Origin of the sequence: Reinekea sp. (assembly GCF_046710285.1) — a bacterium.
GTDB lineage: Bacteria > Pseudomonadota > Gammaproteobacteria > Pseudomonadales > Natronospirillaceae > Reinekea.
The window spans coordinates 1-47500 of the sequence record NZ_JBKEGY010000026.1; the positions used below are offsets into that span (position 1 = coordinate 1).

Below are 47500 nucleotides of genomic sequence, written 5' to 3' on the forward strand. Positions count from 1 at the left end.
TTTATGCGTGAATCGCTTGCCTCAGTGAGTGGAGATGTCACGATCAGTCGCAGCGTGAAAACATGGTTTGATCAGGTTAAAGAGGTATTCGCATCGTTAGCAACGGTTAACGACGAAAAACGTTTGACTGTTATTGAGCAATTAGCCAGTGCAGCCGATGCTTATCGCGCAGACGTATATGATACAGGCCTATCTGATGCAACGAGCGTGTTGACCGTCCAGACGTTAATTGAATTTTTAGACAGTGTTATTCCGGTTATAGCTAGTACCTTACAAGCGAACCGTCGAGACGATGGTCTTTTCCACGGTTACAACATTCTACATTTAAACAAAACAGACGCGTCTATTTCGCATTTACCCTTGATGCTTGAAGGGCAGGTTGCCATGTTATCGGCTAACTTACTCAACCCGAAAGAATCTTTAACGCTACTCACGGCATTGCGCCAGAGTGACTTGTATCGTGAAGATCAACACACTTATTTGCTGTACCCAAATAAAAAACTGCCACGCTTTATCGATAAAAACAGAATCGAATCGTCAGCAGTGAGTATTCTAGGTGATAGTAAAAACACCTTATTAACACAGCGTGTCATCACCGAGAGCGATACCGGTGAATTTCATTTTGATGTGAATCTGCGTAACGCCAAAGACCTTGACTTGCGCATCGCTGAATTAGGCTTGCCAGAGTCAGATCGAGTAGCCTTATTTGATTTGTTTGAAAGTACCTTTAACCATAAGTCATTTACCGGTCGCTCAGGTTCGTTCTTTGGTTATGAAGGTCTAGGCAGCACCTATTGGCATATGGTGTCGAAACTGTTGTTAGCCGTGCAAGAAAATTGGTTTATGGCTCGCCCGGATGACAATGAAACCGCAGAGGCGTTGAAAGCTTGTTATTACGATGTCCGTGCGGGTATCGGTTTTAATAAAACGCCCGAACAGTATGGTGCGTTCCCAACGGACCCATACAGCCATACGCCAGAAACGGGCATTGCTCGTCAACCGGGCATGACGGGACAAGTCAAAGAAGAGTTAATCACCCGTTTTGGTGAGCTCGGCTTGGTATGGCGTCATGGGCAACTTGCGTTTGTGCCAGGCTTATTGAGGCAACAAGAGTTTTTAGCGCAAGCGAGTGAGCTGAATTACCTCGATGTAGCAGGTCAATGGCAGCGACATACGTTAGCGAAAGGTAGTTTGGCCTTTACCATGGCGCAAGTACCGTTTATTTATCACAGTGTGTCTTCATCGGCTGAGTTAGTCACTCGGGTTTATGCTGCAGATGGCCAAATGAATGAACATAAGGGTACAAATATATCGGAACAAGTTGTAACAGCGCTTGTTAACCGAACAGGTGAAATTAACCGAATTGAAGTTGACTTTCCTATATCGGCATAAAATTTCTTGCTGGTAAGCCAAGAGGAGCCTGAAAACGCCATTAAGCCCTATGCTTAGTGGCGTTTATCGTTATAATCGGTGGTTCGTATGCCTTGGAATTACTTGGAAATAAGACATGTCTGAAACAACAGCTTCAAATTTTTTGCGAACGATCATCGAGACCGACCTAAAAGAAGGAAAGCATAATGCGATCGTGACGCGTTTTCCGCCTGAACCTAATGGGTATTTGCACATTGGTCACGCTAAAGCCATTTGCATCAACTTCGGGCTCGCGCAAGATTTCCAAGGCCAGACAAACTTGCGTTTTGACGATACAAACCCTGAAAAAGAAGAGCAAGCCTACATTGATGCCATTAAAGAAGACATTGAGTGGTTAGGCTTTGAATGGGCTGGAGAGGTAAAATACACCTCTGACTATTTCGATACGCTCTATGACTGGGCCGTTCACCTCATAAAAAATGGTGATGCCTATGTATGTGATTTAAATGCAGAACAGATTCGTGAGTATCGTGGTTCGTTAACTGAGCCTGGTATTAATAGCCCGTTCCGCGAACGCAGTGTCGATGAAAACCTCGCATTATTTGAAAAAATGAAAGCGGGTGACCTCGACGAAGGCAGTTGTTCGTTGCGTGCCAAAATAGATATGGCCTCACCAAACGTTAACATGCGCGACCCCATTATTTATCGCATTCGTAAAGTGACGCACCATCAAACCGGCGATAAGTGGAAAATATACCCCGCTTATGACTTCGCCCATGGCCAAGGTGATGCACTGGAAGGTGTGACCCATTCTTTGTGCTCATTAGAGTTTGAAGATCACCGCCCTTTGTATGAGTGGTATCTTGCGCACTTGCCGGTGCCAAGCACGCCAAGACAGATTGAATTTGCCCGGATGAATGTAAACTATACGGTCACCAGTAAGCGCAAGCTGAAAAAATTAGTTGATGATGGTGTGGTGAGTGGCTGGGATGACCCTCGTATGCCAACGATCAGTGGTATGCGTCGTCGTGGTTTCACGCCAGCGTCTATTGTTTCGTTTGTCCATTCAACAGGTATTAGCCGAGCCGTAGGTACGACTGTCGATTTAGGCATGTTAGATGCTGCAGTTCGTGATGATTTGAACGAGCACGCACCACGCGCAATGGCCGTTTTGCAGCCGCTAAAAGTTGTATTGGCAAACTTATCAGAAGACTTTGAGCAAACCATAACCCAACCTGCGCATCCTCAGCAGCCAGAAATGGGTGAACGGTCTATTCCGTTAACTCGTGAAATATTCATTGATCAAGATGACTTTAATGAAGACAGCTCGCTGTCTAAGAAGAAGTTCAAGCGTTTGGTGCCGGGTGATTATGTGCGGCTACGCGGCGGCTTTATTATTAAGGCTGAAAGCTTTACCAAAGATGACCAAGGCAACATCGTTGAGATTCAAGCGACAGCCGTTGAAGGCTCAATTGGCAATAATGTCGAAGGCGCGAAACCACGAGGCGTTATTCAGTGGGTGTCGGCTAAGTACGGCGTAAAAGCAACAATACGCAGCTATGACCGCTTATTTAGTCACCCGACGCCTGATAAAGGCGACAGCGATTTTATGCAGCATATTAATCCAAATTCGTTAACGATTATTGAGCAGTGCATTGTTGAACCGAGCTTGGCAACCGCAGAACCAGAAGCAAGTTACCAGTTTGAGCGCGAAGGCTACTTTGTCGTTGACCGGTTTGATTCAAAGCCAGGCGCGTTAGTGTTTAATAAGACGATTGGCCTGAGAGACACTTGGGAACGATCAGTTTAGTTAATCTCAGAGCAAAAAAAACGGTCACCTAGGTGACCGTTTTTTTATGTGTCGATATTAGCTTTGCGCGTCAATGACCTTTTGAATCTCACGTTCTGGCAATGCACCTTTGATCACTTCGGTTCCGACCACAAAGGCAGGCGTGCCGGTTAAACCTAATGCACGCGCTTGCGCGGTGGTGTTGGCTAAGTGCTGGTTCACTGCTTCATCATTTAATTTAGACTCGATTGCTTTTCGGTCTAATTTCAGTTTATCAACCACCGCCCAAATAGCATTGTCTGAACTCAGGCTACTGCTGTTCATAAATGCAACATGAAGCTCTTCATAACGTTCAGGGAACAGTAAGTTAACCGCAAGGGCTACACGAGCCGCCGTTTCTGAACTTGGCGAAAGAATTGGCCATTCTTTATAAACAACACGCAAGTTAGGGTTTTTCTTTTTCAAAGACGCAAGGGTGCTCGAAGCACGTTTGCAATAACCGCAGTTGTAGTCAAAAAATTCAACGATGGTCAGCTCACCTTCAACATTGCCACCAATAGGGTCGATTTTGCTCTGGGTTAGGCCGCTTTGCATATCTTGCAACGCGTTCTGTGCTGCTTCTGCTTTGGCGAGCTCTTCTTTTTCTTGCAAGATGATCAACGCTTCCATGATGACTTCAGGGTTTTCTAACAGATAACCGCGTACGAGGTCTTTAATTTCTTGGTCTGAGCGACTTTCGGCATTAGCGCCACAACCTAGTAATAAGGCAATAAATAAAACACTGACAATTTTTGATGTATAGCGAGAAAGCATGATCGCTCCGATTAAATGAGAGTAAGGAGTTAGTTAGAGCTGGATAAGGAGCAAAAGTTCCCACTAGGCAGCGCAAATAATGACCTGCCCAGCATTGCTATTTACCGCAACTATTGTGAAACAGCCTTGCCAGCTTCATCTGCCAGCGTTTTAGGTGCGAACACCTGACCCACAATAAGCGTCCAATAGATTGTCAGGAAGGACAACCAATAAGGATACATGCTTTGGATATCATGTGCTGAAAGATTAGCAATATCTTTACTGCCAGCGGTTAGGGCAAGTTGATCCGTTAGCTTTTTATAGTCACCGTCTATTAAGGGTAGGGCCGGCAAGGGTGCAATTTGTGTAAGCCACTTTTTATACAATTGCACGAGTTTATGGTCTCGAGCACTTTGTTTGTTGGCGTCTATTAATTTATCTTCAATGTCCCAAAGTTCAAACTGTTGCGTGGCCTGAAGCGCTAGGTACAGTGCTTTGGCTAGCGGAAATGCTTTGTGCTGTTGAAAGTCTTCGGGCCAAAAGTTTGCGCTGGTTGCGCGCCATTTAGCGATCAGCTTGGCAACATCTTTCTCTCTTTTGGGTTTGGCGTGCATCTGCAGAGCGTTTTCGATTTTAACGCGTTGCGCATTGCGTACATCTTGGGCTTGTTTACTCAAGATAATGCTGTTGAGTGCGTTCTTCTTTTTTGGCGCTTCCAGTGGTGGCACTAAAGAAACAGGTTTAATTAACTTGCTGTCAAAGCGTTCTTGGTGTGGGTAGTAGCGTTGAAATTGCTGCCATAAACGAACGCCAGGCATTGAAAACAGCGGCTTATTCTCTGCGCGACTAAAGGACTTTTGATAGCCCGTTGTAGTCGATAATGCCCAAATTGCGGGTGCTTCCATACGAAAAAGCGCCTGAATTTCATCTTCATTTTTGACGCTAGAGGCTTCTTTAGCTACCAGTTGGTGCCAGTTAGTGCCTTGAACTCTAAGTGTTTTGCAAAAACCAATAAACTCAGGCCAATCTCGATTCATCTGAGTAAAGTTCTTATCTATTCGGCTTAACCTTAAGGATTCTTCGTGACCGACTACATCACGAGCGATGGCCAAGCCACGGTTGTATTGGTGTTCGTGCATTGGCAACACCCAATTATCGAGCAGCAATGCCCAAGGTTTATATTGGCCGCGCAGTGCTTGATACCACTGAATAAATAGCCCCCAAGTTCGGTTGTAAAAGGTACTGGCCGTGGGCGTCATACGCATGGCCAATAAGCCTACGAATTGTTGGAGGTTTAACGCTTCTAATACCGGTAGGCCGAGTTCAAGCGTGGCTTTATTGCTAAGCCATTGGATAGGCGATTGGTGCACTCGTAAAACGGGGCTTTCGACTACAACAATACGACTAAACTTTGGGGCACCCATAAAATGCGCCATCTCATTGCTTAAAGAGACCATCAACTCTTCGGTATCAGTGTCTAGGTCTATGCCTTCGATGGTTTCTGGACGAGGTCTTAGCCAAATGAGCGGAATGAAAAATAACGTGGCAATGATCAGTTGAATAAACGCACTGCCAGCTTGTGAGCTCCAGATTGAAATTGAAATTAGAGGCAATAACAACATCAAACCGATGAGCGGTAATAGAAGATAACAAACCACCGGAAAGGCCGCTAAAACGAGTAAACTCAGCTGGGTGTCGAATTCATCTTCAGCGTGTTTATATTTACTGGCGAAATACTGTTCGATGCCGCCATCCATTAGATGTTTGCGAAGGTCTTCTTGGTTGTTTTTCTGATTAACGGCTAAGGCTTGTGCTTTGATGATTAAACCAGATTGCGTTAAAGATTTGCCGAGCTTTAAGGCTTCTTCTTTCGATAAATTGTCTTTGAGAACTGTTCGGCGCTCGGCCATTAGGTCTGCGAGTTGCGCGTCCGTTAAGGCGAGGTCGGTTTTCAGGGTATAACCCAAGGCGGTTTTATTGGTACCGGGCTTGAAGCCTTCGAAAATCAGATGGTAGCGCGCCTGATCCATTGTATACATTCCTCGTTGCTAAGACTGTCTTTACGACTTATTTTTTATCGCAACTAAACTACTCTAATTGAACAGGGATTCAAGCGAAAAGGCGTCAGGATGAGGGCTAGTTCAAGATTCAGGGTGAGAATTGATCGGACAGAAAATGAAAAAGGCGAACCGAGAGAGGGTTTCGCCTTTTCATCACTAAGTTAGCTTAGTTGATACGGTATTCATTACCGTTTTTGTCCGTGAACTCTTTATGGCCCGTGCGGTAGTTGCACTGAGTTTGGCCACGCTTGTTCGTTGTTACCTGCGCATCACTGCGCATTAGGCTAAACCATTGGCTTTGCTCGTCATTGGCTGCTGTGTTGCTGGTCATATCACGTTGTGTCGTCTGAACTTGAATATCATCAATCCCTGCTCTATCCATTGAGCCTAGGCTGCCTTTTGCATTAAAGGTGATTTCAACGTGTGAACCTTCGTCGCATAAAACAATTGATTCTGGTTCATCTTTCGGGCCGCTCATGGCAACAAACTGAGCTGGCTTGCGAAGGCCGGTGGTGGTGCCGTCTGCAAAAAATGCTAAAACATGCTTGTAGTAAACAACATAGCTGCAAACATCGCTATGTGAACCTTTCGCTAATGGGAAGCGATTATCAAGAAAACGCTTTGAATACTGAGTTAGTTGAGCTGAACGCTGTAAGTTCATTTCACTAATTAATGAAACTTCCTCTTCTATGAAGGTGTCGAAGCTGTTGTTCAAAAGTGCAGTAGTCATAATGTTCTCTCTCTTATGTAATAACTAGGACAAGCTTTTTTGCTTGTTCCTTGATCCGATAATTAGCAGTCTAGTGAAAAAAAGACTAAAATTTCACAAAAGAAATTACACATTGTGAATTTTACAATTATAGTTTTTACACAAACGTCAAAAATAGCCCTGAAACCCCCAGGAATGAGGGTGTTTAAGTGAAAAGGAGCCACTGTGAAAAAAAACCTAATTCGACAGTCACATTTTTTGGGGACTAAAATCCGTAACCTGCGTAAGCGAAATAACCTGACTATGGAAGATTTGTCGGCCCGTTGTATCCGTCATGAGCCAGATTCAGCGCCTTCCGTTTCGTATTTATCTATGATCGAACGTGGTAAGCGGGTTCCTAGTATTGAAATGCTAGAGACCATTGCGATGGTGTTTCAAAAGCCAGTCGATTGGTTTTTAGATGATTCGCCTGTGGAGAGTGAAATCACACCCAATAAAGGCAGCCGTGGCGGTATCAGCGGTATGGCATTAGAACCTAGTTTTTTATTTTCGAATGAGATATTACAAATTGCGATTCCAGAGATGCTGTCGCAAACCGGGGTTTCAGGGCGACAGTTTGCCCATCTGTTGATTCGAGCCTACCAAGAACAGCACCAGAACCACTTCCCCGACTTAGAGCGCGCCGCTGAAGATGTTGGTAAGAAGCAAATGCCTCTGTCAGCAGAAGCGCTGATGAAAATAGCGAAACACCAAGGCTTGGCAATTCGCTGGTTTAAAAAGCCACCTCAAGGTGCAATTGATGAATTAGGCGTGTATTCAAAGAATATTGTTTCTTCTTATATTGAGGCCCCGAATACGCTTTATTTAAATGAGCTGCTTAAGCAATACCCAACGCGATTGAAATATGAGCTCGCTACTCACATTGGCCACAGCGTGTTGCATAACCAAGATAGCTTAAAGAGTGTTATGACAATTGGTGGCAACCATGGCGCTTATTTTAATAAAGATGGTGCCGTTAAACAGCAAAGCGCCAACGTAGATGCACAAGATATTTTGCAAGCTTGGCGTGATTTTGAATCGAGCTTTTTTGCCGGTGCGCTGTTGTGCCCGAAAGTACCGTTTCGGCAACTGCTCGACCGAACCGGTTATGAAATTGAAAGTCATCTTCAAGTAGGCGTTTCAGCCTCAGTGGCCATGCGTCGAATGACAGCGGTTTCGCCTTATTCTCATTGGCATTACTTTGATGCCTACTCGCCTGGCAAATTGAAAGCCGTTTATCGTGGTAACGGCATCCCCTTGCCGTGGGGGAATATGCGAGAAGTAGAAGATCCTTGTCAGCATTGGGCTGTGTTTCGCAAGATAAATGAAGAAAGTGACGCACCGTCGGCACAATTATCTATTTTAGAAACCAATGGCGAACCGCGAATCTATGTCTGTGAATCTATTCGGGTGGGCGATATGGCTGGTAATAAGCATGTCTTGTGTGCAGGCATTGACTTAAACCCTGCTATTACGGCGCAAGGCGGCGATGCGTTAACTATGGCGGCTGAATTACGCGATAAATGCAGTGTGAATAATGGCGTTACCCATGTGCCGCGTAAAATGAAACAAGACTTAGCCAGTGTAGCTAAAATTCTTAATATTAATTGGGTAGACCGAGCCATACACACCGATGCCAAGCTGATATGCCCAAGAGGAAAAACCTGCCCAAGAAACCCAAGCTGTTATGGGCGTTGCCAAAGTTAAGCGGATAGTTTTACCGCAACCTAAAATGAATCTGTCCAAAAATAATAGCAAAACTCGATATTTGTGCTTTCCTTAGCTAAATATTTCTGTGTATAGGCCGATGACGTAAGTTACAGGACGTTTAGTGCTGCAATAGGAGAGAGAACATGAATCTTAGTAGTATTCGAGTTAAATACACCATTGCCTTTGTTGGGGTGGGTCTACTCATGGCCGTGTCAAGTTTTATGACATTTAGTTTGTTAAATGATTTTCGGCATGGCTTTGACCGAGTTTCAACCGCATATACGCCCGCTATTTCTTCGGTGCTTAACGCCGACCGTGATTTATACCAGGCACGTGTTGCAGAGTTGAATGCACTATTGAATTATACAAATAAAGACTCTTTAGCGAATGAGCTTGCCGAATACAAAGAAAATGCTCAGCAAGCCTATGACAGAATGTATGTATTACTTGGCTTGCTAGAGGCCGATAAAGACATAGCCGCTAAAGTTAGTGGCTTTGAAGGGGCTTTTGAGACCTGGTTAAATACTTCCCAGCAAGTATTTGATCTGCTCGGACAAGGAAATCTTGAGGCAGCTAAAAACCTTAGTGATGGGGCTTCAATTTCTACTTTTGGTATATTAAGAGACTTTTATGACATTGCGGGTGTTGCTGCCGACGCGAATAGTGCGCTCCTTGCTGAGCAATTATCGACCCGAGTAGAAATAGGCTCTTCATTTTTGTTCATTGTTACCGCAGTCGTCGTCTTGGCTATCCTTGGGATGGGGATCTATGCGCCTAGAGCCATGTCTTTAGCGCTTTATCAACTCAGAGACAGTTTAAGTGTTTTAAACAGTGGTAATGGTGACTTATCCCAACGCATTACCAGCAATCGAAAAGATGAAATAGGTGAAGTAGCCAATGAGGTTAACCACCTCATGGAGGGTTTAACAGAGCTAATTAAAGGCATTGTAGATCAATCAACAATCATGATTGACGAAGTCAAGCAAATGGCCGAAGGCGCACAACAAGTTCAAAATACCAGCAACGAGCAGCAAGAGTCGGTGGATATGGCTGTTACCGCGGTAAATGAATTATCGGTAGCAATACGAGAAGTAGCGCAAAACGCTCAATTGGCCGCTGGCGAAATAAATGAAGTTAACAAGTTGACCGCCGATGGTAAATTGTTGACTGAGTCTTCTTTAAACCAAATACAAGGCTTGTCTGATACCGTATCTGAAGCATCTGCAACGGTATCAGAACTTGCAGAAAGCTCACAAAAAATAGCCTCAGTGTTAGATGTCATTCGAGGTATTGCGGAGCAAACTAACCTACTGGCGCTGAATGCTGCCATCGAAGCTGCACGGGCAGGCGAGCAAGGCCGAGGTTTTGCCGTCGTCGCTGATGAAGTAAGATCGCTTGCGAGTAAAACACAGCAATCGACAGATGATATTCAAACGATGATCGAAATGTTGCAAAGTGGTGTGAACAACGCCGTTAATGCGATCGAAAAAGGCAATGTAGCTGCTGAAAAAACCGTTGCAGAGTCTGCCAAAATGCTTGAAAGCCTTATTAATATTGATTCAGCATCGGCGCGAGTCAGCGATGCCTCAATGCAAATAGCGACATCAACTGAAGAGCAGTCGCACGTAGCGGAAGAAGTGAATGCAACCTTAGTTAGGCTGTCTGATCTAGCAACACACAATGCAGAGCAGGCCGCTGAAAACGGTAGCGTATCTCTTGAGGTGCGTGAAGTGGCCGAGGCCCTAAATAAGTCAGTGTCTCGGTTTAAGCTGAGCTAGGCAGGTTAAGGTAATATCCTATAGCGCACTGTCGTAAAGACTATGCGCTATGCTCACTTAGAGAGCATTTGAATAATTCGTGCTTTGAGCATTTCAATAACAACTCTGTTTTTGCCGCCTCGTGGCACGATAATATCGGCGTATTGCTTTGAAGGCTGTACAAACTCCATAAACATAGGCCGAACGGTTCTTCTGTATTGTTCAACCACTGAATCGACCGTACGGCCACGTTCTTCAATGTCACGTTTTAGTCGACGCAATAGGCAAATATCTAAATCGGTATCCATAAAGACCTTTGCGTCGAGTCGTTTACGAATTTCTTTGTCATTAAGCAACAAAATCCCTTCCACGATAATGACTCGCGCTGGTGCTAGCATCGTCGTCTTTTCTGAGCGATTGTGCTGAGTGTAATCGTAAACTGGGACATCAATAGTTTGTTGCTTTGCTAAGGCGTCAAGGTGCTTAATGAGTAAGCCATGGTCAAAGGCATTGGGGTGATCGTAGTTTATTTGTTCACGCTCACTAAACGACAAATCGCTACGCTCTTTGTAGTAGCTGTCTTCCTTAATAGTGGTTACGGCCTCCGAGCCCATTTCGCTGGCCAATTCGCTGTGAATTGTATGCGCCAATAAGCTTTTGCCTGAAGCAGACGCGCCGGCAATACCAATAAAAATAGATGACTCGTTCATAGAGGCCTTTTAAAAGAGAGTGTTTAATCAGTCATAATCGGTTTAAAGGGCGATGTCGCCAGAGATAACCGAGTTTCATAAGTTCGCTATTGTTGTCCAAGTACGAGTACGAGGCGGTCTAATAATTTCAAATACAAGATTATATGTTAAGCCCAATTGTATTCTATAGTTCCAGCTAGGCTAATAATGGCCTTAGCTATCAACTAAAACTCTGTAGTCTGCCTTCAGTTCTCGAGTACAATGCTCTAAAACTAGCTTATCGGGGGATTTTAGAAGGTTTTCCTGCTCGTGTCGCCCAATAGTGAAAGAAAGGTTTCTGACCAGTGTCAACGAAACTGTAATAAAACTACATTTCGGGTGATAAATAAGCACGTAGCAGCTACACTAGGGCCAGTTTATAATTTGAATTTGACTAAAAAGGAAAACACATGTCTGTTATCAAAATGTCCGATTTAGACCTTGCTGGTAAGCGAGTGCTGATTCGCCAAGACCTAAACGTACCTTTAAATGATGCTGGTGAGGTCACCTCTGATAAGCGCATTACTGCGTCTCTTCCGACCATTAAGTTAGCTATAGAAAAGGGCGCGAAAGTGATGATCATGTCTCACTTAGGCCGACCAACTGAAGGCGAGTATGAAGAAAAGTATTCATTAGCTCCTGTAGCGAAGTACATGGGTAAATTATTGGGCCAAGATATTCCTCTGGTAAAAGATTGGCTTAACGGTGTCGATAGCGATGCCGATGTAGTAATTCTAGAGAACGTTCGCTTTAATAAGGGCGAAAAAAAGAACGAAGACGAAGTCTCTAAACAGATGGCTGCCTTATGTGATGTCTATGTGATGGACGCTTTTGGTACTGCTCACCGTGCTCAAGCATCAACACACGGTGTTGCTAAATTTGCACCTATTGCATGCGCCGGCCCACTATTGGCTGGTGAATTAGAGGCGCTTGGCAAGGCAATGGATAAACCAGCTCGCCCAATGGTGGCGATTGTAGGTGGTTCTAAAGTTTCTACGAAACTAACCGTTCTAGAAAGCCTCTCTAAAGTATGCGACCAATTAATCGTTGGTGGTGGCATTTCAAATACCTTCGTTGCCGCACGTGGTTTTAATGTCGGTAAGTCATTGTGTGAAAAAGATTTAATCCCACAAGCTCAAAAATTAATGGCAGAGCTAGACATTCCTGAAGCGATTGATGTTCGAACGGCGCCGGAATTCTCTGCTACAGCTGAAGCGACCATCAAGTTGGTCGATCAGGTTACCGATGATGAAGAAATCCTAGACCTCGGTCCTGAAACGGCAGCACGCTACGCTGAAGTTATTAAAAACGCCAAAACTATTTTGTGGAATGGCCCTGCCGGCGTTTTTGAATTTGATAACTTCGACAAAGGTACTCGCGCTATAGCCGATGCCATAGCCGAAAGCGATGCGTTTTCAGTTGTTGGTGGAGGCGATTGTATTGCGGCCATTCAGAAGTTCGGTATGGAAGATAAGTTTTCTTACATCTCGACAGGCGGCGGCGCTTTCTTAGAGTTTGTTGAAGGTAAAAAGCTACCCGCTGTTGAAATTTTAGAGCAACGTGCAAAGCAGTAATCATAACGATCCGAAGAGAGTCACAATGATTCTCTTCGGTTGAATTCAGTTTTCTGGAAGTGCGCCACAGTGCTTTCAAAATCCAGTAACTAAGTAAGGACTTAATATGACTAAAATTCTAGATGTTGTTAAACCAGGTGTTATATCTGGTGATGACCTACAAAAAGTATTCGAAATTGCTAAGCAAGAGAAGTTCGCATTGCCGGCAGTGAACGTTGTTAACTCCGATTCTATCAACGCAGTTATTGAAGCCGCAGCAAAAGTAGGCTCTCCTGTGATCGTTCAGTTTTCAAATGGCGGTGCAGGTTTCTTTGCAGGTAAAGGCTTAAAGCTAGAAGGACAAGAAGCACAGATTAAAGGTGCAGTTGCCGGTGCTAAATATGTACACGCCATTGCAGAAACTTATGGTGTTCCGGTTATTCTTCACACCGATCACGCGGCGAAAAAATTACTGCCATGGATCGATGGTCTATTAGATGCAGGTGAAGAGCATTTCGCACAAACAGGTAAGCCTTTGTTCTCTTCTCATATGCTTGATTTATCTGAAGAGCCTATTGAAGAAAACCTAGCAACCTGTGCTGAATATTTAAAGCGTATGGATAAGATGGGTATGACCATCGAAATCGAATTAGGCATTACAGGTGGCGAAGAAGATGGCGTAGACAACAGCGATGTTGATACTGCCGATTTATACACCAAGCCTGAAGAAGTTGCATTTGCTTATGAACAGCTTATCGCCGTATCTCCTCGCTTTACCATTGCGGCTTCATTTGGCAACGTTCATGGCGTATATAAGCCGGGTAACGTTAAGCTCACGCCTTCTATTCTAGATGCGTCTCAAAAATACTGTTCAGAGAAATTTAGCCTGCCTGAAAACGCATTAAACTTTGTTTTCCATGGTGGTTCAGGTTCTTCTGCTGCAGAGATCGAAGAGTCAATCAGTTACGGCGTGATCAAAATGAACATCGATACTGATACTCAGTGGGCAACTTGGAATGGCGTTCGTGAATACGAAGCGAAAAACCGCGATTACCTACAAGGCCAAATCGGCAACCCAGATGGCGCAGACTCACCTAACAAAAAGTACTATGACCCACGTGTTTGGTTACGTGCAGCACAAACTGGTATGGTTACTCGTTTAGAGCAAGCCTTCAAAGAATTGAATGCAATAGACCGTAACTAATTTAGTTTATACGGACTAGTTAAAAAGCCGAGTTTACACTCGGCTTTTTTTGTGTTCGACAGAAATAAAAGGAATGATGAATTACCTAGATTTTTAGAGTCATCGAGTATAAATCTCAAAGATTAATGCCCTAGTTTCATGAAAAACCACAGACTGTGTTGATAACGCAGATCACAGTGCTATGGTACGTTCAACAATAATAACAAGGTTAGTTTAACGATGAAAAAATGGTTAATTCGAGTATTGAGTGCTTCCGCTGCGGTGATCGCGTTGTTGTTAGCGGTCGCCTATTGGGGTTTAGGTTACTCGCCAAAATACCTCGCCAATGCGCCGTCGGTGGCGACTGGAATTGGTGCTAAATTGGCTTGCTCGGCCAAATATGTGTCGGGTTTTAATGAAAACAAAATTGCCGCAGATATTAAAGTATATTCGTCGATATTGGCTTTACTCAACTATCAATATAATGATGATCGTAAAACCGTTGTTGCAGCGCTTGGACCCTTTGCACGCAGTGCTTCTTTTCAGCAAGGCGTTGGCTGCTATCTAGATTATAAACAGAGTGATCCAAGGAAAAGCATTGCTATTGCACCGGTGGTTGCGCCGTTGGCGGCATGGCCTAAAGGCGATGTTGTTTTTACCATCGATAATGACATTCAGACTAACCTAGATCAAATGCTTAAGAGTGATAACCAACAAGGCCACGACACCCGAGCATTACTGGTTGTTAAAAACGGCAAAATTGTCGCAGAGTCTTATGCCAAAGGTATCGACAGTTCAACGCCGCTTTTAGGTTGGTCAATGACTAAAAGTGTTAACTCATTACTCATAGGCCAATTAGAGATGGAAGCTCTGGTTGATGTAGATGACACTAATTTATTTAAGCAATGGAAAGATGAGCGCAAAGCCATTCGGTTAGAAGACTTACTGACCATGACCGACGGCTTAGCTTACGAAGAAGAATACGACCCTGGACAAATAGCAACCAAGATGCTTTTTCAATCTGAAGACACGGCTAAGTTCATGAAGAAAGTTAAACTTCGACATACGCCGGGGGAATACTTCGAATACTCATCAGGCACGGCTAATTTATTGTCAGACATAATTCATCAGAGACTAGAGGGTTCGAATCAACAAGATATTGTTGAGATATATGACCGGTTCTTCCGACCCTTGGCAATGTCATCTGTGGTGTTAGAAACCGATGCTCAGGGGCTTTTAATGGGTAGCTCTTATATGTTTGCCAGCGCTCGGGATTGGGCGAAAATAGGTCAGCTAATGCTTAATAAAGGTGAACTGAATGGACATAGATTTGTGACGCAAAGTTGGGTTGAGCGATCCATCACGCCGAACAGCTCAGAAAATAAAGGTTCTTATGGCTATCAATGGTGGCTAAATAAAGGCAGTGAAACCATGCGTTGGCCGAGTTTACCGAAGAACAGTTATGCCGCTTTAGGTAATCGTGAGCAACGAGTTTTAGTTGTACCAGATGAGCAGTTAGTCGTCGTGCGTTTAGGTTGGTCAAAGGGCGATTACATAGGCGATGAAAACTTTTCAACGATAGTTGATTGGTTTAAGTAAAGTTGAATTAGAGGTTTTTCTGCTGATGCCATAGATAAAACTCTTTGGCATCGAGCAGTTCAGACCACAGATAACCATGACCTATATCGCAACCTAGTTCTTTTAAAATTTTGGCATTATCTTCCGTGTAATGCATCCGCTTTTGAGTCAAGGTCGGTTATTCAACTAAGAAGCTATCGTATATGTTTTTAATTTGCCCTGATTTGTATAGTTCAGCTAAAGCTGAGGTTAAATCTTGAGTGGTTTTGTCTGAGAGACTCTTATTGAGCACAAGCCAATGCGGCTTATGTTGCAGCCTAGTTGGTAGCGTTTTAACTTCGAACTGGCTGTCGTTAGAGTAATAATTTAGTGCAAGATCATGATAATAAAAATATCGTAGTTTTTTCATTCCGACGAGTTTTATAGCGGCATCTAAAGAGTCAAAATTATCATTAACTAACAGCCCAGCATGGCCTTTTAACCAGCGTGATGAATTGGTGCCATAGAAAGTACCAACAACGCTGTTGTGGCGGATGATGTCATCAACCGATGTAGGGATAAAACTCTCAGATTCATGAGCGAGTAATAAATAGGATACGGTATAAAGAGAAGGGCTGATGTAAGTGAACGTTTTCTCACGATCTGGAGTTCTTTCTAAACCACAAAAACCATCTGCCTCCCCATTTTCAACCATGCTTAAAAGCCGCTTAGCGGGGTATAATGTTGGATCAACGAGCAGCTCAATGCCATACGGCTTTAACTGTTCTGCTAATACCGAGTATATTTGATCGCATAACCCTGTACTGTCTTCTAAATATTTGGGTTTTGAATTGTGTTTAACAAATGTCAGTGTTTCGCCAAAAGCTAATGCGTTTGGTAACCAGCACAGACAAAATAACAATAAATAGTTGAAGCCACTAAATCGCATCCGACTAAAATGCCTATCTCTTAAAAAAGACCCTAATACTATAGTCGATAAATTGCGTAGTGGTGGGCTCGTTAATAAAATGTTCATGGAGCCGCTTCTAAACTACGGGGCAGCAGTGAGATTGTCGGTACTTTTTACATACATCATAAAAGCGAAAGCATAGTGTCGGCATATTTTACATGTTCGGCTTTGTTATGTGATGAACCCCTCAGTTTTGGCTGTTCTATGAGTTGGCATAATATTTGGATACCAGTAGATACCTGAAAAGATCTCAATTGAAATAAACGAAGGGAATTGTTTTATGAATAGAAAATTAGTCCAAGGCTTAGTTGCCGCGACAACGCTCAGTTTTGCCTTGCAAGCCAATGCAGGTATGTTTGGAACGGATGTCACCATCAGCGATAATAACTATCAAGGTTCAGGTTGGGCGAGTGACCGTGAAGACCAAGAAACAGAGCCAGGTATGATTCAATCTCAAGTATGGGATTTAGAAGGCACCTTTATAGATGGTAACGTTTTAACCTTAGTCGGTGGTTATAACTTCAAAGATGGTGAAGATGGTTTTGATTCAGGCGATTTGTTTCTCTCTACAGGTACGCCAGTATACGGGGACATCCATCGTGGAGGTTCTGACGCTAACCTTCCTGAGGCGAATGTGTATGGCTATAACTACGTATTAGATATCGATTTTAATAATAATTCATACAACATTTTGGCCATTGATGAGACATCTATGGTTCAAGGTGCTTATTATCAGCAAAATGAAGGCTCTAGTCCTTGGCGTTATGTTTCTGGTGATAACGATGCTGTTATTGGAACGGGTTCATTAGGTTTGCAAAGCGGGTTATCTGATGCCGAAACTGGTTTTGAAGGTGGCGATCACTATGCCATGAGCTTTGACCTTTCTGCTATCTATGCTTCTCTAGGTGAGTCAACTGCATTCTACAGCCACTTCACAATGGGTTGTGGAAACGACAACCTAATGGGCAGCTGGGAAGTTACTGACGTACCAGAGCCAGCAACATTCGCATTGTTTGGAATGGGTATATTTGGTTTGTTAATTGCACGTCGTAAAAGTAATGCTCAAATCGTTGCTTAATCTATAGATTAGTTTCGACACAAAAAAACCGGCTTTCCGGTTTTTTTGTGTCTGATGTTTTTCAATCAAGCCCCCATGGAAGGGTTTACGGCGACCGAGATTTCAAGCAATGGGCTGCTGAACTCTGCGTAATCTCAAAGTTATATGGGGTCGTACTTAGCTAAAGTGAACCAAACTGAAAACTGATATGAACGCTTGGCTTTGATAAATCACCTGCAGTTAAGCCAGTGATATCTGGGTCGGTGGTCAAACGATAGCTTGCGCCCAAACCTATCTCCATAAACTCAGTAATGTTGACTTCTACTTGCGTGGTCAATTCTGAAATTAAGAAACTACCTAGCTCGACCGGATTATTTGCATCACGCGCGTCGATGACTGAGGCGCCACCAGCGCCTAATAATAAATAAGTATCAATGTGCACTAACGCCTCAGGGTCATAGGTATAGCCAAACATAAGGCCACCATAGCCCACTTCGAGATGGTTGTTGGTACCCCAGCGGATTTCATTGACTAAACCATAACCGCCGCCGCCAAGCATCAGTGAGTGCTTACCTGTAGTAAAGGTAGCGCCGCCCATGCCGCCTATTTCAAAGGTCTCAGTATTTTTAATTTGACTGACCTTAAATAAAGGGCCGCCAAAACCGCCAATTCGAGCATTCTCTAAATCTATCAGGGTTTCTTTAGCAAACGCAGTACTGCTTGCAGCGCTAACGATGCATAACGCGCTTATCCATTTGATCTTGGTTTGAAAGGGCATGTACTGTCCTCCTTGTGTGCGTTGAAATTATCTCACCATACAAGTATTTGATGAATGTACGCTGAATAAGTAGTCAGCATCATATTAACTTGATGAATGGTCATTGATAGTGTCGGAGGTCACCTCATTAAATCTAAGGTTTTTGTGTCGGGCAATATACACCTAGGCTCAAGCGTTGTTCTTTTCTAGCTCATCTAGTTGGCGCTGCAATTGATCTAATTGCGCGCGTGTTCGCTCGAGAATCTGCTGCTGTACTTCAAACTCTTCACGGCTAACGACATCCAGTTTAGTGACCTGTTGTTGGATTAGGCCGGTTATATTGTCACGAACTTCTTGTTTTATTTGTTGTCCTTGGCTCAACAGCTCGTTGATTTGGTTGGCCAACTGTTCCATCACATCATTTGGTATTTTCATCGGTATTCCTGTGCTTTTATCAATTCATTGGCAGCGCGCTAAAACAGGTCAAAGACACTCTTTTATGGTGCATGTAAGAAGCGTTGCGCTACATGGTGGTGCATCTTATTTTAACTTAATTAATGAATAAATCGGTAACCCTTTGTTTTCAAAAGGTTTTTGTAGTTGGCACGACCTTCGCTATATCAAAAATGAACCTTTAAAGGTACATGCAAACGCAAAAGGCATTTGTATTGTAGCGCGTAACTTATCGGTGCGACTAGGTGAGTGATTAGCTCTCCTAGTCGCATCAAGTAGATCTACCGTGAAATTCATCAGAACGTAGCGGCATTTTAGATGGAGCAAAACCTATGAAATTAGTCTCAGCCATTATTAAGCCTTTTAAGTTGGACGATGTCCGTGAATTGCTTTCTGAAATTGGTGTTCAAGGCATTACCGTCACAGAGGTGAAAGGCTTTGGTCGTCAAAAAGGACATACCGAGTTATATCGCGGAGCAGAATACGTTGTGGATTTTTTGCCGAAACTCAAAGTAGAAGTTGTTATCCCCGACGAAATAGTAGATCAAGCCATCGAAGCCATAACTAAAGCAGCGAATACTGGAAAAATTGGCGATGGAAAAATATTTGTGACCCCTATTGAGCAAGCTGTTCGAATAAGAACCGGCGAAACCGGCAATGACGCAATCTAATAACTCGGACAACTATACTGGAGAATAATTATGAATGAAGTTTTTGAATTACAGTACGCGCTGGATACATTCTACTTTTTGATTTGTGGCGCTTTTGTTATGTGGATGGCTGCGGGCTTTTCTATGTTAGAAGCTGGCTTGGTGCGCTCTAAAAATACGACCGAGATACTCACTAAAAATATCTCCTTGTTTGCCATTTCATGTGTCATGTATTTAATTTGTGGTTACTCGATAATGTATCCAGAATTAGGCAGTATGTTTTTAACAGGGATAACTGGTACAGGCGTTGAAGGCGGCGATACCTATGCTCCTTCTGCCGACTTCTTCTTCCAAGTTGTGTTTGTTGCAACAGCAATGTCCATTGTGTCGGGCGCGGTGGCTGAACGTATGAAATTATGGGCCTTCCTAGCATTTGCAGTCGTTATGACTGGCTTTATTTATCCAATGGAAGGGAACTGGACCTGGGGTGAAGAAGCTGTTTTCGGTTTATATGAGCTGAACTTCACAGACTTTGCAGGTTCCGGCATTGTGCACATGGCAGGCGCAGCTGCAGCATTAGCAGGCGTATTGCTGTTAGGTCCACGTAAAGGTAAATATGGTCCAAATGGTGAGGTAAATGCAATTCCTGGCGCTAACCTGCCAATGGCGACCTTAGGTACGTTTATTTTATGGATGGGTTGGTTTGGCTTCAACGGTGGCTCGGTCTTGCAAACTTCTACGGTTGAGACTGCAAACTCAGTAGCAGTTGTATTTTTGAATACCAACGCAGCTGCAGCGGGCGGAGCAATTGCAGCACTTTTGCTAGCTCGTATCTTATTTAAAAAGGCTGACTTAACTATGGTGCTAAACGGTGCTTTAGCAGGCTTAGTAACCATAACGGCAAGCCCAGATTCGCCGACGCCAGTTCTTGCAACTTTGTTTGGGGCAATGGGCGGTATTTTAGTGGTCTTTAGTATCTTGGCTTTAGATAAGGTAAAAATAGATGACCCAGTGGGTGCCATCTCTGTACATGGTGTTTGTGGCCTGCTCGGTGTCATGCTTGTTCCCTTTACTACCGATGCTACCTTCTTAGGCCAGCTAGGTGGTGCGGCGACAATTTTCTTCTGGGTATTTGGTGCCTCGTTAATTGTTTGGGGTATTTTGAAGGCTGTTATCGGAATCCGCGTGACCGAAGAAGAAGAGTACGAAGGTGTAGATATTACTGAGTGTGGCATGGAAGCATACCCAGAGTTTAGTAAATCTTAAACGCTGGTGAATCAAAAAACCTATTATAAATAGCGAATGATTTTGGGTGCCGAAAGGCACCTTTTTTTTGTTCAGCGCAAAATGACAACTATCGTTATTATATCGGTCAATCGCGACTGTTCGTGCCAATTAACACTAAATTAATGAATTTTGTACGCTTGTCCATTGACGAGCTAGTCCGAGCCTGACACTCTTATGAACTAATAAAAAGGAAGTCATTCATGAGAATAATCGTTGCTATAGTTGTTGGTTTATTATTGACAAGCTGCGCCAATTTATCATTAAACGATGTCTATCGTTCGCCTACGTTTGCGTATCAAGACACGCGCATTCAGTCTCTTGACTGGACATCGCTCAATGGCATGACAACGATTGAATTGACCAACTCAAATCCTTATGCCCTACCAGTGACCGAAATTAGTGTAGAAATTTGGTTAGAGGGCAACCCTTGGTTGACACTAGATAACACCTCAGTAAATTCTTTGCCAGCCTCAAGCTCGGTAGACGTTAACTTAAACTGGGGCTTTGTTTATAAAGAAATATTGCAGCAAGCAAAGGGCTCATATGACAAAGGCGAAGCCGATTTTACCTTGCATGTTCGACCAACGTTAAATGTGCCTGTTTTAGGACCGCAAACATTAAATTGGCAGGCAGATTTCACCTTGCCTGTTCCTAAACTGCCTCGTATTACACTCAGCAGTTGGTCGCTAGAAGATATTTCATTTACTTCGTTAGTATTGAACTTAGGGTTTAATGTAGAGAACCCGAATAAGTTCTCTGTCGATGGTAAAGACCTTGGAATTACCGTGCTTAACGAAGGACGAGCACTGACTCATATCGGAGTGCCCGATATGAACTTAAACTCTAATACCTCCTCGAAAGTTAATACACAAGTATCAATGTCGTTAAGCGATGTTGGTTTGGCTGTGTTCGATGGCTTTCGTAAACAGCGCTGGCCGGATGCATTTGATGTCGAATGGGGTGGCAAGCTTTCCAGTAAAGACTTGGGCATGGACCTACCAAGTTTAAATAATATAAACGTAGGTGGGTTGAACTAATGAGTAGGATAAAAGCGAACCTAAGCATGCGTTGGCACGTGGCTTTTGTGATTGCTTTGCTAGCAGGAGCAAGCTTCGGATCAACATTGAATGATGTAAAAAAAGCAGGTCATATCAAGTGTGGAGTTTCTACCGGTATACCGGGTTTCTCTAACCCAGATAGACAAGGTAATTGGACTGGGCTCGATGTTGATGTTTGTCGCGCTATAGCGGCAGCGGTATTGGGTGATGCAGACCGTGTGCGTTACATTCCTTTAACCCCTGGTGATAGGTTCAATGCATTGCAGTCGGGCGAAATAGATGTTTTGTCGCGCGTGACCACTTGGACTCATAGTCGAGATACGACATTAGGTATCATCTTTGCGGGTGTTTCATTTTATGATGGTCAAGGTTTTATGGTTCATACGGCTTCGGGCGTGACCTCTGCAGAAGCGCTAAAAGGGGCTGCTATTTGTGTGCAGTCCGGGACAACATCGGCACAAAACTTAGCCGACTATTTCCGTGAGTTAGAGTTGAGTTATCAGCCGGTAACGTTCTCTTCATCTGATCAAGCCTTTAATGCATTTAAAGCGGGCGGTTGCAACGCTGTAACTGCGGATCTGTCTCAACTTTATGCTCAACGAACTAAATTAGATCCACCTGAAAGTGCAACGGTGTTAAAAACTGTCATTTCTAAAGAGCCTTTAGGACCTGCTGTTAGGCAAGATGATATGCAATGGTACAACATCGTGAAGTGGACATTATTCGCAATTGTAAATGCTGAAGAACTAGGCATTACCAGTCAAAATGTTGATCAACTCAAAAACTCCAAAAAACCTGTTATTCAGCGTATGTTGGGTGTTAATTCCGATACCGGCGCACCGATGGGTTTGCAATCTGACTGGGCATATCGACTCATTAAGCAGGTGGGTAATTATCAGGAGATATTTGACCGTAATGTTGGTAAGGACTCGCCATTGAAAATTGAGCGCGGCTTGAATTCATTGTGGAATAAGGGCGGTATTTTATTTGCACCGCCGTTGATCTAGTTATTATTTTATCCGTCGAGCTTGGATGTAATTATCAATCCAGTACTGATTCGCTAAGCTCGATTTAATAACCCCTTTTGATGTCGAGGCATGTATAAAGCCCCCATCCCCAACAAAAATACCAGCGTGTAATTGCTTCGCGCTGGTCTTAAAGAAAACAATATCACCTTCCCTCAGTTGATCACGACGAATAACTTGACCTGTTTTAATGAGTTGCTCTGTGGTACGAGGCAGTGATGTATTGAGTGCCTCTTGATATGCAACATTGATAAAACCGGAACAATCAAAACCGCCGTCGCCAGTTCCGCCATATCGATAGGGCGTGCCGCGATATTTTGAATAAACATCATCAAAACTTCCGCGAGCAATTTGACTTTGAGCGACTGGCTTAGAATCTTCCAGTGCTTGAAAATTCGCACAACCCGCTAAAGCTAATAATAATAAAAATGCCAAATAACGCATAAGTTGTTCATGGTGATGAATATGCCTTTAGTTGTAGCAAAAAAAGCTAGAGGTTGCTAAGTTAAACGCTGTTTTAAGTGTAAATATCACGATTCGGACACAAAATTCGTCAGTCTCGAGTTATTTGCACTTTTCGGCGCTATTCGTGGCCTAAGGTCCTTACTAAGCATACCTATGAGGTTTAATTCGCATCGAATTTTAGTTGAAATAAACTAAGGTCGAATGGTGATGTGAATTGAACTGCGCACAATAGTCACACCGTTCATAGATCGACCCACACAACAAAAATTCGGGGGCAAAATGTCTGAATCAATATATCCAGTACCTGAGAGTGCTAAAGCAAGAACCACAATGACGAATGATCGTTATTTAGAAATGTATAAGCAATCCGTTGAGGATAACGAAGGTTTTTGGGCCGAGCATGGCAAAAGACTGGAATGGTCTAAACCTTACACACAAGTTAAAGATGTGAGTTATGACAAGACAAACCATCGTATTCGTTGGTATGCCGATGGTGAGTTGAACGTCGCTGTTAACTGTATTGATCGCCATTTAGAAACAAAGGGTGACCAAACGGCCATTATTTTTGAAGGTGATGATCCAAGTGAATCAATGAACATCACCTACCGAGAGTTACACGCGCATGTTTGTCGTATGGCGAATGTTTTAAAATCGTTGGGTGCTAAAAAAGGTGATCGAATTACCCTTTACATGCCGATGATCCCAGAGGCTGCTTATGCCATGCTGGCCTGTACCCGCATTGGTGCCGTTCATTCGATTGTATTTGGTGGTTTCTCACCGGAAGCATTGGCCGGTCGTATTGTTGATTGCGATTCAAATATTATTATTACGGCAGATGAAGGCTTGCGTGGTACTAAAAGCATTCCATTGAAAGCGAATGTTGATAAGGCGCTTGCGATTAAAGGCACTGATTGTGTTAGCTCTGTTTTAGTGGTTAGACGCACCGGTGGTAACATCGCTTGGGCCGATGGCCGTGATGTCTGGTATCACGATCGTTTTGATACGGTTGAGTCAGATTGCCCAGCAGAACCAATGAATGCCGAAGACCCGTTATTTATCCTTTATACTTCGGGCTCAACAGGGACGCCTAAGGGTGTTCTGCATACGACGGGCGGCTATTTAGTTTATGCCTCTATGACACATGAGTATGTGTTCGACTATCAAGAGGGTGAGGTGTATTGGTGCACGGCCGATGTCGGCTGGGTAACAGGGCACAGCTATATTGTTTATGGTCCGTTAGCCAATGGTGCAACAACGCTGATGTTTGAGGGCGTACCTAATTACCCAGGTCCAAACCGTTTCGCGCAGATAGTCGATAAACATCAAGTTAATGTGCTTTATACCGCGCCGACGGCGATTCGTTCATTAATGGCAACAGGCGATAAAGCAATAGAGGGCGCAGATCTATCTTCTTTGCGTTTGCTTGGATCTGTAGGTGAGCCAATTAACCCTGAAGCCTGGGATTGGTATTACAAGAAATTTGGTCACAGCCAATGCCCAATTGTTGATACTTGGTGGCAAACTGAAACCGGCGGTATTCTAATTACACCTTTACCGGGTGCGACCGATTTAAAACCTGGCTCTGCTACGAGGCCGTTTTTCGGCATCATGCCAGCATTGGTCGACAGCTTGGGTCGTGAACTGGAAGGGGCTGTTGAGGGTAACTTAGTTATTTTAGACAGTTGGCCTGGCCAAATGCGCAGTGTTTACGGTGATCATGAGCGATTCATTCAAACCTATTTCAGCACCTATCCGGGTACTTATTTCTCGGGCGATGGCGCACGTCGTGATGAAGATGGCTATTACTGGATAACGGGTCGTGTCGATGATGTCTTGAACGTTTCGGGGCACCGCCTAGGAACGGCTGAAATTGAAAGCGCGCTGGTGGCTCACCCTGCCGTATCAGAAGCCGCGGTTGTAGGTTACCCGCACGACATTAAAGGCCAAGGCATTTATGTTTACGTCAGTCCAATGGCAGGCATTATGCCGACCGATGAGCTGACGCAGGAACTAAAAGCGTGGCTTCGTCAAGAGATTGGCCCAATCGCAACGCCAGACTTAATTCAATGGGCGGACGGTCTACCGAAAACACGTTCGGGTAAAATAATGCGTCGTATTCTACGCAAAATTGCCGCGAATGAGTTCGAATCACTAGGAGATACCTCTACCTTAGCCGACCCATCCGTAGTCGACACCCTAATCGACGAGCGCGAAAACCGCTAAGCGAAAACCCACCTAAGGCGGCAATCTAACCCAAAAGATCGCCGCCTTTGCAATGATTTCTCAGGAGCGCTCGAAGCCTTGCGGAGACGCGAAAAAACCAACCAAAACTCAGTACCACTTAACGCATAGGCGAAAAATTACCCTTGAGTGGTCGCTGTTCGCGCCTCCATGCGCCGCTAAACTTCGGCATCCATGCCTCAGATTTCCACTCAAGGCTAATTCCCCGCCTAAGCTCACTTGATCGCCGCTTTTGTAATGATTTCGTAGGAGCGCTCGAAGCTTTGCGGAGACGCGAAAATACCAACCAAAACTCAGTACCACCTAACGCTTAGGCAGCAAATTACCCTTGAGTGGTCGCTGTTCGCGCCTCCCTGCGCCGCTAAACTTCGGCATCCATGCCTCAGACTCCCACTCAAGGCTAATTCCCCACCTAAGCTCACTTGATCGCCGCTTTTGTAATGATTTCGTAGGAGCGCTCGAAGCTTTGCGGAGACGCGAAAATACCAACCAAAACTCAGTACCACCTAACGCTTAGGCAGCAAATTACCCTTGAGTGGTCGCTGTTCGCGCCTCCCTGCGCCGCTAAACTTCGGCATCCATGCCTCAGACTCCCACTCAAGGCTAATTCCCCACCTAAGCTCACTTGATCGCCGCTTTTGATTTTCCCCCGCAGCTTGAAGCTAGCAGCCCAAAACAAGACAGTTTTAATATTTTCACTGGCAGCTGACAGCTTCCCAAACCTAAAACCGAATTTAGTTCGCCAAAACCAACCTTAAACCTTGTACTGGCGGTTGATATGCGTACAATTGCTCGGCTGTGAAACACGCCCTATTAGGAGAACACCATGGCTCGCGTTACAGTTGAAGATTGCCTAGACAAGGTTGATAACCGATTCGAACTTATTATGGTCGCCAGTAAGCGTGCCCGTCAGATTGCGAATGAAGGCTATGAAGCCTTGGTTGATGAAGAAAATGATAAGCCAACCGTTATCGCGTTGCGTGAAATTGCAGAAGGCAAAATTAATGCCTCTATCTTGGAAGTAAAAGAAGACTAATTCACTAGTTTTTAAGCTTTCTTTAAAAGTCGAGTCTGTCTCGGCTTTTTTGTTTTTTCGCCTAGCCTATTGCCGTTTTTCAGATCAAGGTTACACTTAACTCTTGTAAACCCATAAAGTACTGAGTTAATTTACCTTGCCTACCGTCCATGATCTTGCTGTTCGATTAGAGTCTTATTTGTCACCGGAGAAAATTGCCCGTGTAAAGCGTGCCTATTTCTACGCGGAACAAGCTCATGAAGGTCAAATGCGTCGCAGTGGCGAGCGCTATATTACCCATCCTTTGGCGGTTGCCAATATTCTTGCTGAAATGCACATGGACCACCACAGTTTAATGGCTGCGATGTTACATGACGTTATTGAAGACACGGCGGTGTCTAAAGCCGCCATTTCAGACCAATTCGGGGCTGGCGTTGCTGAGTTGGTTGATGGTGTTTCTAAGCTGACTCACTTGGAATTTGAGAGCAAACTCGAAGAGCAGGCTGAGAATTTTCAAAAAATGGTCTTGGCGATGTCCAAGGATATTCGTGTGATTTTGGTCAAACTGGCTGACCGCTTGCACAATATGCGCACGATGGGCGCGATGCCGCCAGAGAAAAAGCGTCGTAAATCACGCGAAACCTTAGAGATTTATGCTCCCATTGCCTTACGCTTAGGCATTAACGACTTGCGTGTCGAGCTTGAAAATTTAGCTTTTGATAATATGTACCCTTTACGTTCCCGGCGAATTCAGTCGGCGATGAAGAAGCAACTGGGTAATCGAAATGCCACAATCGAGAACATTCAAGAGGCGCTTACTAAGCGTCTAGCCGATGAAAATATTAATGCAGATGTTTCTGGCAGGCAAAAACACCTCTATTCTATTTACAACAAAATGCGCGAAAAACGTAAGACTCTAAATGAAATATTAGATGTATTTGCGTTTCGGATTACGACAGATTCGGTCGATTCTTGTTATCGAATTTTGGGTGTCATCCATAACTTCTATAAACCTATCCCTAATCGCTTTAAAGATTATATTGCTGTCCCAAAGACCAATGGTTATCAAAGTTTACACACCACCTTGATTGGGGCGAATGGGGTGCCTATCGAAATTCAAATTCGTACTAACGAAATGGAGGAGATGGCAAACTATGGTATTGCGGCTCACTGGCTGTATAAAACTGATGATTCTCAAAGCACGCAAACCCATGCGCGAGCTCGCCGGTGGGTTAAAAACCTGTTGGAAATGCAAGAACATGCGGGTGATTCGATGGAGTTTATCGAAAACGTCAAAATTGACTTATTTCCAGATGAGATTTACGTCTTTACGCCAAAAGGTGAAATCATGGAGATGGCCAAAGGGGCTACACCTGTCGATTTCGCCTATGCCGTTCATACCGATGTAGGTAATTCGTGTGTAGGCTGCTTGATTAATCGTAAATTGGCACCCTTAAGCCAGCCGCTGAGCAGTGGTGATTCTATCAAAATTATCAGCGCACCTGGTGCAAAGCCAAATCCTGCTTGGCTGAATTTTGTTTCTACGGCAAAGGCGCGTTCAAATATCCGACATTTCTTAACCAATATTGAGCATCAAGAAGCCGTTGCGTTGGGTCAAAAGATGCTGGATAACCAGCTGCGAGCGTTTGATAAGAGCTGGGGAGACTTTAGCGAGGAAGAAATCGGTAAAGTATTGATCGATTTCAATTTAGAAACGGTCGAACAACTTTATGGTGAAATTGGCACCGGTAACCGAGCTGTATATATCGTTGCGCGGCGTTTACTGGAGCTGGTGAGTGATGCCAACGTTGCAGGTGATACCTCTGCGATGACGATAAAAGGTACCGAGGGTTTATTAATTCAATACGGAAAGTGCTGCCGACCTATTCCTGGCGATGCGATTGTGGGCGTTATGTCTAAAGGTCAGGGCATGGTAGTACATATTGAAACGTGTCGAAATATTGCTGATCTTCGTTACGACACCGAGCGATGCGTACCTTTACATTGGGATAAATCAATGGAAGGTGAATTTGCGGTTGACCTACGCGTCGATTTGAAAAACTCACGCGGCGTTTTAGCCAGTGTTGCTAATGCGGTATCCTTAGCAGATGCCAATATCGAAAGTATCCAAATGATGGACATAGATGCTTCGACTTCTCGTATAGATGTGACCGTTGCAGTGACCAGCCGTGTGCATTTGGCGCGAGTTATCCGGCGTTTACATGGGCTGCCTGCTGTAGCGAAGATTGAGCGAAAATAACTTTTCAAGATTCCGTAAACGCGGTTAATCCCTCGTTAATTACCTGCTATCGTTGCGCACAGTCAGCGCGTATTCAGTTTTGCCCTGCCATAATCCCGTCCGCAATGAAGAGATAAATAGATGAATAAGATAAAGGCATTTGTGCAATCCCCGTTTTATTGGCTTGCTGTTATCGCGGTTGGCTTCGGGCTTGAAGGTGTAGCGTTGTTTTATCAGCATGTTTTAAATGAACCGCCTTGTAATTTATGTATCCAAGCGAGAGTTTGGACATTGTTGGGTATTATCGCTGCAGGCCTAGGCTTAGCCGTTCGTCGTTTCTTCTATATTCGGATGGCGGCACATCTTGCTGTCGTTGTTTCGTTGATTGGCTTATTAAATCGCAGTTGGATAGCTATGTTGGTTGAACGCGGCCAATATGAAGGTACTTGTGGTATGGATCCCGGTTTTCCAACGTGGTTACCATTAGATAAATGGTTCCCGAATGTCTTTGAAGTTTGGACGATGTGTGGTTATACACCGAATTTCATATTCGGGCTGACAATGGCTGAAGGATTAGTCTATGGCGTTTCTATTTTGTTGTTTGTTGCCATTGCTGCAGGCCTAGTAGATGTACTAAATAAAGACTAACAGCACATTAAATGAAGGACGCACGTATGAAATACTTTACCCTTTTTAGTATCGCTATAATCTCTCAGCTGTCCCTGTTGCAGGCGGAGTCACTTGAAGTCGATTGGCTTTATATGTCTCCATCAGGAACCTGGTTAGAGCGCAACGAAACACTGACAGAGACTAAAACACCTTTAGCGTTACCCATTGATAATCTCAACCCAGATTTGTTTTGGTGGCAAAGTACTGATGCGAAAACTCAGGTGACTTGGCAGTCGCCCTTTGCACAAGGTTGGCCAAAACAAGGGGATGTTGTCAAAAGCGATCAGCTCACAGGCGATTGGCTCATTGAAAAAGTTCAACCGCAGCATTTAGTTTTAGTTCAAGAGTCAGAACGTCGCTTTTGGCCGATGGCTCAGATACATCTATTGCAGTGGTCGCAAAGTGAAGCGGACAAGTCATTTGAATTATTAATTGAGCAACCGACTAACAAAACAAATCAATTTCAATATGCTTGGCAAGACGGACAGATCAACGCCAGGGTTACCTACCGGTTATCTTTAACCGACGAGCCGGTGCTGAACCAATCATTAATTGTATCGAATAACAGTCAATACGACTTAACAGCCAAAGGCTATAGTTTTGCGATGAATCAACAGCGACCGTTTGCCGTGATGCATGAAATGGTTTCTCGGGCGCAGTCAGATATGGCAACCCCGCAAGCTTCTCAAAGTGAAGGCATCCCGACACTTGTTGGCAATAACCCCGTGCAATTGAACGCTCAAGCTAATTTATGGCTGCCCGTTTCTGCGACGACGTTATCCAGTGTTGAACGGATCTATTCGCTCACTTGGGATACTCGAATGCAAGGTACGCAGCAAGCTAATAGTGCGGTAAAAATCACATCGGCGGATGTTTTACCTGATATTCCAGGTTCGATCACTTTGGGCGTGTTTGATCAGCAAATTGCAACACTAAGCAGCCAGTATCAGCCAAGCTCAGACCATGAAGCGATATTGAATTTAGGTCAAAGTACATTAGTCACTTTAGAATCGAAGGTCGTTGGTGAAAATCAATGGTCGTTAATTGTGACAAACCGAACCGATGAAGACGCAACACTGGATCTTTTGATTTCTCATTGGAACGGCAAGACTAGTGAGCAAATCCCGATGCCAATCAAAGTGAAAGCAAATGATATGAAAAAGGTGGCTATTCAATTAGGAGTCGGAGGGAAGGTTACTATCGGTAAGAAGTGAGATCAGGGCGCCGGGTGTCGTTGCTATGCAAGCATACGACAGCCAGCCCGCGCGCCCTTTTATGGGGAAGCCCCCCATCACAGGTGTCTGACTTGCATCACTGCAAGGGACAAGTGGAAAGATAGTCTTGATTCCTTAAAAAGACAGCCAAAGTTACAAATTGCCACACTATTGTTGTCGACCACTGCTATGAACATTGTTTGTTAGCCTAAATTGTCGTTAATTTGACGGTTGTCTGTTTTTTTCAATACCATCTTGTGAAAAATGCGATATCCAAAAGTACATTAAGAATTGTTATTGTGCTTAAAAACCTTACACTTCTCGCGACTATATTCTGTCTTCGTTCAAAAGGAACTATTTCAATGGCGCTCCATACGGTAGAAAAGATTGGCGGTACTTCAATGAATAATTACCCGGCGGTTCGGGATAACATTGTGCAAATTACACGCAAACCTACCGACATGTATCAGCGTATCTTCGTTGTTTCTGCTTATGGCGGTCTCACCAATAAATTATTGGAACACAAAAAGAATCGCGAACCGGGTGTTTATGGCTTGTTTGCTAACAATGATTCCGATTGGCAGTGGAGTGAATCACTTACCGATACTGCGAAAGCTATGCGCGAAATTAATGCAACTCTATTTACTGCGCCGCACCTTTTGAAACAAGCAGACCAGTTTATTACTGAGCGTATGGAAGGTATTCGTTCTTGTTTGTTAGATTTACAGCGCGTTTGTTCATACGGGCACTTTCAAATCAATGAGCATTTAGCAACGGTAAGAGAAATGTTAGCTGGAGTTGGCGAGGCGCATTCAGCATTTAATACGGCTTTGCTGTTACAAGTAGAAGGTATTAACGCGCGCTTTGTTGATCTGACCGGTTGGCGTGAACCTGATAATTTGGATTTTGCGGAAAAAATTGCAACGGTCTTTGCGCGCTATGATTTAGCAAGTGAAATGCCAATAGTGACTGGTTATACCCAATGCAAAGAAGGCTTAATGCAGACTTTTGATCGAGGCTATTCTGAAATCACCTTCAGTAAAATTGCCGAGGTAACGGACGCTCGCGAAGCTGTTATCCATAAGGAATATCACTTATCAACAGCCGATCCGATGGTGGTTGGAGAAAACAATGTTCACCCTATCGGGCGTACTAACTATGATGTTGCTGATCAGCTGTCCTTAATCGGGATGGAGGCAATTCACCCTAAGGCGGCTAAAGGTTTACGAAAAAAGAATATTCCGCTGCGGATCAAAAATACGTTTGAACCAGAGCATGATGGCACCCTAATTACTAATGACTATAAAAGTGAAACACCGCGCGTAGAAATCATTGCCGGTATTCCAAATGTCTATGCATTTAATGTGTTTGATCAAGACATGGTCGGTGAGCCAAAGCAGTTGCTTGAATTACAGCGATTGGTACAAGAGTTTAATGTGCCTTTGCTAGCCCAAGAACATAATGCCAATACCGTGACATTTTATTTAGATACTGGTTTGAAAGTGATTAAGCGTATTCAAGCTCGTATTGAGCGCCATTTTCCTCATGCGAAAATGAACAGCCGCAAAGTAGCGATGGTCTCGGTCATAGGCTCAGATCTAAATGTGACTGGCATTCTTGCGCGATTATCGACAAGTTTAGCAAAAAAAGAAATTAACATTATGGCGATCTACCAAAGTATTCGCCAAGTAGATGTACGTATTGTGGTCGCAGAAGACCACTATGAGGCGGCCATTGCTGCCTTACATTATGCGCTAATTGAGAGTGAAGGTTCAGCAACTGAAAAAACCTTAGCGACTGCTTAAAGTTTAACTGAGGTCGCCGCAGACTTGATTTCGACCGGCACTTTTAGCCATGTTTAAGCGTTGGTCGGTTTCAAAGAGTAACTGCTCTAAGCTTTTATTGCGCTGCCACATATGCACACCGGCACTGACCGTAATTGGTGGTGCTTGGTTATCCCATTTCAACTCAGACACTTGTTGGCGAAGCCGGTCTAAGGTAATGACCGAATCGATCATTGATGTCTCTGGCATTAAAACTAGAAATTCTTCGCTACTATAGCGAGCACAAAAGTCAGTTTCACGCAGCGCATTCTTTAACGTCCGTGCCACCTTTGTAATGACTTCGTCTCCGAAATCATTACCGTAGGTATCATTGATGCGTTTGCAGTGATCAATGTCGATTAAGCCAATTGTAAATGCACCTCCGTACCGTTTACCGTAATTGTGCATCTGTTGCATGCGTTCTAACGCATGGCGTCGGTTATGTAGGCCGGTAACGAGGTCTCGAGCATCGGCGGTTTTGTTGTGTTGCTGAAGCTGAATGTAGTCGTTGATTAAAACGTTAATGTTGGCCAGTATAATCACTGTGACGGCTTGACCTTGCCATTGGGTTTTATCGCTTTGTACGGATAACCAATTTTGTTGCTGTGATGTTTCAATGCACAAAGGAGTAGACGCTGAAGATAACAACGTTTGGGTTGTGATGGGTTTTAATTCAAGATCCTTTATTTTAATAGCCTGTTGGCTGAGCCACGAATCAGATAAATACACACCTTCTAGTTTCGCTTCTCCAAACCACAGCTCAGCCGTTGTGTTTGCTTGTATGACCTGATTGTTCCTATCGAGTATCAGTATGCCGATATTAAGATCATGCATTGTGGCTATTAGAGTGGTGGAGGACGTTAACGCGGTGCTGTTTTTTATCATCGTCAATTCCTTTTGGCATGTGCTAAGAGTATAGCTGAAATTGTGAGCTTCACCCGTTTTAAGAATAAACGTTGTGCTAATATCTCGCCAAACTAAGGAGTATCAAAATGAATAAACAGATTATCACGCTGGCGTTGCTAATTGCCGCAGCGAACTTGCACGCGAAGACCTCTATTTATGGTGAGGCAAATGCCCGAGTACAATTCGTCAATAGCCAAGCGGGTTCTGCGTTGATCGTTGATGGCAATATGTCCGAGTTTGGCTATAAAGGTGAGCAAGCGATATCTGAACAGAGCCAAGCGAACTTTAATATTTTATTAGGCGTTGATACATTAGGGGATTGGGGACCTAATATTAAGCAAGGTTCTGTAAGTGTTACGGGTAATTACGGTGAAATAGCCGCCTTTTATGACCTTAGCCCCGTTGCAGCTACTGGCCATTATTATCAAGTGATGAAAAACGACCCAGACTCTCGCTTTTTGTTGTTAAACGGCAGCGCTGTTAATTCACCAAAAGGCGTAGGAAATGTCGATGGCTTGTCTTATCGTTCGCCTTTGATAGAAGAGCAATTTACGCTACAAGCTGCTTTAGTTCCTGCAGAGGCTGTATCGGGAAGTACAGGTGTTTCATTTCTGGGCCGGTATGATCAAGGTCCGCTTGATATCTCATTGGGCTTTGAAGTTAACGTTGAGCAGGCGCAGTCGCAATTATTTCGAGTTATTGGTGAGTATCAAACCGGCAACCTGAAGCTTGGCGGCCATGTGCAAATGTCTAGTAACAGTGATACCGATTACTCATCGCGCAGTTTGGCGGGGTTTCTGAAACTACCGATTCAGTTTGCGCAACGAGAGACAAATAATCGGATTATGATGGGTTTTAATACCGAAACTGACCCAGCCGATAACGCAATCAACCAGTTATATATTAGCTTTCTACAAGAAATTCCGTGGAATGACAAAGTGAGCAGCTACAGTTTTGTTGAAGTGTTAATGGATAACGATCTCGATGATACGACAATGTGGGGCGGCGGCGGTTTAAAAATAGGTTTCTAAATAACAACCTCACGTTTTGTTCGATAGAGTAAAGCGTGAGGTGACTTAAATTTCCAAAAAGCTCTTAACTTTGCGAAGGTTGATCAAAAAGCGTCTTAGATAAAACTTGCCAATGTAGATTCCAGTCGGCGGTTGGTTTACGTTTGAATTCACTGCGTACAAACTGGTTGATACGCCCTTCGGCAACCGTCAACAAGAGCGTTGCCGCTTGGTTAATTGGCATTATGGGCCGCAAACCTTCGCGTATTTCTGCTTCTCTAATGACTTGTTTGAGTTGCGTCTCAAGTCGATCAAAAATTTGTGTTACGCGATCACGTAAGCGCTCTAATTCGCCGGCTAGGGCATCGCCAATTAAAATCCGGCACATGCCAGGGTTTCTTTCTGCAAAGGCTAAGAGCAGCGTCAAAATAGCTTCGCAGCGTGGAAGCGCAGCCTCTTCTTCTTGTAAAATACGAGTGACGCGTGAAAACAGGGTTTCTTCAATAAACTGAATAAGACCCTCAAACATACGCGCTTTACTAGGGAAATGCCGGTACAAAGCGGCTTCTGATACACCAACTTCTTTTGCCAATTTTGCTGTGGTGATTGTTTTACCAGGGTTCGACTCAAGCATATGCGCCAAAGCCTGCAAAATTTGGTCATGCCGAGACGTTGTGGGTTTAGACACGCTCATGGTTTCCTTATGCGTTACTGATCAAGGTGCCAACACCATGATCTGAGAATATTTCTAGCAAGGTCGCATGTGGTACGCGGCCATCAATAATATGCGCACTGGTCACGCCTGACGCAACAGCCTCAAGAGCGCATTCTATTTTAGGCAGCATGCCGCCGTAAATTGTTCCGTCGGCAATCAAGTCGTTAACCTGCGCAGTCGTCAAACCGGTCAGAACTTTGCCTTGTTTATCTTGCAGTCCACTGATGTTGGTTAGCAAAACAAGCTTTTCAGCGCCAAGCTTTTCGGCCATTTTACCGGCCACTAAGTCAGCATTGATGTTGTAAGACGCACCGTCTTTACCTACACCAATCGGTGCAATAACAGGTATATAGCCACCATCAACCATACGATTGATGAAGTCGACGTTGATCGTTTCTACTTCACCGACATGGCCAATATCAATTATTTCAGAGCTTTGCAGGTCAGGCGTTTTGCGAGTTACTTTGAGTTTTTTTGCTTGAATAGAATGGGCATCTTTACCTGTCATCCCGAAGGCAAGCCCGCCCGCTTGGTTAATTAAGGACACTATTTCTTTGTTAACTAGTCCGCCTAAGACCATTTCAACAACATCCATGGTTTCGGTGTTTGTAACACGCATACCATTGATGAACTCACTCGGAATATTGAGTTTTTCAAGTAGTGAACCAATCTGTGGACCGCCGCCATGTACGACCACCGGATTAATGCCTACGGTTTTTAACAGCACGATATCGCGCGCAAAACTGGCCTTCAGAGATTCATCGACCATGGCGTTGCCGCCATATTTGATGACAACGGTTTTACCCTGAAATTTTTGTAAATATGGCAAGGCTTCGTGCAAAACTTGCACAAAATTCAAATCGTGTTTTTTTTCAATGGTCATGAATGTGTCCTGAAGCTGCAGGTGGTCTAGGGCGATGCTTAGATTGCTAGTGAATACTTACTAGCAATCTAAGTAGGCGGGATTAAAACGGAATTTGTAGTTGACTGTCAACGGCCAAAAGCTGCTGTTTGAATAATGTTTGAATTTTCTTCAATGATTCTTCGTTATCTGCTTCGAATCTGCAAGAAAGCTTAGGTCTGGTATTTGAGGCTCGAACGAGACCCCAACCATCTTGAAAGTCGACTCTGACGCCATCGATATCGGTCAACTGACCATTGCCAAACTGGCCGTTGCGCTGCAACGCTTCAACAACCCTAAATTTACGTGCGTCGGTTGATTCAATGGTTAATTCTGGTGTCGAAATATCTTGAGGCAGCTCATTTAAAAGATTATCGAGGGTTTCGCCTTGCCCGGCGATGATCTCGAGCAAACGAGCCGTGGCATAAAGGCCATCATCAAAACCAAACCAACGATCTTGATAAAAAATGTGACCGCTCATTTCACCCGCAAGTGCAGCATTTACTTCTTTCATCCGACGCTTTATGAATGAGTGGCCGGTTTTCCACATGACCGGCTTACCACCGAAGCCTAAGATGAGGTTCTTTAAACGACGCGAACTTTTCACATCAAATAATATCGTAGCACCTGGATTAGCTTGAACAACCTGCTTAGCCAGTAGCATTAATAACCGGTCGGAATAAACAACTTTGCCGCTGTTGGTGACAATGCTAATTCGGTCACCATCACCATCAAAAGCCACGCCTAAATCAGCTCGTGTTTCTACAACCGTTCGGGCTAAGTCTTCTAAGTTACGAGGATCGCCAGGGTCTGGCAGGTGATTAGGAAAGTTACCATCAACCTCACAATACAATGGCAGGACGTGACAACCAATATTTTTAATCAATTGAGGCGCAATGCTGCCGGCTATACCATTACCGCAATCGATAACAATTTTTAGAGCTCGCTCTGGTTTGACATCCGATTTTATTTTATCAAGGTAGGCGGAACTTATATCTTGAGTCATCAATTTGCCGTCACCTTTCAAGAAGTTTTGATTCTCGATTCGGTGATAAAGGCCTTTAATTTCATCTTCTATTAACGCATTACCAGCGATAACCACTCTAAAACCATTGTGATTGGCTGGATTATGGCTGCCGGTTACCATAATGCAGGTGCCGACATCTAAATGTTGGCAAGCGAAATAGCAAACGGGAGTGGGAACTTCACCAATGTCGATCACGTCACGTCCGCTGCTGCGTAAGCCGCGTATTAGGGCTTGGGTTAATTCAGGGCTTGAGAGTCGACCATCACGCCCAACGATAACTGTTTGTTGGCCTCGGTCAAATGCTTCTGAGCCTACAGCAATACCAATTTGCACCGCTGCATCGTTGGTTAGCGTTTGGCCTACTATGCCCCTGATGTCGTATGAGTGAAATAGTTCTTCGCTGACCGCAATATGATTGGTGTTGCTGTTAGCGGATTGGTTCATTCCGAGTAAATCGTTATCTGAATCCATCATTGAGACATCGAAGCTGTCATTACCATCTGAATTATATTTAGTTTCCGAAGTACCCTGTGCCACAGGTGGCGCTCCTGTTGGTAGCTTCAAACCCTTGCCAAGGCGCATGCGATTAAGGGTTTTCTCTAGGGTGCTAAAAATAGCCAGTTCAAAATCGGCCGGAGCCTGGCTTTGACCCGTTAATAAGTTCTGCACTTGGCGAGCAAAGGCGTTAGCATCTTGTCGTAAGGCGGTTTGAACACGCTGTGAGGCTAAAATAAAAGGCAGTGCCGCGATAACGGCTAAAATACCGAAAACTAGAATAAAGATGGAAGGCGATTGAATCGATGCGTAACTTAAATCATTTGAAGGTTGGAAGGTGATCGTCCAATTAATATTGTTTGAGGCCAATTTTATGACTTCATTTGAGTTTTTAGCGCCGTATGTCAGTAAGGTTTGAATCGGTGCGTTTAAAAACTGTTGCTGAACGAGTAGGTTTCCATTGCTCGGGTCAATCCCTTTTAACTGCTGTGCAAGGTAATCAATTGATTGAGAGATACTCACTGTTCCCACAATGCGCCCTGAACCATTGCGGATAGCTTTAACCGACTGCAAATAGACCACGCCGGCACTTTGATGTGCTTCGAGGACGACTTCTTGGCCTTGCTCTGCTCTGCGGATCATATCCATTGCTGCATGGCTGAAGGGCGGCGTTGCGTTAGGCTTCAGCTCTGCTTGCCTTAGCGCGAATACGTGAACGGCTAAACCATTGGGTACTTGAGAGGCGATAGCCGATTCAGCAGCCGATACGTCGGCATTTGTGAGTTGCTCAAGAACATAGTCACTAGAGGCTATTTGCTCCATTAAAATATCGTGTTGATCGAGTACGTTATTGAAATAGGCTTCATATTGTTTTGCTATTTCTTCAATGAGAATTTGTTGGTGCTCTTGGTTAACCGGATTAACTTGCGTGCGGATTAGAAAAAAGGCTCCCGCAGCGATGGTAATGGCCATGGTAAGAATTGGGACGTAGAAATAACTTAAAACGGTCTTGTTGTTTCCATCGCTTGGCGCTTGATTGGCCGCCTTTTTCTTGTTTGCAGCGAGACTCTTGGCCACATTGATATCCTTCTAAATATGCAAATCAGTGATTTAAGGTAACTTTAGCTGATCAAAAGCTAGACGTTAAGTCAGTATCGCTATTAATTAGTATTACTTAGGGTTAATTATTGCTATTCGCGCCCGGTACTACCAAAACCGCCACTACCGCGCTCTGTTTCTGTGAACTCGCTCACAATATTGAATTGTGCTTGGATAACAGGAACGATGATCATTTGCGCAATCCGATCACCTGGTTCAATAGTAAAAGGCTCTGACCCACGATTCCAACAAGAGACCATGAGTTCGCCCTGATAATCTGAATCAATGAGACCAACCAAATTGCCCAAGACAATGCCGTGTTTATGGCCTAGGCCAGAACGAGGAATGATGGTCGCAGCTAAACTAGGGTCTTCAATATAAATTGCGATACCGGTTTTAATTAAATGCGTGTCACCTGGTTGAACAATTAAGGGCTTATCAATACATGCCCGAAGGTCTAAGCCTGCAGAACCAGGGGTGCCATAAGTAGGCAGATCTATACTTTTGCCAATTTTGGGGTCGAGAATCTTTAACTGCAATTTATGTGTCATGCTTTGCTACTCAATAGTTCGGTTAAGTGGTCAATAATATGTTTGGCGATGTTTGCTTTAGAGTCAGGGCCGTACGGCTTGCTCTGTGTCTCGGTTACCCAGATGATTTCGTTTTGATCAGAGCCAAAGCCAATGTCTTGCCGTGAAACGTCGTTGGCGACGACCGCATCAACGCCTTTTTTGGTTATTTTACGGCGTGCATAATTTTCTAAGTCTTGAGTTTCTGCTGCGAATGCGATGATCGCCTTGGGTCGTACCTCGCTCTGCGCAACACCGGCAATTATATCCGGGTTCTCAACAAGCGAGACGCTCAGTTTATCGCCTTCTTGATCTTTCTTCAGTTTTTGTGCCGCACTGTTTGCAGGCCGGTAGTCAGCAACGGCTGCGGTGCCAATAAATGCATCACAATTGTTGAGCGCAGCTTGTGCAGCCTTGTTCATGTCTAGTGCGCTGATAACGTTGATTCTGGTAACGAAAGCAGGTGTTGGCAGTGAAACTGGGCCACTAATCAATATTACCTCAGCGCCAGCATTGGCGGCGGCAGTGGCAATCGCGTAACCCATTTTACCACTGCTGTGGTTACTTAAAAACCGAACAGGGTCGATGGCTTCTAGAGTTGGACCGGCTGTTATAACCACTTTTTTATTTTTTAGTGGTTTATCCTCGCTAAACAAGGCGCAAGTAAGCTGGCAAATATCGAATGCTTCAAGCATACGACCCGCGCCAATATCGCCACAGGCTTGCTCGCCTTCGGCAGGACCAAAAATATGAAGATTACTGATTCGTGTTTGTATCTCTCGCAAATTGGCTTGAGTGACCGATGCATGCCACATTTTCTCATTCATCGCCGGGGCAATGGCGATAGGCGCTTGAGTGGCAAGGCAGAGCGTAGTGAGTAAGTCATTCGCCATACCAGCATTGAGTCGAGCGATTATATCGGCTGTTGCCGGCGCTATGACAACAACTGAAGCCCATCGAGCCAGTTCTATATGCCCCATGCCAAGCTCTGCTGTTTCATCAAGCAGGGCATCGCTCACTGGGTTGCCCGTTAAAGCTTGAAAAGTTAAGGGTGTGATAAAAGCTTTGGCCGCTTCGGTCATGACGACTCGTACATGGGCACCACGTTTGATGAAAAGACGCACGAGCTCTGCCGATTTATAGGCGGCGATACCCCCTGTCACGCCCACAACCACGTTTATTCCGGTTAATTGGTTGGCCAATAAGGTATCGGTGGGCATGGTCATAAGTAATTACTCAAAAAAGTGGCTATTGCTGTTAAAGACAACAATAGTTTATTAAGTTCAATGTAAATCTGCACCTTAAGGCTAGTGGCCAAGGCGGCTATATCGCAATATAACATGCAGCGTGACAATTTATTACTCTCAAGTGAAAGGATTCACTATGTCTATTCGTGATTGGCCGGCGCAACAGCGCCCGCGTGAAAAACTCTTAGCTGTTGGCGCCCAGGCGTTAACTGATGCTGAATTATTGGCGATATTTTTGAGAACAGGCATACCTGGCCTTGATGCGGTAGGCTTATCTCAAGCTTTGTTAGATCGATTTGGTTCTTTAGGTCGGTTGTTAAAGGCGAACCAAGCTGAGTTTTGTGCAGGGCAGGGCTTAGGCCCTGCTAAGTTTGTACAGCTGCAAGCCGTTATGGAAATGGCACGGCGTCATTTATGGAGCGAATTACAAAATCAGCCTGCGCTGACTTCACCGGGTGATACTCGACAGTTTTTGCTGGCAAAGATGCGCGATCTTGATCATGAGGAGTTTGCTTGTATCTGGCTTGATAACCAGCACCAGGTACTTGCCTTTGAAACGCTCTTTAAGGGCACAATTGATTCAGCAGCAGTCTATCCTAGGGAAGTCATTAAAACCGCGCTAAAGCATAATGCGGCGGCTGTAATCATAGCGCACAATCATCCCAGTGGTATCGCAGAGCCAAGTCAGGCTGATCAACTCCTAACAGAAAAGCTTAAAAAGGCATTTTCCTCAATTGATGTTCGTTTGCTAGATCATATGGTGGTAGGGCAGGGAGTCGTGGTAAGCTTCGCAGAGCGAGGGATCTTATGATTTCCCGAAAAACGCGCGTTATGAATGGTGTTAGAGCAAAAAAGCGGCAATATTGCTTGAGCTTAGGCCCTTGTTCTGGTATAAATCGCGCCTCTTGAATTTAGGGTCACAGGTCCCAACGGTTTTAGATTGCCTAACTCGATGACGGTAAGACGCCTAAAGCTATACATCCTGTGATCCAATTTGTTTTATTAATAATGCGGTGTCACCGTCACAATTGGAGGCGACAAATAATGTCTAGAGTTTGCCAAGTTACAGGTAAGCGTCCTGTAAGCGGAAACAATGTTTCCCATTCACAGATCAAAACTAAGCGTCGGTTCTTGCCGAACCTTCACTCTCACCGTTTTTGGGTTGAAGGTGAAAAGCGTTTCGTTAAGTTGCGCCTTACTGCTAAAGGTATGCGTATTATCGACAAGAAGGGTATTGAGGCTGTCCTAAAAGACATCCGTGCCCGTGGTGAAAAAGTTTAAGGAACTATAAAATGGCTCGTGATTTAATCCGTTTAGTGAGTTCTGCAGGAACTGGCTATTTCTACACTACAGATAAAAACAAGCGTAATACTCCTGATAAGTTGGAGTTTAAAAAGTACGATCCTAAGGTTCGTAAACACGTTATGTTTAAAGAAGCTAAAATTAAGTAATTAGTTTTAGACTCTTATGAAAGCCCGGGTCTTCCGGGCTTTTTTATGCCTTGAAATCACCCATCCGTTCCATATTGGAAAGGGTCATTTTATATTAGAGGTGATGAAGTTTTGCTACAGCGCCTTAAACTCAAGGTATTAATAAACTGAGGATTCTTAGCATGATGCTAATAGCGACCCTGCGGACAGCTGTCTTTTATCTTTTTGTTGTACCGTTTACCTTTGCATGGGCTGCTGTGTTTGGTTTATTTGCCTTTCTTATTCCATACCCACTGCGCAATAAAATTGTTATAGGTGGTTGGGCTCGAGTTCTTCATTTTTTAACTGTCTTCATACTTGGCATTCGCTGTAATGTGCATGGTCGTGAGAATATCCCTAAGCAAGCGGGCGTAATAATTTCTAATCACCAGTCGGCATGGGAAACATATTACCTGCAAATATTATTTGCACCGCAATCGCAGGTGGCTAAATCTAGCTTACTTAAAATACCTATTTTTGGTTGGACGTTTTCATTGATGAGGCCGATATCCATTAACCGCGCGTACCGCCGTCAAGCCATGTCGCAGGTTATTGAGCAAGGTTCGCAGCGAATTGCCGAAGGTAGCTTCGTGTTGATTTTCCCTGAAGGCACTAGAGCTCGGCCTGGGTTTCCTCTGCCTTTTCGAAAGGGTGGGGTATTGCTGGCTAAGGAAGCGCAATGTCATGTAATCCCTGTTACTCATAACGGCGGGGAGTATTGGTTAAATGATCGGTTTGCCAAATTGCCAGGCACAATCGATATATATATTCACCCTAGTGTGAATAGTGTTGATAAAGCCGCGGATGCTTTGTTAGCGGAGGTAGAAACAACGATAACCTCAAAGCTAGATGAAATAACCAATAAAACGGGCTATACCAGCCAGCTTGAGGTAGCAAATCGCTCTTAGAAAGGCTTAAAAACGACAAGAGCGACAATGGCAAACAGCACAATGGTTGGTGCTTCGTTAAACCAGCGAAACCAAACATGACTGCGAAGGTTTTGGTCTTCTCTAAATTGCACCAGAATACGCCCGCACCAAAAGTGATAAATAACCAGGAGCACAACCAGCATGATTTTCACATGGAGCCAACCGCCCTTAAGCCAAGCCGGGTTAATCCAAGTGAGTAATGTGCCGAAAGTGATGACGGCAATCATCGACGGCGTCATAATCCCGCGATATAACTTGCGCTCCATTATTTTAAAGCGATCTCTCGATATCTGATCTTCGCTGCTGGCGTGATACACAAATAACCTGGGCAAATAGAATAGCGCAGCGAACCAAGTGATTACAAAAATAATATGAAATGTCTTTAGCCACAAATAAGCCATTAGTGCAGGTCTCCTTCGGAGGTTAGTACAGAGGTTAATTTTTGTCGGGTTACTAAGCCTATTCGGAATGCATCTAACGGCACTTGAATTGCAGATACATCCTCACCTTGGAATATTTTGATACCTTCAAGTAAAGAAGCGTCTTCGGCTAAAATGGTTATACGGCTGCGATCGGGTAGGCCTAATTGTAGAAACCCGTAAAGTGATTGGGATTGGTTCTCTGTTAAGAGGTTCCACGCCTCGATGCGTTGTGCCAAAAAGGTGTTTGTCAATAAATAGCTGGCATTGGCGTTAGACCGAAATACAAACAGCTTTTGTTTTAATTGTGTTATTTGTTCAATGTTTTCATTATCCATATCAACAGTAATGACATTAAAGTGAGTCGTGGATATTTCCGCTAGATATCTACTCGCCAGAGCGTTTCGAAGAGGATGAGTTGAAATATGTAAGCCTCGACTCGAGAGCATTGTTCGGAATATAGAAGGTTGTTGAAATAATACTTGGCAAGTAAGATTTGAAATAACTACGACAATCATGGCGGGGAACATGAGTGTGGCATCAACCGACATCTCTAATACCGCGGTTGTAGCCGCCAAAGGCGCGTGAAGTAAGCCGCTCATCAGACCCGCCATACCTAGTAGCGCATAGAGCTCAATTGGCGCATCCCCTGGCAACATTCGACCCATGAGTGCACCCAAAAATAGTCCAATGACCATTGCAGGTCCAACAATGCCAGCAGGAATGCCTAAGCCAATAGCAGACCCTGTCGCGACTATCTTGGCGAGCAATATCATTGCTAATGTCCAAAAGGCCATATCACTGGAAAGCACAAATGGGATGGTATCAAAACCAATGCCCATCGAAGCGGGTGCGAGTAATCCACAGACGCCAGAAATTAGTCCGGCAAAGAGGAAGCGCTTGTACTTCTTCACTAGGTTTAGTCTTAAAAAATAGCGAATGAGCTGGTGGAGTAACGCTGCTCCCAAGCCTGTCCCAAGGCCGAGAACCAGTAACCAAATAAAGTCGATTGAACTGCCGCTTTGAATGTGCAAATCAAACATGGCTGGGTGGTCGCCCGTTATATAGTGCGTAAATACGGCAGCGGTCACCGATGCAGCAATGACCGGAATAAAACCATTTAGACTATATTCCATGAGCACGACTTCCATCGCGAACAACACCCCTGCAAGTGGTGTGTTAAATGCTGCTGAAATGGCTGCTGCCGTACCACAGCCTGTTAGCAGGCGTAATTGGCTAGGCGTTTGGTAGAAACTGCGACCTAGCTTGCTAGCAATGCCTGACCCAATATGAACAGCAGGCCCTTCTTTGCCAAGGCTATAGCCGGAGCCAAGAGAAATTAGCGCAGCAAAAAATTGAAATAAAGTCGTACCAACGGGGATATGGCCACGGCCGCGTTGAAGGCGATCAATGACATGGGCAATCCCAACATTGTGATACTTGCTTTTAGTGAAATGAAATAACGCCAGTAGCCATAGTGCACCGATGATTGGTAAACTAAAGCGCCAAAATGGGTCTAAGCCAATAAATCCAGATTTTTGATCTTCATCAAGTAGCCCGGTGACGATATCGATGGAAAATACAAACCACGCAATAACTAAGCCAGTAGCGAGGCCAGTTAAGACACCAAACAATGACAGCAGCGCCAAGGCTTGGCTTTGCAGTAGTCTTGATCGAATGTAAGGTAAAGAAAAACGTCGCATCTTAAGTAAGTTTGCCGTACAGCGTGAAATGTATCATACCCGTTTGCACTTCAATTTGTTACATTATAGGGCTAGATTATAGCGACTTCTTAAAAGGCGAAGTGAATGGGAAGTGTTAAAGGAACCGCGGTTACTAACTTTAAAGTCGTACCTGATCAACCGATCAGAAATATTATTTTGCGTGTTATTTATGTGGCGGTATGTGTAGGCTTGGTTGTTGCGGCCTATTGGTATGGTTTTGGGCAAGGGCTGGTCGGTGAAAAGGCACTCGTTACTGAGCGTAATCAGTTGCGTGTTTCATTATCGGAAAGTCAAGCTCGTGAAGATGTACTTCGTCAAAGGGTTGCTGTATTAGAAAACGCCTCCTTTGTTGATAAAGGCTCAAATGACTCAGTGCGAACTATGAACCGCGAGTTAAGTGATCGAATAGCTGAACTCGAAGAAGAGAACGCCTTATATCAGGGTATAATGTCACCTTCACTCACTGCATCAGGTTTAACAATTCAAGAAGTTAGCCTAGGCAAAACAGTTAGTCAGAATCGCTACCGTTTCAAAGTAATGTTGACGCAAGTAGGCAATAATAAAGATTATTTACGAGGATTTGTCGGAATTAACGTTTTAGGAGTACAAAATTCTGAAATTACCGCCTATCCTCTTAAGGAGCTATCGTCAGATATCTCAGATGTCGACATTAAATTTCGATATCGATACTTTCAAGACTTTAAAGGTGAGCTAGTCTTACCTGAAGGGTTTACGCCTGATCAAATACAGGTGGTTGCACAGTCGGTCGGTAATAAATCCGCTCGAATTGAAGAATCATTTGATTGGTCAGATTTGGAGAATGACAACAATGTGGGGCAGTGAGAAGAGCGTGGGTAAAAACGTAACGTTAATTACAGCGAAAGCTGAGATACAAGGCGATATTCGCATTTCCGAGGCGCTCCAAATTGAAGGCGCAGTGAAAGGCAATATTTTAGCAGATCCTGATAGCAGTGCTGAGGTCACCATTGGCGTGAAAGGTATCGTTGAGGGTGAAATTCGAGCACCGCACGTAGTCATTAATGGCGAAGTGAAAGGCGACGTTTATTCATCTGATCATATTACGCTGAATAAAAATGCTTTAGTTACTGGCGATGTCCATTATGTCATGATGGAAATGGTTATGGGCGCTAAGGTAAATGGCAAGCTTTTGCATGTGGCCTCTGATAAAGGCAAAAAGGGTAAGGGGGAAGCTAAGGCTATCCTGTCTGGTGCCCCGGCAAAAAATACACAGCCTGTAGTCAACGAACCGACTAAATAGTTGTTGATAGTTGACTAAAATGCTCAGGTATTGATAATTCTATTTTATCTTAATTAGTTGGGTGTTCAATGTTAGACAATGTAGTTGTGTCTGATCCGCTAAATATTACTGACTCTGCGATAGAGAAAGTAGGCCGATTAGTACGAGAAGAGCAGAATGATGCGATCATGTTACGTGTTTTTGTAACGGGTGGCGGCTGCTCAGGGTTTCAGTATGGCTTTACGTTCGATGAACTCATCGCTGAAGACGATACTGTCATTGAAAAAGACACGGTTAAGTTTGTTATTGATTCGCTAAGCGTACAATATTTAGGTGGGTCTACTGTAGATTACACCGAAGGTTTGGAAGGCAGCCGGTTTTTAATTACTAACCCTTCAGCTTCGACTACTTGCGGCTGCGGGTCTTCGTTTGCAATGTAATAAGGTTTTCGCGATATTAAGTTTTGCGTTAACCGCCGCGGTGTCGGCGGAGAATCTCTCCCCCGGCATTGTTACAACTTCTCCTTATGTGGCCCAAATAGAAGCCCACACAGCAACCGAGCTCGATCATATCTTGCAGCGAGTTGATAGCATTCTAAAAGAAGAGCAGAGTTATTCTGTGTCGAGTCCAGTAGCATTGGTACTGCATGGAGCCGAAATTCAGGCGTTTCTCAAAAGTAACTATCAGCAAAACCAAGCATTGGTCGATTTAGCCGCTAAGTTAGATGCTTATAACGCTGTGGAAATTCAAGTATGTGAGACTTGGATGAGGTTAAATGGAGTCGACCATTCGCAACTCCCGCCCTTTATTAGCACGGTGCCTTATGGACCTGCCGCCGAAGCGGCCTTGGTAGATCAGGGTTACGAGTACTTTTAACGCTCCTTATTCAAGGTTGATGATTGGCATATCTGATTGGGCATAAGCCTCATCGTATACTCCTAATTGGCCACTCATGTTTGCTGCGTAAGTTTTGAAGTTATCTAAATATTCTTTTTCTAGTGGCTGAGCGTTAGGCAATTTAACCGTTTGCGGATTTTTATGTACGCCGTGCACTTGGAATTCATAGTGCAGGTGCGCACCTGTTACGCGACCCGTTTTACCTACATAGCCAATGACCTGGCCCTGTTTTACGCGATTGCCAGAGCGAGCGTACTTCGAAAACTCATTCATATGTGCGTAAAGAGTGCGAATGCCTTCGCCGTGCTGAATAATGGCAACGTTGCCGTAAGTGGCTGAATAGTAAGCTTTAACGACTTTACCATCGCCCGTTACTTTGATTGGGGTACCAATAGGTGCTGCATAGTCGGTGCCTTTATGGGCAACAATTTTATTCAGAACTGGGTGTTTCCGGTTTGGGTTGAAGTTTGACGAAATTCTGAAAACATCCAGTGGAGTTCTCAAGAAGGCTTTACGCATACTATCACCGGTTGGGTCATAGTAGTCAGTGCGGCCAGACTCATCAGTGTAACGAAGAGCGGTGATCTCACGACCATTGTTTAAAAAGCGTGCCGCAATAATAGGGCCGTCACTAAGCTTCTCTCCATCTAAATAGTTTTCTTCGT

Annotated in this window: 44 protein-coding genes (1 of these 44 cut by a window edge); 27 read left to right on the forward strand and 17 right to left on the reverse strand. The window is 44.2% G+C overall.

Going from position 1 to position 47500, the window contains the following annotated elements:
* On the forward strand, nt 1–1392 hold a 1392-nt coding region (locus ACI882_RS15035; RefSeq protein ID WP_411748531.1), incomplete at its 5' end, for a hypothetical protein.
* A 115-nt stretch (nt 1393–1507) separates the two neighbouring features.
* A complete protein-coding gene (locus ACI882_RS15040) occupies nt 1508–3181 on the forward strand; it encodes a glutamine--tRNA ligase/YqeY domain fusion protein (protein WP_411744549.1) in 1674 nt (557 codons plus the stop codon).
* 57 nt (nt 3182–3238) lie between these two features.
* On the opposite strand, the gene ACI882_RS15045 is transcribed toward ACI882_RS15040, so the two are convergent.
* From ACI882_RS15045 to ACI882_RS15055, 3 genes are all read right to left on the reverse strand, one after another.
* A complete protein-coding gene (locus tag ACI882_RS15045; RefSeq protein ID WP_411744550.1) occupies nt 3239–3973 on the reverse strand; it encodes a DsbA family protein in 735 nt (244 codons plus the stop codon).
* A gap of 110 nt (nt 3974–4083) precedes the next feature.
* On the reverse strand, nt 4084–5982 hold the full coding sequence (locus ACI882_RS15050; protein ID WP_411744551.1) for a hypothetical protein: 1899 nt from the start codon (nt 5980–5982) through the stop codon (nt 4084–4086).
* A gap of 196 nt (nt 5983–6178) precedes the next feature.
* Nucleotides 6179–6742, reverse strand: a complete 564-nt coding sequence (locus ACI882_RS15055; RefSeq protein ID WP_411744552.1) for a malate synthase — start codon at nt 6740–6742, stop codon at nt 6179–6181.
* A 204-nt stretch (nt 6743–6946) separates the two neighbouring features.
* Here ACI882_RS15055 and ACI882_RS15060 point away from each other — a divergent pair, with 204 nt between their 5' ends.
* Together ACI882_RS15060 and ACI882_RS15065 are read left to right on the forward strand one after the other, a co-directional pair.
* The gene (locus tag ACI882_RS15060) at nt 6947–8467 is read left to right on the forward strand and encodes a DUF3612 domain-containing protein (RefSeq protein WP_411746536.1); all 1521 of its coding nucleotides are present in this window, start codon (nt 6947–6949) and stop codon (nt 8465–8467) included.
* 146 nt (nt 8468–8613) lie between these two features.
* On the forward strand, nt 8614–10248 hold the full coding sequence (locus ACI882_RS15065) for a methyl-accepting chemotaxis protein (protein WP_411746537.1): 1635 nt from the start codon (nt 8614–8616) through the stop codon (nt 10246–10248).
* 53 nt (nt 10249–10301) lie between these two features.
* On the opposite strand, the gene udk is transcribed toward ACI882_RS15065, so the two are convergent.
* A complete protein-coding gene (gene udk / locus ACI882_RS15070; RefSeq protein WP_411744413.1) occupies nt 10302–10937 on the reverse strand; it encodes a uridine kinase in 636 nt (211 codons plus the stop codon).
* 428 nt (nt 10938–11365) lie between these two features.
* Here udk and ACI882_RS15075 point away from each other — a divergent pair, with 428 nt between their 5' ends.
* The 3 genes from ACI882_RS15075 (at nt 11366) to ACI882_RS15085 (ending at nt 15290) form a co-directional block, all read left to right on the forward strand.
* On the forward strand, nt 11366–12529 hold the full coding sequence (locus ACI882_RS15075; protein ID WP_411744414.1) for a phosphoglycerate kinase: 1164 nt from the start codon (nt 11366–11368) through the stop codon (nt 12527–12529).
* A 106-nt stretch (nt 12530–12635) separates the two neighbouring features.
* Nucleotides 12636–13712, forward strand: a complete 1077-nt coding sequence (gene fbaA, locus ACI882_RS15080; RefSeq protein ID WP_411744415.1) for a class II fructose-bisphosphate aldolase — start codon at nt 12636–12638, stop codon at nt 13710–13712.
* 219 nt (nt 13713–13931) lie between these two features.
* Nucleotides 13932–15290: a serine hydrolase domain-containing protein gene (locus tag ACI882_RS15085; RefSeq protein WP_411744416.1), complete on the forward strand. Its 1359-nt coding sequence runs from the start codon at nt 13932–13934 to the stop codon at nt 15288–15290.
* 157 nt (nt 15291–15447) lie between these two features.
* Here the strand turns inward: ACI882_RS15085 and ACI882_RS15090 are convergent, their stop codons facing one another.
* Complete coding sequence (locus tag ACI882_RS15090; protein ID WP_411744417.1) at nt 15448–16284, reverse strand: substrate-binding periplasmic protein; 837 nt, start codon at nt 16282–16284, stop codon at nt 15448–15450.
* A 214-nt stretch (nt 16285–16498) separates the two neighbouring features.
* Here ACI882_RS15090 and ACI882_RS15095 point away from each other — a divergent pair, with 214 nt between their 5' ends.
* Nucleotides 16499–17296, forward strand: coding sequence for a PEP-CTERM sorting domain-containing protein (locus ACI882_RS15095; protein WP_411744418.1), 798 nt, complete (start codon nt 16499–16501; stop codon nt 17294–17296).
* 160 nt (nt 17297–17456) lie between these two features.
* On the opposite strand, the gene ACI882_RS15100 is transcribed toward ACI882_RS15095, so the two are convergent.
* Together ACI882_RS15100 and ACI882_RS15105 are read right to left on the reverse strand one after the other, a co-directional pair.
* On the reverse strand, nt 17457–18053 hold the full coding sequence (locus tag ACI882_RS15100) for a hypothetical protein (RefSeq protein WP_411744419.1): 597 nt from the start codon (nt 18051–18053) through the stop codon (nt 17457–17459).
* Between the two features lie 168 nt (nt 18054–18221).
* A complete protein-coding gene (locus ACI882_RS15105; protein WP_411744420.1) occupies nt 18222–18467 on the reverse strand; it encodes an accessory factor UbiK family protein in 246 nt (81 codons plus the stop codon).
* Nucleotides 18468–18817: 350 nt separating this feature from the next.
* Between ACI882_RS15105 and ACI882_RS15110 the strand changes: the two genes are divergently transcribed.
* The 4 genes from ACI882_RS15110 to ACI882_RS15125 all read left to right on the forward strand — a co-directional run bounded on the left by ACI882_RS15110 (nt 18818) and on the right by ACI882_RS15125 (nt 22487).
* The gene (locus ACI882_RS15110) at nt 18818–19156 is read left to right on the forward strand and encodes a P-II family nitrogen regulator (protein ID WP_411744421.1); all 339 of its coding nucleotides are present in this window, start codon (nt 18818–18820) and stop codon (nt 19154–19156) included.
* 27 nt (nt 19157–19183) lie between these two features.
* Complete coding sequence (locus ACI882_RS15115) at nt 19184–20401, forward strand: ammonium transporter (RefSeq protein ID WP_411744426.1); 1218 nt, start codon at nt 19184–19186, stop codon at nt 20399–20401.
* Nucleotides 20402–20622: 221 nt separating this feature from the next.
* Nucleotides 20623–21459, forward strand: a complete 837-nt coding sequence (locus tag ACI882_RS15120; RefSeq protein ID WP_411744422.1) for a hypothetical protein — start codon at nt 20623–20625, stop codon at nt 21457–21459.
* Nucleotides 21459–22487 carry an amino acid ABC transporter substrate-binding protein gene (locus tag ACI882_RS15125; RefSeq protein WP_411744423.1) on the forward strand — a complete coding sequence of 343 codons (1029 nt, stop codon included), beginning with the start codon at nt 21459–21461 and terminating at the stop codon, nt 22485–22487. The genes ACI882_RS15120 and ACI882_RS15125 overlap by 1 nt, the downstream gene beginning before the upstream one ends.
* 3 nt (nt 22488–22490) lie before the next feature.
* Here the strand turns inward: ACI882_RS15125 and ACI882_RS15130 are convergent, their stop codons facing one another.
* Nucleotides 22491–22949, reverse strand: a complete 459-nt coding sequence (locus tag ACI882_RS15130; RefSeq protein ID WP_411744424.1) for a C40 family peptidase — start codon at nt 22947–22949, stop codon at nt 22491–22493.
* A 300-nt stretch (nt 22950–23249) separates the two neighbouring features.
* Between ACI882_RS15130 and acs the strand changes: the two genes are divergently transcribed.
* From acs to ACI882_RS15160, 6 genes are all read left to right on the forward strand, one after another.
* Nucleotides 23250–25193 (forward strand): acetate--CoA ligase, encoded by a 1944-nt coding sequence (gene acs / locus ACI882_RS15135; protein ID WP_411744425.1) that lies wholly within the window; start codon nt 23250–23252, stop codon nt 25191–25193.
* Nucleotides 25194–26037: 844 nt separating this feature from the next.
* On the forward strand, nt 26038–26247 hold the full coding sequence (rpoZ, locus tag ACI882_RS15140; protein WP_411743749.1) for a DNA-directed RNA polymerase subunit omega: 210 nt from the start codon (nt 26038–26040) through the stop codon (nt 26245–26247).
* Nucleotides 26248–26383: 136 nt separating this feature from the next.
* Nucleotides 26384–28486 (forward strand): RelA/SpoT family protein, encoded by a 2103-nt coding sequence (locus tag ACI882_RS15145; protein ID WP_411743750.1) that lies wholly within the window; start codon nt 26384–26386, stop codon nt 28484–28486.
* 120 nt (nt 28487–28606) lie between these two features.
* Nucleotides 28607–29113, forward strand: a complete 507-nt coding sequence (locus ACI882_RS15150) for a disulfide bond formation protein B (protein WP_411743751.1) — start codon at nt 28607–28609, stop codon at nt 29111–29113.
* Nucleotides 29114–29139: 26 nt separating this feature from the next.
* On the forward strand, nt 29140–30348 hold the full coding sequence (locus ACI882_RS15155; RefSeq protein ID WP_411743752.1) for a hypothetical protein: 1209 nt from the start codon (nt 29140–29142) through the stop codon (nt 30346–30348).
* A 362-nt stretch (nt 30349–30710) separates the two neighbouring features.
* Complete coding sequence (locus ACI882_RS15160; RefSeq protein ID WP_411743753.1) at nt 30711–32153, forward strand: aspartate kinase; 1443 nt, start codon at nt 30711–30713, stop codon at nt 32151–32153.
* A gap of 3 nt (nt 32154–32156) precedes the next feature.
* Here ACI882_RS15160 and ACI882_RS15165 read toward each other — a convergent pair whose 3' ends face one another.
* On the reverse strand, nt 32157–33056 hold the full coding sequence (locus ACI882_RS15165) for a GGDEF domain-containing protein (RefSeq protein ID WP_411743754.1): 900 nt from the start codon (nt 33054–33056) through the stop codon (nt 32157–32159).
* Between the two features lie 107 nt (nt 33057–33163).
* On the opposite strand from ACI882_RS15165, the gene ACI882_RS15170 reads away from it, so the two are divergent.
* Nucleotides 33164–34108: a hypothetical protein gene (locus ACI882_RS15170; RefSeq protein ID WP_411743755.1), complete on the forward strand. Its 945-nt coding sequence runs from the start codon at nt 33164–33166 to the stop codon at nt 34106–34108.
* 64 nt (nt 34109–34172) lie between these two features.
* On the opposite strand, the gene slmA is transcribed toward ACI882_RS15170, so the two are convergent.
* The 5 genes from slmA to coaBC all read right to left on the reverse strand — a co-directional run bounded on the left by slmA (nt 34173) and on the right by coaBC (nt 40118).
* Nucleotides 34173–34781 (reverse strand): nucleoid occlusion factor SlmA, encoded by a 609-nt coding sequence (gene slmA / locus ACI882_RS15175; protein WP_411743756.1) that lies wholly within the window; start codon nt 34779–34781, stop codon nt 34173–34175.
* Between the two features lie 7 nt (nt 34782–34788).
* Entirely contained in the window at nt 34789–35685 is an 897-nt protein-coding gene (gene argB, locus ACI882_RS15180) for an acetylglutamate kinase (RefSeq protein WP_411743757.1), read from the reverse strand.
* 82 nt (nt 35686–35767) lie between these two features.
* Entirely contained in the window at nt 35768–38302 is a 2535-nt protein-coding gene (locus ACI882_RS15185; RefSeq protein WP_411743758.1) for a phosphomannomutase/phosphoglucomutase, read from the reverse strand.
* Nucleotides 38303–38415: 113 nt separating this feature from the next.
* Nucleotides 38416–38874 carry a dUTP diphosphatase gene (gene dut, locus ACI882_RS15190; RefSeq protein ID WP_411743759.1) on the reverse strand — a complete coding sequence of 153 codons (459 nt, stop codon included), beginning with the start codon at nt 38872–38874 and terminating at the stop codon, nt 38416–38418.
* Nucleotides 38871–40118 carry a bifunctional phosphopantothenoylcysteine decarboxylase/phosphopantothenate--cysteine ligase CoaBC gene (gene coaBC, locus ACI882_RS15195; protein WP_411743760.1) on the reverse strand — a complete coding sequence of 416 codons (1248 nt, stop codon included), beginning with the start codon at nt 40116–40118 and terminating at the stop codon, nt 38871–38873. Before coaBC ends, dut begins: the two co-directional genes overlap by 4 nt.
* Nucleotides 40119–40275: 157 nt before the next feature.
* Here coaBC and radC point away from each other — a divergent pair, with 157 nt between their 5' ends.
* The 4 genes from radC to ACI882_RS15215 all read left to right on the forward strand — a co-directional run bounded on the left by radC (nt 40276) and on the right by ACI882_RS15215 (nt 42516).
* Nucleotides 40276–40950 carry a RadC family protein gene (gene radC / locus ACI882_RS15200; protein ID WP_411743761.1) on the forward strand — a complete coding sequence of 225 codons (675 nt, stop codon included), beginning with the start codon at nt 40276–40278 and terminating at the stop codon, nt 40948–40950.
* A 233-nt stretch (nt 40951–41183) separates the two neighbouring features.
* A complete protein-coding gene (rpmB, locus tag ACI882_RS15205) occupies nt 41184–41420 on the forward strand; it encodes a 50S ribosomal protein L28 (RefSeq protein WP_411743762.1) in 237 nt (78 codons plus the stop codon).
* A gap of 11 nt (nt 41421–41431) precedes the next feature.
* Nucleotides 41432–41590 carry a 50S ribosomal protein L33 gene (gene rpmG / locus ACI882_RS15210; protein WP_196159139.1) on the forward strand — a complete coding sequence of 53 codons (159 nt, stop codon included), beginning with the start codon at nt 41432–41434 and terminating at the stop codon, nt 41588–41590.
* Between the two features lie 161 nt (nt 41591–41751).
* Nucleotides 41752–42516, forward strand: a complete 765-nt coding sequence (locus ACI882_RS15215) for a lysophospholipid acyltransferase family protein (protein ID WP_411743763.1) — start codon at nt 41752–41754, stop codon at nt 42514–42516.
* Here ACI882_RS15215 and hemJ read toward each other — a convergent pair.
* Nucleotides 42513–42938, reverse strand: a complete 426-nt coding sequence (gene hemJ, locus ACI882_RS15220; protein WP_411743764.1) for a protoporphyrinogen oxidase HemJ — start codon at nt 42936–42938, stop codon at nt 42513–42515. The genes ACI882_RS15215 and hemJ overlap by 4 nt on opposite strands.
* Complete coding sequence (locus ACI882_RS15225; protein WP_411743765.1) at nt 42938–44659, reverse strand: chloride channel protein; 1722 nt, start codon at nt 44657–44659, stop codon at nt 42938–42940. Before ACI882_RS15225 ends, hemJ begins: the two co-directional genes overlap by 1 nt.
* Nucleotides 44660–44764: 105 nt before the next feature.
* Between ACI882_RS15225 and ACI882_RS15230 the strand changes: the two genes are divergently transcribed.
* The 4 genes from ACI882_RS15230 to ACI882_RS15245 all read left to right on the forward strand — a co-directional run bounded on the left by ACI882_RS15230 (nt 44765) and on the right by ACI882_RS15245 (nt 46814).
* Nucleotides 44765–45523 carry a DUF6776 family protein gene (locus tag ACI882_RS15230; RefSeq protein WP_411743766.1) on the forward strand — a complete coding sequence of 253 codons (759 nt, stop codon included), beginning with the start codon at nt 44765–44767 and terminating at the stop codon, nt 45521–45523.
* A complete protein-coding gene (locus ACI882_RS15235) occupies nt 45501–45959 on the forward strand; it encodes a bactofilin family protein (RefSeq protein ID WP_411743767.1) in 459 nt (152 codons plus the stop codon). Before ACI882_RS15230 ends, ACI882_RS15235 begins: the two co-directional genes overlap by 23 nt.
* Nucleotides 45960–46027: 68 nt before the next feature.
* Nucleotides 46028–46378, forward strand: a complete 351-nt coding sequence (erpA, locus tag ACI882_RS15240) for an iron-sulfur cluster insertion protein ErpA (protein ID WP_411743768.1) — start codon at nt 46028–46030, stop codon at nt 46376–46378.
* On the forward strand, nt 46368–46814 hold the full coding sequence (locus ACI882_RS15245) for a DsrE family protein (RefSeq protein ID WP_411743769.1): 447 nt from the start codon (nt 46368–46370) through the stop codon (nt 46812–46814). The genes erpA and ACI882_RS15245 overlap by 11 nt, the downstream gene beginning before the upstream one ends.
* Before the next feature lie 6 nt (nt 46815–46820).
* Here ACI882_RS15245 and ACI882_RS15250 read toward each other — a convergent pair whose 3' ends face one another.
* On the reverse strand, nt 46821–47500 hold the 3' portion of the coding sequence (locus ACI882_RS15250; protein WP_411743770.1) for a peptidoglycan DD-metalloendopeptidase family protein. 625 nt of this gene lie beyond the right edge of the window; 680 of the gene's 1305 nt are visible here — the last part of the coding sequence; its start codon lies beyond the right edge, outside the window; it ends in the stop codon at nt 46821–46823.

Excerpts from the sequence above, each read along its gene's own strand:
- erpA (WP_411743768.1), top strand. The coding sequence starts at position 46,028 with ATGTTAGACAATGTAGTTGTGTCTGATCCGCTAAATATTACTGACTCT.
- ACI882_RS15105 (WP_411744420.1), bottom strand. The coding sequence starts at position 18,467 with ATGAAAATACCAAATGATGTGATGGAACAGTTGGCCAACCAAATCAAC.
- ACI882_RS15050 (WP_411744551.1), bottom strand. The coding sequence starts at position 5,982 with ATGGATCAGGCGCGCTACCATCTGATTTTCGAAGGCTTCAAGCCCGGT.
- fbaA (WP_411744415.1), top strand. The coding sequence starts at position 12,636 with ATGACTAAAATTCTAGATGTTGTTAAACCAGGTGTTATATCTGGTGAT.
- acs (WP_411744425.1), top strand. The coding sequence starts at position 23,250 with ATGTCTGAATCAATATATCCAGTACCTGAGAGTGCTAAAGCAAGAACC.
- rpmB (WP_411743762.1), top strand. The coding sequence starts at position 41,184 with ATGTCTAGAGTTTGCCAAGTTACAGGTAAGCGTCCTGTAAGCGGAAAC.
- radC (WP_411743761.1), top strand. The coding sequence starts at position 40,276 with ATGTCTATTCGTGATTGGCCGGCGCAACAGCGCCCGCGTGAAAAACTC.
- ACI882_RS15085 (WP_411744416.1), top strand. The coding sequence starts at position 13,932 with ATGAAAAAATGGTTAATTCGAGTATTGAGTGCTTCCGCTGCGGTGATC.
- ACI882_RS15065 (WP_411746537.1), top strand. The coding sequence starts at position 8,614 with ATGAATCTTAGTAGTATTCGAGTTAAATACACCATTGCCTTTGTTGGG.
- ACI882_RS15160 (WP_411743753.1), top strand. The coding sequence starts at position 30,711 with ATGGCGCTCCATACGGTAGAAAAGATTGGCGGTACTTCAATGAATAAT.
- ACI882_RS15225 (WP_411743765.1), bottom strand. The coding sequence starts at position 44,659 with ATGCGACGTTTTTCTTTACCTTACATTCGATCAAGACTACTGCAAAGC.
- ACI882_RS15045 (WP_411744550.1), bottom strand. The coding sequence starts at position 3,973 with ATGCTTTCTCGCTATACATCAAAAATTGTCAGTGTTTTATTTATTGCC.
- ACI882_RS15110 (WP_411744421.1), top strand. The coding sequence starts at position 18,818 with ATGAAATTAGTCTCAGCCATTATTAAGCCTTTTAAGTTGGACGATGTC.
- rpmG (WP_196159139.1), top strand. The coding sequence starts at position 41,432 with ATGGCTCGTGATTTAATCCGTTTAGTGAGTTCTGCAGGAACTGGCTAT.
- hemJ (WP_411743764.1), bottom strand. The coding sequence starts at position 42,938 with ATGGCTTATTTGTGGCTAAAGACATTTCATATTATTTTTGTAATCACT.
- ACI882_RS15055 (WP_411744552.1), bottom strand. The coding sequence starts at position 6,742 with ATGACTACTGCACTTTTGAACAACAGCTTCGACACCTTCATAGAAGAG.
- argB (WP_411743757.1), bottom strand. The coding sequence starts at position 35,685 with ATGACCATTGAAAAAAAACACGATTTGAATTTTGTGCAAGTTTTGCAC.
- ACI882_RS15150 (WP_411743751.1), top strand. The coding sequence starts at position 28,607 with ATGAATAAGATAAAGGCATTTGTGCAATCCCCGTTTTATTGGCTTGCT.
- ACI882_RS15170 (WP_411743755.1), top strand. The coding sequence starts at position 33,164 with ATGAATAAACAGATTATCACGCTGGCGTTGCTAATTGCCGCAGCGAAC.
- ACI882_RS15155 (WP_411743752.1), top strand. The coding sequence starts at position 29,140 with ATGAAATACTTTACCCTTTTTAGTATCGCTATAATCTCTCAGCTGTCC.
- ACI882_RS15095 (WP_411744418.1), top strand. The coding sequence starts at position 16,499 with ATGAATAGAAAATTAGTCCAAGGCTTAGTTGCCGCGACAACGCTCAGT.
- udk (WP_411744413.1), bottom strand. The coding sequence starts at position 10,937 with ATGAACGAGTCATCTATTTTTATTGGTATTGCCGGCGCGTCTGCTTCA.
- dut (WP_411743759.1), bottom strand. The coding sequence starts at position 38,874 with ATGACACATAAATTGCAGTTAAAGATTCTCGACCCCAAAATTGGCAAA.
- slmA (WP_411743756.1), bottom strand. The coding sequence starts at position 34,781 with ATGAGCGTGTCTAAACCCACAACGTCTCGGCATGACCAAATTTTGCAG.
- ACI882_RS15230 (WP_411743766.1), top strand. The coding sequence starts at position 44,765 with ATGGGAAGTGTTAAAGGAACCGCGGTTACTAACTTTAAAGTCGTACCT.
- ACI882_RS15075 (WP_411744414.1), top strand. The coding sequence starts at position 11,366 with ATGTCTGTTATCAAAATGTCCGATTTAGACCTTGCTGGTAAGCGAGTG.
- rpoZ (WP_411743749.1), top strand. The coding sequence starts at position 26,038 with ATGGCTCGCGTTACAGTTGAAGATTGCCTAGACAAGGTTGATAACCGA.
- ACI882_RS15235 (WP_411743767.1), top strand. The coding sequence starts at position 45,501 with ATGACAACAATGTGGGGCAGTGAGAAGAGCGTGGGTAAAAACGTAACG.
- ACI882_RS15215 (WP_411743763.1), top strand. The coding sequence starts at position 41,752 with ATGATGCTAATAGCGACCCTGCGGACAGCTGTCTTTTATCTTTTTGTT.
- ACI882_RS15100 (WP_411744419.1), bottom strand. The coding sequence starts at position 18,053 with ATGCCCTTTCAAACCAAGATCAAATGGATAAGCGCGTTATGCATCGTT.
- ACI882_RS15125 (WP_411744423.1), top strand. The coding sequence starts at position 21,459 with ATGAGTAGGATAAAAGCGAACCTAAGCATGCGTTGGCACGTGGCTTTT.
- ACI882_RS15130 (WP_411744424.1), bottom strand. The coding sequence starts at position 22,949 with ATGCGTTATTTGGCATTTTTATTATTATTAGCTTTAGCGGGTTGTGCG.
- coaBC (WP_411743760.1), bottom strand. The coding sequence starts at position 40,118 with ATGACCATGCCCACCGATACCTTATTGGCCAACCAATTAACCGGAATA.
- ACI882_RS15090 (WP_411744417.1), bottom strand. The coding sequence starts at position 16,284 with ATGAACATTTTATTAACGAGCCCACCACTACGCAATTTATCGACTATA.
- ACI882_RS15120 (WP_411744422.1), top strand. The coding sequence starts at position 20,623 with ATGAGAATAATCGTTGCTATAGTTGTTGGTTTATTATTGACAAGCTGC.
- ACI882_RS15040 (WP_411744549.1), top strand. The coding sequence starts at position 1,508 with ATGTCTGAAACAACAGCTTCAAATTTTTTGCGAACGATCATCGAGACC.
- ACI882_RS15165 (WP_411743754.1), bottom strand. The coding sequence starts at position 33,056 with ATGATAAAAAACAGCACCGCGTTAACGTCCTCCACCACTCTAATAGCC.